The following is a 57671-nucleotide window of genomic DNA, read 5'->3' as shown; positions in this document are numbered from 1 at the left end:
CATCACTGCGCGTCACATCCGCCAACTGGAAAAAGACGATATCAAACATATCGAAGTTCCGGTTGAGTACATTGCGGGCAAAGTGGCTGCGAAAGATTACGTTGACGAATCCACTGGCGAGCTGATCTGCCCGGCGAATATGGAGCTGAGCCTGGATCTGCTGGCTAAGCTGAGCCAGTCTGGCCACAAACGTATCGAAACCCTGTTCACCAACGATCTGGACCACGGCCCGTACATTTCTGAAACCGTACGTGTCGACCCAACTAACGATCGTCTGAGCGCGCTGGTAGAAATCTACCGCATGATGCGCCCGGGTGAACCGCCGACACGTGAAGCAGCTGAAAGCCTGTTTGAGAACCTGTTCTTCTCTGAAGACCGTTATGACCTGTCTGCGGTCGGTCGTATGAAGTTCAACCGTTCTCTGCTGCGCGACGAAATCGAAGGTTCCGGTATCCTGAGCAAAGACGACATCATCGAAGTGATGAAGAAGCTCATCGATATCCGTAACGGTAAAGGCGAAGTCGATGATATCGACCACCTCGGCAACCGTCGTATCCGTTCCGTAGGCGAAATGGCGGAAAACCAGTTCCGCGTTGGCCTGGTACGTGTTGAGCGTGCGGTGAAAGAGCGTCTGTCTCTGGGCGATCTGGATACCCTGATGCCTCAGGACATGATCAACGCCAAACCGATTTCTGCGGCAGTGAAAGAGTTCTTCGGTTCCAGCCAGCTGTCTCAGTTTATGGACCAGAACAACCCGCTGTCTGAGATTACGCACAAACGTCGTATCTCTGCACTCGGCCCAGGCGGTCTGACGCGTGAACGCGCTGGCTTTGAAGTTCGAGACGTACACCCGACCCACTATGGTCGCGTATGTCCAATCGAAACGCCTGAAGGTCCGAACATCGGTCTGATCAACTCCCTGTCCGTGTACGCACAGACTAACGAATATGGCTTCCTCGAGACGCCGTATCGTCGCGTTGTTGATGGCGTTGTGACGGATGAGATTCATTACCTGTCTGCCATTGAAGAAGGTAACTTCGTTATCGCTCAGGCGAACTCCAACCTGGATGACGATGGCCACTTCGTAGAAGATCTGGTGACCTGCCGTAGTAAAGGCGAATCCAGCTTGTTCAGCCGCGACCAGGTTGACTACATGGACGTTTCCACCCAGCAGGTGGTTTCCGTCGGTGCGTCCCTGATCCCGTTCCTGGAACACGATGACGCCAACCGTGCATTGATGGGTGCGAACATGCAACGTCAGGCGGTTCCGACTCTGCGTGCTGATAAGCCGCTGGTAGGTACCGGTATGGAACGTGCTGTTGCCGTTGACTCCGGTGTCACTGCGGTGGCTAAACGTGGCGGTACCGTTCAGTACGTGGATGCTTCCCGTATCGTTATCAAAGTTAACGAAGACGAGATGTACCCGGGCGAAGCGGGTATCGACATCTACAACCTGACCAAATACACCCGTTCTAACCAGAACACCTGTATCAACCAGATGCCTTGCGTCTCTCTGGGTGAGCCGGTTGAACGTGGTGATGTACTGGCAGATGGTCCGTCTACCGATCTCGGTGAACTGGCACTCGGTCAGAACATGCGCGTCGCGTTCATGCCGTGGAACGGTTACAACTTCGAAGACTCCATCCTCGTATCCGAGCGTGTTGTCCAGGAAGACCGTTTCACCACCATCCACATTCAGGAACTGGCGTGCGTGTCCCGTGACACCAAGCTGGGGCCGGAAGAGATCACCGCTGATATCCCGAACGTGGGTGAAGCTGCGCTCTCCAAACTGGATGAATCCGGTATCGTTTACATCGGTGCGGAAGTGACCGGCGGCGACATTCTGGTGGGTAAGGTCACGCCGAAAGGTGAAACCCAGCTGACGCCAGAAGAAAAACTGCTGCGTGCGATCTTCGGTGAGAAAGCGTCTGACGTTAAAGACTCTTCTCTGCGCGTACCAAACGGTGTTTCCGGTACGGTTATCGACGTTCAGGTCTTTACTCGCGATGGCGTAGAAAAAGACAAACGTGCGCTGGAAATCGAAGAGATGCAGCTGAAGCAGGCGAAGAAAGACCTGTCTGAAGAACTGCAGATCCTCGAAGCTGGCCTGTTCAGCCGTATCTACGCTGTGCTGGTTGCCGGTGGCGTTGAAGCTGAGAAGCTCGACAAACTGCCTCGCGATCGCTGGCTGGAACTCGGCCTGACCGACGAAGAGAAACAAAATCAGCTGGAACAGCTGGCTGAGCAGTACGACGAACTGAAACACGAGTTCGAGAAAAAACTCGAAGCGAAACGCCGCAAAATCACCCAAGGCGACGATCTGGCACCGGGCGTGCTGAAGATTGTTAAGGTATACCTGGCCGTTAAACGCCGTATCCAGCCTGGTGACAAGATGGCAGGTCGTCACGGTAACAAGGGTGTTATCTCTAAGATCAACCCGATCGAAGATATGCCGCACGATGCTAACGGTACGCCGGTAGATATCGTACTGAACCCGCTGGGCGTACCGTCTCGTATGAACATCGGTCAGATTCTGGAAACCCACCTGGGTATGGCTGCGAAAGGTATCGGCGATAAGATCAACGCCATGCTGAAACAGCAGCAAGAAGTCGCGAAACTGCGCGAGTTCATCCAGCGTGCGTACGATCTGGGCGCTGACGTTCGTCAGAAAGTTGACCTGAATACCTTCAGCGATGAAGAAGTTCTGCGTCTGGCTGAAAACCTGCGCAAAGGTATGCCAATCGCAACGCCGGTGTTCGACGGTGCGAAAGAAGCGGAAATTAAAGAGCTGCTGAAACTGGGTGACCTGCCGACTTCCGGTCAGATCACGCTGTTCGACGGCCGTACGGGTGAGCAGTTCGAGCGTCCGGTAACCGTAGGTTACATGTACATGCTGAAACTGAACCACCTGGTCGACGATAAGATGCACGCTCGTTCCACCGGTTCCTACAGCCTGGTTACTCAGCAGCCGCTGGGTGGTAAGGCGCAGTTCGGTGGTCAGCGCTTCGGGGAGATGGAAGTGTGGGCGCTGGAAGCATACGGCGCGGCATACACCCTGCAGGAAATGCTCACCGTTAAGTCTGATGACGTGAACGGCCGTACTAAGATGTATAAGAACATCGTAGATGGCAACCATCAGATGGAACCGGGCATGCCGGAATCCTTCAACGTACTGTTGAAAGAGATTCGTTCGCTGGGTATCAACATCGAACTGGAAGACGAGTAATTCTCGCTCAAACAGGTCACTGCTGCCGGGATAATACCCGGCAGCGGAATGTGCTAACTCCGACGGGAGCAAATCCGTGAAAGACTTATTAAAGTTTCTGAAAGCGCAAACTAAAACCGAAGAGTTTGATGCGATCAAAATTGCTCTGGCTTCGCCAGACATGATCCGTTCATGGTCTTTCGGTGAAGTTAAGAAGCCGGAAACCATTAACTACCGTACGTTCAAACCTGAGCGTGACGGCCTTTTCTGCGCCCGTATCTTTGGGCCGGTAAAAGACTACGAGTGCCTGTGCGGTAAGTACAAGCGCCTGAAACACCGCGGTGTGATCTGTGAGAAGTGCGGCGTTGAAGTGACCCAGACTAAAGTACGCCGTGAGCGTATGGGCCACATCGAGCTGGCGTCCCCGACTGCTCACATCTGGTTCCTGAAATCTCTGCCGTCCCGTATCGGCCTGCTGCTCGATATGCCGCTGCGCGATATCGAACGCGTACTGTACTTCGAATCCTATGTGGTTATCGAAGGCGGTATGACCAATCTGGAACGCCAGCAGATCCTGACTGAAGAACAGTATCTGGATGCGCTGGAAGAGTTCGGTGACGAATTTGACGCGAAGATGGGTGCGGAAGCGATCCAGGCCCTGCTGAAAAGCATGGATCTGGAGCAAGAGTGTGAAACTCTGCGTGAAGAGCTGAACGAAACCAACTCCGAAACCAAACGTAAGAAGCTGACCAAGCGTATCAAGCTGCTGGAAGCGTTCGTGCAGTCTGGCAACAAGCCAGAGTGGATGATCCTGACCGTTCTGCCGGTTCTGCCGCCAGATCTGCGTCCGCTGGTGCCGCTGGATGGTGGTCGTTTCGCCACGTCGGATCTGAACGATCTGTATCGTCGCGTGATCAACCGTAACAACCGTCTGAAACGTCTGCTGGATCTGGCTGCGCCGGATATCATCGTACGCAACGAAAAACGTATGCTGCAGGAAGCGGTTGACGCCCTGCTGGATAACGGTCGTCGCGGTCGTGCGATCACCGGTTCTAACAAACGTCCTCTGAAATCTTTGGCCGATATGATCAAAGGTAAACAGGGTCGTTTCCGTCAGAACCTGCTCGGTAAGCGTGTTGACTACTCCGGTCGTTCTGTTATCACCGTAGGTCCATACCTGCGTCTGCATCAGTGCGGTCTGCCGAAGAAAATGGCACTGGAACTGTTCAAACCGTTCATCTACGGCAAACTGGAACTGCGTGGCCTCGCCACCACCATCAAAGCCGCGAAGAAAATGGTTGAGCGTGAAGAAGCTGTCGTTTGGGATATCCTGGATGAAGTGATCCGCGAACACCCGGTACTGCTGAACCGTGCGCCAACACTGCACCGTCTGGGTATCCAGGCCTTTGAACCGGTACTGATCGAAGGTAAAGCTATTCAGCTGCACCCGCTGGTTTGTGCGGCATACAACGCCGACTTCGATGGTGACCAGATGGCTGTTCACGTACCGCTGACGCTGGAAGCCCAGCTCGAAGCGCGTGCGCTGATGATGTCTACCAACAACATCCTGTCCCCGGCGAACGGCGAACCTATCATCGTTCCGTCTCAGGACGTTGTACTGGGTCTGTACTACATGACCCGTGACTGTGTTAACGCCAAAGGCGAAGGCATGGTGCTGACTGGCCCGAAAGAAGCTGAGCGTATTTATCGCGCTGGCCTGGCCTCTCTGCATGCGCGCGTTAAAGTGCGTATCACCGAATACGAAAAAGATGCTAACGGCGAATTCGTTGCGAAAACCAGCCTGATTGATACGACGGTAGGTCGTGCAATCCTGTGGATGATCGTACCGAAAGGTCTGCCTTTCTCCATCGTCAACCAGGCGCTGGGTAAGAAAGCCATCTCCAAAATGCTGAACACTTGCTACCGTATTCTGGGCCTGAAACCGACCGTTATTTTTGCGGACCAGACGATGTACACCGGCTTTGCTTATGCAGCGCGTTCAGGTGCATCTGTGGGTATCGATGACATGGTCATCCCGGAGAAAAAACACGAGATCATCTCTGAAGCGGAAGCGGAAGTTGCTGAGATCCAGGAACAGTTCCAGTCTGGTCTGGTCACCGCCGGCGAACGTTACAACAAAGTGATCGATATCTGGGCTGCGGCGAACGATCGTGTATCCAAAGCGATGATGGACAACCTGCAAACCGAAACCGTGATTAACCGTGACGGTCAGGAAGAGCAGCAGGTTTCCTTCAACAGCATCTACATGATGGCCGACTCCGGTGCGCGTGGTTCTGCTGCACAGATTCGTCAGCTGGCTGGTATGCGTGGTCTGATGGCGAAGCCGGATGGCTCCATCATCGAAACGCCAATCACCGCGAACTTCCGTGAAGGTCTGAACGTACTCCAGTACTTCATCTCCACGCACGGTGCTCGTAAAGGTCTGGCGGATACCGCACTGAAAACAGCGAACTCCGGTTATCTGACGCGTCGTCTGGTTGACGTAGCACAGGATCTGGTTGTGACCGAAGACGATTGTGGCACGCTGGAAGGTATCACCATGACCCCGGTTATCGAGGGTGGTGATGTTAAAGAGCCACTGCGCGATCGCGTTCTGGGTCGTGTAACGGCAGAAGACATTCTGAAGCCGGGTACGGCGGATATTCTGGTTCCGCGCAACACGCTGCTGCACGAACAGTGGTGTGATCTGCTGGAAGCAAACTCCGTTGACTCTGTGAAAGTTCGCTCGGTTGTATCCTGTGACACCGACTTTGGTGTATGTGCGCACTGCTACGGTCGTGACCTGGCGCGTGGCCACATCATTAACAAAGGTGAAGCTATCGGCGTTATCGCGGCACAGTCCATCGGTGAGCCGGGTACACAGCTGACGATGCGTACGTTCCACATCGGTGGTGCGGCATCTCGTGCGGCTGCTGAATCCAGCATCCAGGTGAAAAACAAAGGTAGCATCCGTCTGAGCAATGCGAAGTCGGTTGTGAACTCCAGCGGTAAACTGGTGATCACCTCCCGTAACACTGAGCTGAAACTGATCGACGAATTCGGTCGTACCAAAGAAAGCTATAAAGTGCCTTACGGCTCTGTGATGGCGAAAGGTGATGGTGAGCAGGTTGCCGGCGGTGAAACCGTTGCAAACTGGGATCCGCACACCATGCCGGTTATCACGGAAGTGAGTGGTTTTGTCCGCTTCACTGACATGATCGACGGCCAGACCATTACGCGTCAGACCGACGAGTTAACCGGTCTGTCTTCTCTGGTGGTTCTGGATTCCGCAGAACGTACTACCGGTGGTAAAGATCTGCGTCCTGCACTGAAAATCGTTGATGCTCAGGGTAACGACGTACTGATCCCGGGTACCGATATGCCTGCGCAGTACTTCCTGCCGGGTAAAGCGATTGTTCAGCTGGAAGATGGCGTACAGATCAGCTCCGGTGACACCCTGGCGCGTGTTCCGCAGGAATCCGGCGGTACCAAGGATATCACCGGTGGTCTGCCGCGCGTTGCGGACCTGTTCGAAGCACGTCGTCCGAAAGAGCCGGCAATCCTGGCTGAAATCAGCGGTATTATTTCCTTCGGTAAAGAAACCAAAGGGAAACGTCGTCTGGTTATCACCCCGGTAGACGGTAGCGATCCGTACGAAGAGATGATTCCGAAATGGCGTCAGCTCAACGTGTTCGAAGGTGAACGTGTAGAACGTGGTGACGTGGTTTCCGACGGTCCGGAAGCGCCGCACGACATTCTGCGTCTGCGTGGTGTTCATGCTGTAACTCGTTACATCGTTAACGAAGTTCAGGACGTATACCGTCTGCAGGGCGTTAAGATTAACGATAAGCACATCGAAGTTATCGTTCGTCAGATGCTGCGTAAAGCCACCATCGAAAGCGCAGGTAGCTCCGACTTCCTGGAAGGCGAACAGGTTGAATACTCCCGCGTCAAGATCGCTAACCGCGAACTGGAAGCGAACGGCAAAGTGGGCGCAACGTTCTCCCGCGATCTGCTGGGTATCACCAAAGCGTCTCTGGCAACCGAATCGTTCATCTCTGCCGCATCGTTCCAGGAGACCACGCGTGTCCTGACCGAAGCAGCCGTTGCGGGTAAACGCGACGAACTGCGTGGCCTGAAAGAGAACGTTATCGTAGGTCGTCTGATCCCGGCGGGTACCGGTTATGCGTACCACCAGGATCGTATGCGTCGCCGTGCTGCGGGTGAACTCCCGGCTGCACCGCAGGTGACTGCAGAAGACGCCTCTGCCAGCCTGGCAGAACTGCTGAACGCAGGTCTGGGTGGTTCTGACAACGAGTAATCGTTGACTGCCTGACAGTAAAAAACCCGCTTCGGCGGGTTTTTTTATACCTGATGGCGCTGCGCTTATCAGGCCTGGAGTATACGACCCGTAGGCCGGATAAGACGTTTGCTCAATTGACCGGCGGCAACCTGCGATACAGTTCAATCATGTCACCTGCCAGATCCTGAATCACCATCGCGTTCATCAGATGGTCCTGCGAGTGGACGGTGATCAAATTCACCGGCAGCTTACCGGTCCCTTCATCGATCCCGATCAGCTGCGTCTGGATTTTATGCGCCAGCTTGACGTAATCGCGTGACTCTTCCATCGCCTGTTCGGCACCGGCAAAGTCGCCTTTGCGGGCCAGTTGCAGGGCGGTCAATGCCTGGCTTCGTGCGGCTCCGGCGTTAACCAACAGTTCCATAATGATGGTTTCTAACTCTTCCATGTTATGGCTCCATCAGCTTCAGGGCTTTGTCCAGAACAGCATCGCCTTTCATCATGCCGTAATCCATCATGTCGATCACGGCGACTTTCTTACCGAGCGGATCGGCCAACGCCTGCAGTTTCGCCTGTTCATACTTGACCTGCGGGCCCAACAGGACGATGTCCGCCGTAGCAATATTCTCTTTAAACTCTGCGACAGGCACAGCCTTGATCGTCACGTCGATCCCTTTCTTCTGAGCGGCATCTTTCATTCGTTGTACCAGCATGCTGGTGGACATACCGGCGGCACAGCATAAAACGATATTCTTCATAGTTCGCTCTCACGGTTCCATTGATACTTCATCTTTAGTCTGAGCAAGTGATGAGAACAACCGCCTTACCGCGAATGTGTGTAAAGCATCACAAAGAAATCGCACAAATAATGAAACCGGTTGCGGTTTTTCTCAAAATGAAAAATAGCCCGTCGTAACGGGCGTTGCAGAGAAGAGGGGATTAGCGATTCGCGGCAATAATCCGGTTTTTTCCTTCCTGTTTGGCTTTGTATAGCGCTTCATCAACACGCATGATCAACTGTTCCTGCGCTTCCAGATTCCATTCTCCGAATCCGGCGCTAAAGGTGACGTGCAGACCCTCTTCACGCCATGAGCGCTGCGCGACCTCGATGCGCCAGCGTTCCAGTAGGGTATGCGCATTGTTTAATTGTTCACCCGAGAACAGTACGGCAAACTCCTCACCGCCATAGCGATAGACGGACACGGCGGCGGGTTGCATGATCTGAATCCCTTCGCGCGCGACGTTGCGCAGGACGATGTCGCCATTCAAATGTCCCCAGGTATCATTGATGGATTTAAAGTTATCAATATCCACCAGTGCCAGGGCGAACGGTTGGTGATCGTTCATCAGCGCGGCGATATCGCTGTCAAAAGCGCGGCGGTTTTTACAACCGGTCAGGGCATCAATGGTCGCCTGTCGGACGTAAGCCAGTTCGCGCTCCTTATTGGATTCGATAGCTTTGCTCAGCATTGCTTCAAGGCGCGGTGCGCGTTTCACGTCGCCGGTCTTGATTGCGTTGATGATATTCATCAGCACCGTGCGTGAGGCGTGGCGTAGATAGAGACCAAACAGCGCAATGATGATCGCTGCAAGGGCAAATCCCCAGGCCACAATGTTGGTTTCATGGCGTGTCAGGTCGACGAGTGTGGTATCTGAAACCCGATAAATCACAAACCAGTCCGGGTTGGTGAATGAATAGTAGTAGTACCAGTCCTGCGTATCCGGGTCGTACAGATGTCCTTCACCGCTGGTCATCCGGTTCATGGTTTTTTTACTGACATACTGTTTAAACAGCGCGCCCGTATCCGGATGCAATACCACTTTTCCATCACGGTCGACCACAAAGAACTCACCCTGGACGGGAGCCACCATCTGACGCAGTGCGTAACCCATTGACGTCAGATCAAGATGAAACGCAATCGTACCTTTCATTTTCCCTTCGGGAGAGATGACCGGTTTGTAGATCGTCACCGTTGGGTGGTGCGTAAAATAGTCAATATAGGGTGCGGTATAGTTGCTAAACGTACTGGCTTCAGCCTGATCCATAAACCAGGGGCGCGATTTCACGTCGAACGTTTTGCTGCGATCGGTGTTTTGCACCTGGGGCGCGCGCAGGTAATGGCCTTCTGTATCCACCAATGAGATCGAGGAGACTGACGGCATCAGCGTCTGCAATTGCATGATGGTTTTCAGACCCTGTTCCGGGTCAAGGTTTACCGTGTTGTTCAACTGGTCATCGCGAGAAAAGTAGGTCGCCGCCCGGCCAAGAATATAATCATTTTCGCGCAGCAAAGACTCGGTGTAGTTCACCGCCAGGTTATGGGTGAAGTTCCGATTAATGCCATGATAATCTTCAAGAAAATCATTCTTCTGCGTAAAGGTAATGAATATGGCGATCAACACAAAGCTGAGTATGATCCCCGTAAAGCTCACCAATATTGGAGTCGTGAATGAAAGTTTTCTGTTATGACCGGCCATTACTGTACTTATCCAGAAAGTGTAAATCCTGAAGAGAAGTGCGAAGTGAAGCCAGCAACGTGGCTCTGCATATCAGGAAAGAATGTAGGCAATTATAATCTCGCTGATATAAGTCGAGATGATTTATCTTAAGAAGTGTACACCCCAGTGGCCATTTTTGGCTGAAATTGGCGTTTTATCTCGCTGATTTCGGTGAAGGCAGGGCGAAACGAGGAAGAAGCTTTTCGCCCTGGACAGCGCTACGGCTGACAGTGATACGTTAAAAAAGTGAGAGGCTAGCGACAACCTCTCGTTTTCTCTCTTTCGTCGCGGCTCGTAAAAGAGTTACCGCCTTTGCAAGGCGGTTCATAGCCTTTGCGAAGCGCGCCCCAGATACGCATCCCAGTCCTTCCATACCGGCTGAAGCCCCTGCGCGGAAAGCGCATCGGCGACAGTTTCGGGACGGCGGTTGTCATGCGGCGCGAACTGTTCCAGTTCGGGGTGATCGTCCGCATATCCGCCAGGCTGGGTTTTCGAGAACGCGCTGACATTGTTAATCGCCAGCGGGATCACGTGGTCACGAAACCAGGGCGATTCCCGCGTAGACAACGACAACTCAATCTCCGGCGCCAGCAGACGGAACGCGCAAATGGTTTGTACCAGTTGACGCTCATCCATGATTGAGGCGGGCTCAATACCGCCAGCGCATGGGCGCAAGCGTGGGAACGAAATCGAGTAGCGGCTTTGCCAGTAATGCTGCTGAAGCCACAGCAGATGCTCAGCAACCATATAGCAATCCACCCGCCAGTTGTCGGAAAGACCAATCAGTGCCCCGAGGCCGATTTTGTCGATACCCGCGCGCCCCAGCCGGTCCGGGGTTTCCAGACGCCAGAAGAAATCCTGTTTTTTCCCCTTCAGATGGTGCTGGGCGTACATTGCTTCGTGATACGTCTCCTGATAGACCATCACTCCGTCGAGCCCCAGCGTTTTCAGTTCGGCATATTCCGCCTCGGCTAACGGCTGAACCTCCATCTGTAATGACGAAAACTGCTGGCGAATGGTGGGTAAGTGGCGACGGAAATAGTCCATCCCGACCTTTGCCTGATGCTCGCCGGTGACCAGCAGGAGATGCTCGAAACCCAACTCGCGGATCGCCGCGCATTCGCGGGCAATTTCCGCGTCATCCAGCGTTTTGCGCTTGATGCGGTTACTCATTGAAAAACCACAGTAGGTACAGTCGTTAGCGCACAGATTGGAGAGATACAGCGGGACGTAAAAGCTCACCGTATTGCCGAAGCGCTGGCGGGTTAGCTTCTGCGCCTGTTGTGCCAGCGGTTCAAGGTATGCGCTCGCGGCAGGTGACAGCAGTGCCATCATATCGTCGCGGCTGGGGTGGGGCGCATTTAGCGCCCGCTCAACGTCAGCAGACGTTTTGCTGTTGATGCGCAGGCGGATGTCGTCCCAGTCGAGTTGCTGCCAGCGATCGGTGAACGTTTTCATGCTGAAGCCTCCAGAAAACCGGTCAGCGGGCTGGTGGCCTGCGCCTGACGGCTGCGGCGACCCGGTCCAGCCTGACGCGCCAGAAGACCTGCGTCCACCGCCAGACGGAAAGCGCGGGCCATCATCACCGGATCGTCCGCCACGGCAATCGCCGTATTCACCAGCACCGCGTCCGCGCCCATTTCCAGCGCCTGCGTGGCGTGGCTGGGCACGCCGATTCCGGCATCCACCACCACCGGAACGGTGGACTGCTGGATAATGATCTCCAGCATGGCCCGGGTTTCCAGCCCCTGATTAGAGCCAATCGGCGCGCCGAGCGGCATTACCGCTGCACAGCCCACCTCTTCCAGCCGTTTGCACAGTACCGGATCCGCACCGCAGTAAGGCAGCACCACAAATCCTTGTTTTACCAGCGCCTCGGCAGCTTTCAGCGTTTCAATGGGATCCGGCAATAACCAGCGCGCATCGGGGTGAATTTCCAGCTTCAGCCAATGGGTACCGAGCGCCTCGCGCGCTAGTTGTGCGGCAAAGATTGCCTCTTCCGCCGTTTTCGCCCCGGACGTGTTGGGCAGCAACGTGACGCCCGCGTCGATAAGGGGAGCCAGGATGGCGTCATTATGCTGGCGTAAATCCACACGCTTCATGGCCAGCGTCACCAGTTGGCTACCGGAGGCGCGGATCGCGTCAATCATTAATGCTGGTGATGCAAACTTACCCGTACCCGTGAACAGATGCGAATCAAACGTTTTATCTGCAATACGTAACATGTCAACCCCCCGCGATAACCTGAAAAAGCAGGATCTGGTCGCCTTCCTGCACGATGTGCTGCTCCCACTGCTCGCGGGGCAGGATCTGTTGATTCAGCGCCAGTGCGGCGCCGGGTTTTAACTGATTCAATTGAATCAGCAGCGTATGCACGGAGAGTCCCTCTGCACACTGCATTGGCTCATCATTGAACTGTATTCGCATGTCGCCCTCCACACACCGGACACCCGCTGGCGCGGTGTAATGCCAGGCTGCGCCACTGACTGGTTTTGCCGTCAAACAGGCGCAGTTCGCCGCCGGGTATCTCCATACCGCTGAGCAGTTTGATCGCTTCCAGCGCCTGCAGGGTCCCCATCACCCCGACGACGGGACCGACAACGCCCGCCGTACGACAGTTGCGCTCGGGTTCTGCGTCGTCTGGCCATAAGCAGCGATAGCAGCCTTGCGTCCACGGCGGCGTCAACACCATCAACTGGCCGCCAAAACCGACCGCGCTGGCGGTAATCAGCGGGGTATCAAGCGCCACGCAGGCGGCGTTAATTTCCTGACGCGTCGCCATGTTGTCGGTGCAGTCGAGCACGACATCCGCTTGCGCTACCGCATGTCTGAGCGCCTCTCCACTCAGACGCTGCGTCAGTGAGAGCAGTTCGATATCCGGATTGAGTCGTGCCAACCGCTGCTGTGCAACCTGCGATTTAGCGCGGGCAATATCATCCGTGGTGAACAGGATCTGCCGTTGCAGATTGCTGAGGTGAACGTCATCGTCGTCAGCCAGCACCAGCGTGCCGACACCGGCGCCTGCCAGATACAGCGCGGCCGGTGAGCCTAATCCGCCCAGCCCGACGATCAGCACACGGCTGGCAAGCAGCTTTTGCTGACCGTCAATAGCGATATCGCCCAGCAGGATCTGACGGCTATAGCGCATAAAGTCACGATCATTCATCGCCTGCTCCTGCTATTGCCAGCAACTGCGCGGTGGCTGCTCGCCAGTCTTCGGCCTGGGTAATGGCGCTGACCACCGCAATACTCCCTACGCCAGTCGCCAGCACTGCGGGCGCGCGCTCCAGGCTGATCCCGCCAATGGCGACGGTTGGGTAATCGTTCAGGCGATTGATATGCCGCGCGAGTTGCTCCAGTCCCTGCGGCGCAGACGGCATCTGCTTAGTCTGCGTCGGGAAGACATGGCCCAGCGCGATGTAGGAGGGACGTGCCGCCAGCGCCACGTCGATCTCCATATCGTCGTGCGTCGAGACGCCCAGGCGTAATCCTGCCGCCTGAATCGCCTTCAGATCGGTGGTTTCCAGATCTTCCTGACCCAGATGCACGCCATATGCACGGTGTTTGATCGCCAGCCGCCAGTAATCGTTAATAAACAGACGGGCGTTGTATTTCCGCCCCAGTTCGATAGCGGCAACCACATCGGCTTCCACCTCTTCATCGCGCTTATCTTTGATGCGCAGCTGAAGCGTCTGCACGCCAGCGTCGAGCAGACGCGCGATCCACGCCACGCTGTCGACAACCGGATAGAGGCCCAGGCGAAAAGGAACTGTCGGGAAATCAGGTTGAACCATCAGGCTTTCTCCCGTTTGAGGTAGATTTCTCCGCCTTTGGCGCGGAAGTTTTCTGACATATCTGCCATTCCCACTTCGATCGTCTGGGCGGCGGCGTAGTCACGAACCTCCTGGCTGATTTTCATTGAGCAGAATTTCGGGCCGCACATGGAGCAGAAGTGCGCCACTTTGCCGGATTCCTGGGGCAGGGTTTCGTCGTGGTAGGCGCGGGCGGTGAACGGGTCGAGCGCCAGATTAAACTGGTCTTCCCAGCGGAATTCAAAGCGCGCTTTCGACATCGCGTTATCACGGATTTGCGCCCCCGGATGCCCTTTCGCCAGGTCGGCGGCATGGGCGGCAATCTTGTAGGTAATCAGCCCCTGTTTGACATCTTCTTTGTTCGGCAGCCCGAGGTGCTCTTTCGGCGTGACGTAGCAGAGCATCGCGCAGCCAAACCAGCCGATCATCGCCGCGCCAATCCCTGAGGTAAAATGGTCGTAACCCGGTGCGATATCGGTGGTTAGTGGGCCTAAGGTGTAGAATGGCGCTTCGTGACAGTGCTCCAGCTCTTCGGTCATATTGCGACGGATCATCTGCATCGGCACGTGGCCCGGGCCTTCAATCATCACCTGCACATCGTATTCCCAGGCGATCTTCGTCAGTTCCCCCAGCGTATGCAGCTCCGAGAATTGCGCCTCGTCGTTGGCGTCCTGAAGGGAACCCGGACGCAGGCCATCGCCAAGCGACAGCGATACGTCATAGGCGGCGCAGATTTCACAAATCTCGCGGAAGTGCTGGTAGAGGAAGTTCTCTTTGTGATGAGAGAGACACCATTTCGCCATAATGGATCCCCCGCGCGAGACAATCCCTGTCAGACGTTTCGCGGTCATCGGCACATAGCGCAGCAGCACCCCGGCATGGATGGTGAAGTAGTCCACCCCCTGTTCGGCCTGCTCCAGCAGCGTATCGCGGAAGGCTTCCCAGGTCAGATCTTCGGCGATCCCGTTGACCTTCTCCAGCGCCTGGTAGATCGGTACGGTGCCGATCGGCACCGGACTGTTACGCAGGATCCACTCACGGGTTTCGTGAATATAGCGACCGGTGGAGAGGTCCATTACGGTGTCCGCTCCCCAGCGCGTTGACCACACCAGTTTCTCCACTTCTTCTTCAATGGAGGAGGTGACGGCGGAATTACCGATGTTGGCATTCACTTTTACCAGGAAGTTACGGCCAATAATCATGGGCTCAGATTCCGGGTGGTTGATGTTGGCAGGGATGATCGCCCGTCCGGCGGCCACTTCATCACGCACAAATTCCGGCGTGATGTTCTCCGGCAGGCGTGCGCCAAATCCTTCGCCCGGATGCTGCTGGCGTAACACTTCACTGCAGATGCGTTCACGGCCCATGTTTTCACGAATGGCGATAAATTCCATTTCCGGGGTGACGATCCCCTGGCGGGCGTAGTGCAACTGAGTCACGCATTTACCCGCTTTGGCGCGTTTTGGCGTCAGCAAGCCGGTGAAGCGCAGCTCGTCCAGACCGTCGTCGGCCAGGCGTGCTTTGGTGTATGCTGAGCTCCGATCGGTCAGCACCTCGCTGTCGTGACGGGCGTCAATCCACGGTTGGCGCAGCTTCGCCAGACCCTGCTGAACGTTGATCGCCACCTCGGGATCGCCGTAGGGACCGGACGTGTCGTACACCGGAATCGCTTCGTTTTCTTCAAACTGCGGCTCCGCTTTGCTGCCGCCGATGAGCGTCGGGCTAAGCTGGATCTCTCGCATCGGAATGCGGATATCGCTCGTCGAGCCGGTGATGTAGATGCGTCTGGAGTTCGGGAAAGCGGTGCCTTCCAGCGTATCGATAAAGTGTTGTGCTTGCGCGCGCTGTTCGCGGCGGGACAATTTAGGGGTAGTTGCAGACATAGCTCATTCCAAAAAAGTAAGGAGATGGCTTGTCAGACGACGGAGGAGTAATAGGTGTGCGCCGCCCGTTAAGGCTTACGCATAAAGCAGAATTACTCTTGTTCCCTTCGCAGGTTTTAACCTGATCAGGTTCCGCGGATCCCGAATTAACGGTCTCAGCCGGTGTTTTCACACCAGGCACTCCGACAAGATGTAACCTCTGATAAGAGGCAATAGGGGTAAATTACGCGTTATGTGCGCCGAACTCAAGCAGGACGTTTAATGACCGCATTGTCATGCATGGCGTCAAAGACCAGCATGATCAGCTTATCTTCCAGCGCAAATCGGGCTTCCAGCGCTTCGCCGAGATCGGATAAAACCTGTTGAAACTCCAGGCAGTTATCGTGATCAATCGCCGTTTCCAGGCTGGAGTCATAGTAGTCCATGATGCGTTGTGTGTTAGCTTCCAGTAGCGGCCAAATTTTTGTCGCTTTTAAAAGCTGCCCGTTACCTTCCAATTTATGCAGAATACGTTCATAAATACTGAAGTGTCCGGTGGAAAGGTAGTCGACCAGGCTCTGACAAAAATCATCCAGCGCTTTTTCATTCAGCCGCATGTACGATTCTTTGCCAGGCTTAATGCCAACCAGATTGTAGTAAGCCACGAGCAGATGCTTACGTATATGTAGCCAGCGATCAACCAGTTTGTTACTTCCTCTGACGCGCTCTGTCAGGTCTTCCAGCTGGTTTAGCATGATTGACTCCGCAAGTGTAGATTTAAAAACTGCTCACGCAGGAATTGTAAAAATAATGTTATCAACATGCCAGTGAAGCAAAGGTAGTGCAAGAGCTATGGATCGTATTATTGAAAAATTAGATCACGGCTGGTGGATCGTCAGCCATGAGCAAAAATTATGGTTGCCTCATGGCGAATTGCCACACGGCGACGCGGCAAATTTCGATCTTGTCGGGCAGCCAGCGCTGCAAATCGGAGAGTGGGAAGGGGAGCCAGTCTGGCTGGTGCTACAGCATCGGCGTCACGAGATGGGATCGGTTCGTCAGGTGCTCGATCAGGATGCGGGGCTGTTTCAACTGGCGGGTCGCGGTGTGCAACTGGCGGAGTTTTATCGATCGCATAAGTTCTGCGGCTACTGCGGGCACCCGATGCAGCCGAGTAAAACCGAGTGGGCGATGCTCTGTACCCACTGCCGGGAACGTTACTATCCGCAAATCGCCCCCTGCATTATCGTCGCCATTCGCCGTGAGGATTCGATCCTGCTTGCCCAACACGTTCGCCATCGCAACGGCGTACATACCGTACTTGCCGGATTTGTTGAGGTGGGTGAAACCCTGGAACAGGCGGTGGCGCGTGAGGTGATGGAAGAGAGCGGCATTAAAATTAAAAACCTGCGCTATATCACCTCGCAGCCGTGGCCTTTCCCGATGTCGCTGATGACCGCGTTTATGGCGGAGTATGACAGCGGCGAGATCGTCATCGACCCGAAAGAGCTGCTGGAGGCTAACTGGTATCGCTACGATGATCTACCGCTCCTGCCGCCGCCAGGCACCGTCGCACGGCGTCTGATCGAAGATACCGTGGCAATGTGTCGGGCTGAGTATGAATGACATGATACACTGACGGCCTGACGCAATAAGGAACTGCAAAAATGACCGAACTGAAGAACGATCGTTATCTGCGTGCGCTGCTGCGCCAGCCCGTTGATGTCACCCCGGTATGGATGATGCGCCAGGCGGGCCGCTATTTACCGGAATATAAAGCCACCCGCGCAGAGGCGGGCGATTTTATGTCGCTATGCAAAAATGCCGAGCTGGCCTGTGAAGTGACGCTCCAGCCGCTGCGCCGTTATCCGCTTGATGCGGCGATCCTCTTCTCGGATATCCTGACCATTCCGGATGCGATGGGGCTGGGGCTCTATTTTGAAGCCGGCGAAGGTCCGCGTTTCACCGCTCCGGTGGCTTGCAAAGCCGATGTCGACAAACTGCCGGTTCCCGATCCGGAAGATGAACTGGGCTACGTGATGAATGCGGTACGCACGATTCGTCGCGAGCTAAAAGGCGACGTGCCGCTGATTGGCTTCTCCGGCAGTCCGTGGACGCTGGCGACCTACATGGTGGAAGGCGGAAGCAGTAAAGCCTTTACCGTGATTAAAAAGATGATGTATGCCGACCCGAAAACGCTGCATGCGCTGCTTGATAAGCTGGCGAAGAGCGTCACGCTGTATCTCAATGCTCAAATCAAGGCGGGCGCACAGTCGGTGATGATTTTCGACACCTGGGGCGGCGTGCTGACCGGGCGCGATTATCAGCAGTTCTCGCTGTATTACATGCACAAAATCGTCGATGGCCTGCTGCGTGAAAACGACGGTCGCCGCGTGCCGGTGACGCTATTTACCAAAGGTGGCGGACAGTGGCTGGAAGCCATGGCGGAAACCGGCTGCGATGCGCTCGGACTCGACTGGACCACCGATATTGCCGATGCCCGTCGTCGTGTGGGGCATAAAGTGGCCTTGCAGGGCAACATGGATCCATCGATGCTCTATGCGCCTGCGGCGCGTATCGAAGAAGAAGTGGCGACGATCCTCTCCGGTTTCGGACAGGGCGAGGGCCATGTTTTTAACCTCGGCCACGGCATTCATCAGGATGTGCCGCCAGAGCATGCTGGCGTCTTTGTTGAGGCGGTTCACCGCTTATCTGCGCAGTATCATAAGTAGAGCGTCAGTATGGATCTCGCATCGCTACGTGCTCAGCAGCGTGAACTGGCCTCATCGGTGATCCGTGCGGATCGTTTCGATAACGATCCGCCGGAACTGATCGCCGGTGCCGACGTCGGGTTTGAGCAAGGTGGTGAGGTAACGCGAGCCGCGATCGTGCTGCTGAAATATCCCTCGCTGGAATTGGTCGAATACCAGGTGGCGCGGATCGCCACCACCATGCCTTATATCCCCGGCTTTCTCTCATTTCGCGAGTATCCCGCGCTGTTGGCCGCGTGGACACAATTGTCACAAAAACCGGGTTTAGTGTTTGTGGATGGACACGGTATCTCACACCCGCGTCGTCTCGGCGTGGCCAGCCACTTTGGGCTGCTGGTGGATGTGCCCACCATTGGCGTGGCGAAAAAGCGTCTGTGTGGCACGTTTGGGCCCCTTGGTGATGAACCCGGCGCACTGGCGCCGCTGATGGACAAAGATGAACAACTGGCATGGGTCTGGCGCAGCAAAGCGCGCTGTAATCCGCTGTTTATCGCTACGGGCCATCGTGTCGGGTTGGACAGCGCTCTGGCGTGGGTGCAGCGCTGTATGAAAGGCTACCGCCTGCCGGAGCCAACCCGCTGGGCGGATGCGGTGGCATCTGAACGTCCGGCGTTTATGCGATGGCAGGAAATTCAGCCCTGATTGCGGTACACTGCCGCTAATTTCTGATTCGAGAATTCATCATGTTACAAAACCCGATTCATCTGCGTCTGGAACGTCTGGAAAGCTGGCAGCACGTCACGTTTATGGCCTGCCTGTGTGAGCGCATGTACCCGAACTATGCCATGTTCTGCCAACAGACCGGGTTTGGCGACGGACAAGTGTACCGCCGTATTCTGGACCTGATCTGGGAAACGCTGACGGTCAAAGACGCGAAAGTGAATTTCGACAGCCAACTGGAGAAGTTTGAAGAAGCGATTCCGGCGGCAGACGATTATGACCTGTATGGGGTTTATCCGGCCATTGATGCCTGCGTGGCGTTAAGCGAGCTGGTTCATTCCCGTTTGAGCGGTGAGACGCTGGAACACGCCATTGAAGTCAGCAAGACGTCCATAACCACGGTTGCGATGCTGGAAATGACCCAGGCAGGTCGAGAAATGAGCGATGAAGAGCTCAAAGATAACCCGGCGGTGGAGCAAGAGTGGGATATTCAGTGGGAAATATTCCGACTTTTAGCTGACTGCGAAGAACGCGACATTGAGCTGATAAAAGGGCTTAGAGCAGACCTGCGTGAGGCTGGCGAGAGCAATATCGGTATAAATTTGCAGCAGTAAGACACGAAAACGTGATTTAACTTCTGAATTGTCGTACCTGAAGGCTTCCCTTCCGCCCCCCGTCTGGTCTACATTTGGAGGGCGAAAAAAAGTGGCTATCGGTGCGTGTATGCAGGAGAGTGCTTTTCTGGCATTTCCGTCGCACTCGATGCTTAGCAAGCGATAAACACATTGTAAGGATAACTTATGAACAAGACTCAACTGATTGATGTAATTGCAGACAAAGCAGAACTGTCCAAAACCCAGGCTAAAGCTGCTCTGGAATCCACTCTGGCTGCTATTACTGAGTCTCTGAAAGAAGGCGATGCTGTACAACTGGTTGGTTTCGGTACCTTCAAAGTGAACCACCGTGCTGAGCGCACTGGCCGCAACCCGCAGACCGGTAAAGAAATCAAAATCGCCGCAGCTAACGTACCGGCGTTTGTTTCTGGTAAAGCACTGAAAGACGCAGTTAAGTAAGACCGCGTGGCTGTGAACAGTTTTAATGAAGGGGCGGCTTCGCCCCTTTCGTCTGTCTGGCGTCGTACGTTGACGTTAGCAGGCGTGCTGTTGCTGACGGCCTGTAGCCATAACGCCTCTCTTCCGCCGTTTACCGCCAGTGGGTTTGCTGACAACCAGGGGGCGGTGCGTATCTGGCGTAAAGATGCGTCAGATGGAGTCCATATGCTTTCGGTGTTTAGTCCGTGGCGTAATGGCAGTACCACAACCAGCGAGTATCGCTGGCAGGGTGATTCCCTTTCACTGATAGAACTCAATATTTATGGCGAACCGCCGGAGCATATCCGCGTGCGTTTTGACGATCGCGGCGAGCTAAGCTTTATGCAGCGCGAAGTCGATGGCCATAAACAGCAGTTGTCGAACGACCAAATCGAATTGTACCGTTATCGTGCCGAGCAGATCCGCCAGACCAGCGATGCATTGCGACAGGGGCGGGTGGTCTTGCGTCAGGGACGCTGGCATGCCGCTGAACGTACGGTTACCACCTGCGAAGGCGAGACGATTAAACCGGATTTAGATGCCTGGGCGATGGGTCACATTGAGCGCCGCCAGAGCCGTTCATCTGTTGACGTCAGCGTGGCATGGCTGGAGGCGCCCGAAGGGTCACAGCTTCTGCTGGTGGCGAATTCCGACTTCTGTCACTGGCAGCCAAAAGAAAAAACGTTTTGATGGGTGCCGGATGGCGGCCTACACCAGACATTCTGTAGGCCTGATAAGCGTAGCGCCATCAGGCAAAACATTACCAGCGCCCCATATGACCGCCGCCACCGCATCCGCCGTAACCCATCCCCATACCGCCAGGGACACCGGCCTGAGCCATGGCAACATCCCGTTTCACCCGCTGTTCATCCAGTGACTGTCTTAAGGTTTCCATCTCTTTCGCCACCGCATTGATTTTGGCGGTATCCGGCGGATTCGTCGCTAACAGCGCGTTGTATTCATAGCGTTTGGACATCAGTTGCTGGCGTAAGGCGTTAGTCTGGTTGTAAAAGTCATTATGGATTTTTTGCGCGGCAGCCTGCTGCTCTGCGCTCAGTCCACTGCCATTCTGTTGCCACATGCCGCCGCCGTTCCCCCAGTGATGTCGCGCCAGTGCGGGGCTGGAGCCCAGCACCATCAAAGAGAGGGCGATCAGCGCCAGGCCTGCTTTTTTCGTGTTCCGTTTCATCATTTATCCTCCTGTGGGTGGTCTTATCTTCCGTATTGCATCTTCCGTGCCAGACCGATTTTTCCCGCCCGGTGTGGGTTCTGGCGACGCGCAGGCTGGCAAAGCGAGTAAAAATGACTCGCCGGAAGGATGCAGTGGGTCATTTTTACCCGGCGGTGTCGGCAGTTTGTGTGGCAAGACCGGGATACGGGCTGTAAAAAGTGGCATGATTTCTGCTGAAGCAAAAAAGGGATTGAGTCACTCAGAGCTGATGAGAATGATGCGAGAACATAAGGATACGGTAGCCCGATGGTTGAGCGGGGTGCTACCCGCCATCATCCTGATTCTGGTTGGGCTATTTGCCGTGATGGTAATCCGCGATTACGGGCGTGAAAGTGACGCAGCGCGGCAGACGCTGCTGGAAAAAGGTAGTGTGCTGATCCGTGCGCTGGAGTCGGGGACGCGCGTCGGGATGGGCATGCGGATGCATCATGCTCAGCAGCAAACGCTGCTCGAAGAGATGGCGGGGCAGCCTGGCGTACTGTGGTTTGCCGTGACGGATGCGCAGGGCAACGTTGTCATGCACAGCGATCCTGCCCTGGTCGGGAAAACGCTCTACTCGCCGGCAGAGATGCAAACATTACATCCGGGAGAAGAGGCGCGCTGGCGTGCGCTTGACGCGACGGATGCGCAGGGGGAAACCGTTCCGGCGCTGGAGATCTATCGTCAGTTCCAGCCACTGTTTTTCCCGGGACGACACGGGATGCGCGGGATGTCGCGTGGCAATGGCGGAATGCCGGGTTCTGCCCATCAGGCTATTTTTATCGCCTTTGATGCCAGTGAGTTGGCCGTGACGCAGGCGCGTGAGTGGCGCAATACGCTGATTATGCTTTTCGCACTGACCACCGTATTGCTGGCGACCCTCCTGACATTCTTCTGGTACCGGCGATACCTGCGTTCTCGCCAGCTGTTGCAGGATGAGATGAACCGTAAAGAGAGGCTGGTGGCGCTCGGGCATCTGGCGGCAGGCGTCGCGCACGAGATTCGTAATCCGCTGTCTTCCATCAAAGGGCTGGCGAAGTACTTTGCTGAACGCGCGCCGGCGGGCGGTGAAGCGCATGAACTGGCGCAGGTGATGGCGAAAGAGGCCGATCGTTTAAACCGGGTGGTAAGCGAGCTGCTGGAACTGGTAAAGCCTGCGCACTTGTCTTTGCAGTCGGTGGATCTGAATGCGGTGATTGGCCACTCTCTGCAACTGGTCAGCCAGGACGCGCAGAGTCGGGCGATAGATCTGCAATTTGTGTCTGACCCTGCGCTACCGCCCATTCAGGCCGACCCGGACCGGCTGACCCAAGTGTTGCTGAATCTTTATCTGAACGCGATTCATGCCATCGATCGGCAGGGGACCATCCGCGTTGAGGCAAGCACAAGCGGAGCCGATCGCGTTAAAATCACCGTTGCAGACAGTGGGAAAGGGATTGCGGCGGAACAGCTGGCCGCCATTTTCACCCCTTATTTCACGACTAAAGCGGACGGTACGGGGCTGGGGCTGGCGGTGGTACAGAACATCATTGAACAACATGGCGGGACGATTCAGGCGAATAGCTTGCCAGGAAAGGGCGCAACGTTCACCCTCTGGCTCCCGGTGACGTTAACACGTAAGGATTCACAAGGATGATTCGCGCAAAGATCGACATTCTGGTGGTGGATGACGACGTCAGCCACTGCACTATTTTACAGGCATTACTGCGAGGATGGGGCTATGACGTCGCGCTGGCCTACAGCGGGCGAGCCGCACTCGAGCAGGTGCGTGAACACGTCTTTGACCTCGTGCTGTGCGATGTACGCATGGCGGAGATGGACGGCATCGAAACGCTGAAAGAGATCAAAGCGCTGAACCCGGCCATTCCGGTGCTGATCATGACCGCGTTTTCCAGCGTGGAGACGGCGGTAGAGGCGCTAAAAACCGGTGCGCTGGATTACTTAATCAAACCGCTGGATTTTGACAATCTGCAAACGACGCTGGAAAACGCGCTGGCGCATACGCGAACGCCCGCCAGCGAGCTGCCGTCAGTTTCCGCCTCGCAGTTTGGGATGGTTGGCAAAAGCCCGGCGATGCAGCAACTGCTGAGTGAAATTGCGATGGTTGCGCCTTCCGATGCGACGGTGCTGATTCATGGTGATTCCGGCACCGGGAAAGAGCTGGTGGCGCGCGCGCTGCATGCCAGCAGCGCGCGGAGCGACAAGCCGCTGGTGACGCTGAACTGCGCGGCGCTCAACGAGTCACTACTGGAATCTGAGCTGTTCGGCCATGAAAAAGGCGCATTTACCGGTGCCGACAAGCGCCGGGAAGGGCGCTTTGTCGAAGCCGATGGCGGCACGCTGTTTCTTGATGAGATTGGTGATATCTCGCCGATGATGCAGGTGCGGTTGCTGCGGGCGATTCAGGAACGCGAAGTCCAGCGCGTGGGCAGCAACCAGACGATCTCGGTCGATGTCCGGCTGATCGCCGCGACTCATCGCGATCTGGCGGAAGAGGTGAAGGTTGGGCGCTTTCGTCAGGATCTGTACTATCGCCTGAATGTGGTGACCATTGAAACGCCCGCGCTGCGTCAGCGGCGGGAAGATATCCCCCTGTTGGCAGACCACTTTCGCCAGCGGTTTGCCGAACGCAACCGTAAGGCGGTGAAAGGGTTTACCCCGCGGGCGATGGATTTGCTGATTCACTACGACTGGCCGGGGAATATCCGCGAACTGGAAAATGCGATTGAGCGTTCAGTGGTCCTGCTGACCGGAGAGTATATTTCTGAGCGCGAGCTGCCGCTGGCGATCGCGAGTCAGCCGTTGCCGCTCATGACTGAACAGACCATTCAGCCGCTGGTGGAAGTCGAAAAAGAGGTGATTCTGGCGGCGCTGGAAAAAACGGGCGGCAACAAAACGGAAGCCGCCCGTCAGCTAGGGATTACGCGAAAGACGCTGCTCGCGAAACTGTCACGTTAGTTCTGCTCACGCTCGATGGCGCGCCAGCCGATGTCTTTACGGCAGAAACAGTCGTCCCAGTGGATATCGGTCATTAAGGCATAGGCGCGTTTCTGCGCCTCTGCCACCGTATTACCCAGCGCAGTGACGCACAGCACGCGACCCCCGCTGGTGACGACCTGCTCGTCATTGGTCAGTTGGGTGCCGGCGTGGAACACTTTACCGTCTGCTACTTCTTCCAGCGGCAGACCGTGGATCACGTCACCCGTGCGATAATCGCCAGGATAACCGCCCGCTGCCATCACCACACCAAGCGAGGCGCGCTCGTCCCACTCTGATTTTTGCTCATCCAGTTTGCCTTCGCAGGCAGCAAGGCAAAGCTCGACCAGATCGGATTTCATGCGCAGCATGATGGGCTGCGTTTCCGGATCGCCAAAACGGCAGTTAAATTCGATCACCTTCGGGTTGCCCTGCTTGTCGATCATCAGACCGGCATACAGGAAACCGGTATAGGTGTTACCTTCTGCCGCCATGCCTTTGACGGTTGGCCAGATGATGCGTTCCATCGTGCGCTGGTGGACGTCATCCGTCACCACCGGTGCCGGAGAATAGGCGCCCATCCCGCCGGTGTTCAGGCCGGTATCACCATCGCCTACGCGCTTATGATCCTGGCTGGTCGCCATCGGCAAGATGTGCTCGCCGTCGACCATTACAATAAAGCTGGCTTCTTCGCCGTCGAGGAACTCTTCAATTACGATGCGATGACCCGCGTCGCCAAACGCATTGCCAGCCAGCATGTCATGTACGGCGGCTTCGGCTTCTTCCAGCGTCATTGCAACAATCACACCCTTACCGGCAGCCAGACCGTCAGCCTTGATGACGATCGGCGCGCCTTTCTCACGCAGATAAGCGAGGGCCGGTTCGATCTCCGTAAAGTTCTGATATTCGGCTGTCGGGATCTGGTGACGCGCAAGGAAATCCTTGGTGAACGCTTTGGAACCTTCCAGTTGTGCCGCGCCTGCGGTTGGGCCGAAGATTTTCAGGCCCGCCGCACGGAAGGTATCGACTACACCTTTCACCAGCGGCGCTTCCGGGCCGACGATCGTCAGGTCGATCTTTTCACTCAGGGCAAAGTTCAGCAGCGCCGGAATATCGGTTGCGCCGATCGCGACGTTTTGCAGCGTCGGTTCCAGCGCGGTACCAGCGTTACCCGGTGCAACAAATACGGTTGCCACTGTTGGTGACTGAGCGGCTTTCCACGCCAGAGCGTGCTCGCGCCCGCCGTTTCCGATAACTAATACTTTCATGTCTCGCTCCATTAATGGCGGAAGTGGCGCATGTCGGTGAAGATCATCGCAATGCCGTGTTCGTCAGCAGCGGCAATGACTTCATCATCACGGATGGAACCGCCAGGCTGGATCACACAGCTCACACCAACAGCGGCAGCAGCATCAATACCATCGCGGAACGGGAAGAAGGCATCGGAAGCCATGGCGGAACCTTTCACTTCCAGACCTTCATCCGCGGCTTTGATCCCGGCAATTTTGGCGGAGTAAACGCGGCTCATCTGGCCTGCGCCAATACCGATAGTCATGTTCTCTTTGGCGTAAACAATGGCGTTGGATTTTACGAACTTCGCGACTTTCCAGCAGAACAGCGCGTCACGCAGTTCCTGTTCGGTCGGCTGGCGCTTCGTCACCACGCGCAGCTCACCGGCAGTGACCATACCCAGATCGCGGTCCTGAACCAGCAAACCGCCGTTAACACGTTTGAAATCCAGACCCGGCACGCGATCAGCCCACTGACCGCAGGTCAGGACGCGCACGTTCTGCTTAGCGGCGGTGATTTTCAGCGCCTCTTCGGTCGCAGATGGGGCGATGATCACTTCAACAAACTGACGGGAGATGATGGCCTGCGCTGTTTCAGCATCCAGTTCGCGGTTAAAGGCGATGATGCCGCCGAAGGCGGAGGTCGGGTCCGTTTTATACGCGCGATCGTAAGCATCCAGAATCGAGGTGCTGACCGCGACGCCGCAGGGGTTAGCGTGCTTGACGATCACACAGGCCGGCTCGCTGAACGCTTTCACACACTCCAGCGCCGCGTCGGTATCGGCGATGTTGTTATAGGAAAGCGCTTTGCCCTGGACCTGTTGAGCGGTCGCAACGGAGGCTTCTTGTACATTCTCTTCTATATAGAAGGCAGCCTGCTGGTGGCTGTTCTCGCCGTAGCGCATATCCTGCTTCTTAATGAAGTTCAGGTTCAGCGTCCGCGGGAAGCGACCCGCGGCATCTTTGCTTTCACCGTGATAGGCCGGAACCATGCTGCCAAAATAGTTGGCAATCATACTGTCGTAGGCGGCGGTGTGTTCGAAGGCTTTAATCGCGAGATCGAAACGGGTGTCGAGGGTCAGAGAACCGTCGTTGGCATCCATCTCATTAATAATGGCGTTGTAGTCGCTGCTCTTTACTACGATAGCGACATCTTTATGGTTCTTTGCGGCAGAGCGGACCATCGTCGGCCCGCCGATGTCGATGTTCTCTACGGCATCTTCCAGTGAGCAGCCTTCGCGGGCAACGGTCTGGGCGAACGGATAAAGGTTAACAACTACCATGTCGATGGGGGCGATGCCGTGCTGTTCCATAATCCCGTCATCCTGGCCGCGACGACCGAGAATGCCGCCGTGTACTTTAGGATGCAGGGTCTTCACGCGTCCATCCATCATTTCCGGGAAACCGGTGTAATCGGAAACTTCGGTCACCGGCAGACCTTTTTCTGCTAACAGACGGGCAGTGCCCCCTGTCGACAGCAGATCCACACCACGTGCGGAAAGTGCCTGGGCGAATTCGACGATACCGGCTTTGTCAGAAACACTGAGCAGAGCGCGGCGGACTGGACGACGTTGTTGCATGGTAAATCCCCTGGATTTGACGATAACAGAGAGCGTTAGCTGAATTTTTCGTGAAAAACTTAGCTAACGCCCCTTACGGGGCATACTTGTTTTGCGGGGGCATTGTAACGAAAACGTTTGCGCAACGCTCGCGAATTTTTCTTTTTCGATTCTGGTACTGATTTTCTCTCTCTATCGATCGTTAACGGCAGGGAAGATCCGCTCAATGATCCCGACGATTGTGGATAAGTCTGTGTGTAAAAGGGTATAAGGCGGGGTTTTGCTGGGGAATGCAGCAGTCAGTCATTTTTCTGCAACTTTTCTATTGCGGATGCTCGGGAACTCCCTATAATGCGCCTCCATCGACACGGCGGATGTGAATCACTTCACACAAACAGCCGGTTCGGTTGAAGAGAAAAATCCTGAAAATCAGGGTTGACTCTGAAAGAGGAAAGCGTAATATACGCCACCTCGCGACAGAGCGCTAAAGCGCGTCGCAACTGCTCTTTAACAATTTATCAGACAATCTGTGTGGGCACTCAGAGTGACATGGATTCTTAACGTCGCAAGACGAAAAATGAATACCAAGTCTCAAAGAGTGAACACGTAATTCATTACGAAGTTTAATTCTACGAGCATCAAACTTAAATTGAAGAGTTTGATCATGGCTCAGATTGAACGCTGGCGGCAGGCCTAACACATGCAAGTCGAACGGTAACAGGAAGCAGCTTGCTGCTTTGCTGACGAGTGGCGGACGGGTGAGTAATGTCTGGGAAACTGCCCGATGGAGGGGGATAACTACTGGAAACGGTAGCTAATACCGCATAACGTCGCAAGACCAAAGAGGGGGACCTTCGGGCCTCTTGCCATCGGATGTGCCCAGATGGGATTAGCTTGTTGGTGAGGTAACGGCTCACCAAGGCGACGATCCCTAGCTGGTCTGAGAGGATGACCAGCCACACTGGAACTGAGACACGGTCCAGACTCCTACGGGAGGCAGCAGTGGGGAATATTGCACAATGGGCGCAAGCCTGATGCAGCCATGCCGCGTGTATGAAGAAGGCCTTCGGGTTGTAAAGTACTTTCAGCGGGGAGGAAGGTGTTGTGGTTAATAACCGCAACAATTGACGTTACCCGCAGAAGAAGCACCGGCTAACTCCGTGCCAGCAGCCGCGGTAATACGGAGGGTGCAAGCGTTAATCGGAATTACTGGGCGTAAAGCGCACGCAGGCGGTCTGTCAAGTCGGATGTGAAATCCCCGGGCTCAACCTGGGAACTGCATTCGAAACTGGCAGGCTTGAGTCTCGTAGAGGGGGGTAGAATTCCAGGTGTAGCGGTGAAATGCGTAGAGATCTGGAGGAATACCGGTGGCGAAGGCGGCCCCCTGGACGAAGACTGACGCTCAGGTGCGAAAGCGTGGGGAGCAAACAGGATTAGATACCCTGGTAGTCCACGCCGTAAACGATGTCTATTTGGAGGTTGTGCCCTTGAGGCGTGGCTTCCGGAGCTAACGCGTTAAATAGACCGCCTGGGGAGTACGGCCGCAAGGTTAAAACTCAAATGAATTGACGGGGGCCCGCACAAGCGGTGGAGCATGTGGTTTAATTCGATGCAACGCGAAGAACCTTACCTGGTCTTGACATCCACAGAAGTTTTCAGAGATGAGAACGTGCCTTCGGGAACTGTGAGACAGGTGCTGCATGGCTGTCGTCAGCTCGTGTTGTGAAATGTTGGGTTAAGTCCCGCAACGAGCGCAACCCTTATCCTTTGTTGCCAGCGGTCCGGCCGGGAACTCAAAGGAGACTGCCAGTGATAAACTGGAGGAAGGTGGGGATGACGTCAAGTCATCATGGCCCTTACGACCAGGGCTACACACGTGCTACAATGGCATATACAAAGAGAAGCGACCTCGCGAGAGCAAGCGGACCTCATAAAGTATGTCGTAGTCCGGATTGGAGTCTGCAACTCGACTCCATGAAGTCGGAATCGCTAGTAATCGTGGATCAGAATGCCACGGTGAATACGTTCCCGGGCCTTGTACACACCGCCCGTCACACCATGGGAGTGGGTTGCAAAAGAAGTAGGTAGCTTAACCTTCGGGAGGGCGCTTACCACTTTGTGATTCATGACTGGGGTGAAGTCGTAACAAGGTAACCGTAGGGGAACCTGCGGTTGGATCACCTCCTTACCTTAAAGAACCTGCCTTTGCAGTGCCCACACAGATTGTCTGATGAAAAGTGAATAGCAAGGCGTCTTGCCGAAGCAGACTTCAGTGTCCCCTTCGTCTAGAGGCCCAGGACACCGCCCTTTCACGGCGGTAACAGGGGTTCGAATCCCCTAGGGGACGCCACTTGCTGGTTTGTGTGAGTGAAAGTCGCCGGCCCCTGTATCTCAAAACTGACTCAGCGAGTCATGTTTGAGATATTTGCTCTTTAAAAATCTGGATCAAGCTGAAAATTGAAACGACACATCTTTATTGGTGTGTTCGAGTCTCTCAAATTTTCGCAATCACGATGATGAATCGAAAGAAACATCTTCGGGTTGTGAGGTTAAGCGACTAAGCGTACACGGTGGATGCCCTGGCAGTCAGAGGCGATGAAGGACGTGCTAATCTGCGAAAAGCGCCGGTAAGGTGATATGAACCGTTATAACCGGCGATGTCCGAATGGGGAAACCCAGTGCAATTCGTTGCACTATCGTTAACTGAATACATAGGTTAACGAGGCGAACCGGGGGAACTGAAACATCTAAGTACCCCGAGGAAAAGAAATCAACCGAGATTCCCCCAGTAGCGGCGAGCGAACGGGGAGCAGCCCAGAGCCTGAATCAGCATGTGTGGTAGTGGAACGGTCTGGAAAGGCCGGCGATACAGGGTGACAGCCCCGTACACAAAACCGCATGTGTTGTGAGCTCGATGAGTAGGGCGGGACACGTGGTATCCTGTCTGAATATGGGGGGACCATCCTCCAAGGCTAAATACTCCTGACTGACCGATAGTGAACCAGTACCGTGAGGGAAAGGCGAAAAGAACCCCGGCGAGGGGAGTGAAAAAGAACCTGAAACCGTGTACGTACAAGCAGTGGGAGCCTCTTTATGGGGTGACTGCGTACCTTTTGTATAATGGGTCAGCGACTTATATTCTGTAGCAAGGTTAACCGAATAGGGGAGCCGAAGGGAAACCGAGTCTTAACTGGGCGTTAAGTTGCAGGGTATAGACCCGAAACCCGGTGATCTAGCCATGGGCAGGTTGAAGGTTGGGTAACACTAACTGGAGGACCGAACCGACTAATGTTGAAAAATTAGCGGATGACTTGTGGCTGGGGGTGAAAGGCCAATCAAACCGGGAGATAGCTGGTTCTCCCCGAAAGCTATTTAGGTAGCGCCTCGTGAATTCATCTCCGGGGGTAGAGCACTGTTTCGGCTAGGGGGTCATCCCGACTTACCAACCCGATGCAAACTGCGAATACCGGAGAATGTTATCACGGGAGACACACGGCGGGTGCTAACGTCCGTCGTGAAGAGGGAAACAACCCAGACCGCCAGCTAAGGTCCCAAAGTCATGGTTAAGTGGGAAACGATGTGGGAAGGCTCAGACAGCCAGGATGTTGGCTTAGAAGCAGCCATCATTTAAAGAAAGCGTAATAGCTCACTGGTCGAGTCGGCCTGCGCGGAAGATGTAACGGGGCTAAACCATGCACCGAAGCTGCGGCAGCGACACTATGTGTTGTTGGGTAGGGGAGCGTTCTGTAAGCCTGTGAAGGTGTGCTGTGAGGCATGCTGGAGGTATCAGAAGTGCGAATGCTGACATAAGTAACGATAAAGCGGGTGAAAAGCCCGCTCGCCGGAAGACCAAGGGTTCCTGTCCAACGTTAATCGGGGCAGGGTGAGTCGACCCCTAAGGCGAGGCCGAAAGGCGTAGTCGATGGGAAACAGGTTAATATTCCTGTACCAGGTGTTACTGCGAAGGGGGGACGGAGAAGGCTATGTTGGCCGGGCGACGGTTGTCCCGGTTTAAGCGTGTAGGTGTGTGTTCCAGGTAAATCCGGTTCACTTTAACACTGAGGCGTGATGACGAGGCACTACGGTGCTGAAGCAACAAATGCCCTGCTTCCAGGAAAAGCCTCTAAGCATCAGGTAACATCAGATCGTACCCCAAACCGACACAGGTGGTCAGGTAGAGAATACCAAGGCGCTTGAGAGAACTCGGGTGAAGGAACTAGGCAAAATGGTGCCGTAACTTCGGGAGAAGGCACGCTGATAGGTAGGTGAAGCGACTTGCTCGTGGAGCTGAAATCAGTCGAAGATACCAGCTGGCTGCAACTGTTTATTAAAAACACAGCACTGTGCAAACACGAAAGTGGACGTATACGGTGTGACGCCTGCCCGGTGCCGGAAGGTTAATTGATGGGGTTATCCTCGCGGAGAAGCTCTTGATCGAAGCCCCGGTAAACGGCGGCCGTAACTATAACGGTCCTAAGGTAGCGAAATTCCTTGTCGGGTAAGTTCCGACCTGCACGAATGGCGTAATGATGGCCAGGCTGTCTCCACCCGAGACTCAGTGAAATTGAACTCGCTGTGAAGATGCAGTGTACCCGCGGCAAGACGGAAAGACCCCGTGAACCTTTACTATAGCTTGACACTGAACACTGGTCCTTGATGTGTAGGATAGGTGGGAGGCTTTGAAGCGCGGACGCCAGTTCGTGTGGAGCCAACCTTGAAATACCACCCTTTAATGGCTGGTGTTCTAACGTGGACCCGTAATCCGGGTTGCGGACAGTGTCTGGTGGGTAGTTTGACTGGGGCGGTCTCCTCCTAAAGAGTAACGGAGGAGCACGAAGGTTAGCTAATCCTGGTCGGACATCAGGAGGTTAGTGCAAAGGCATAAGCTAGCTTGACTGCGAGCGTGACGGCGCGAGCAGGTGCGAAAGCAGGTCTTAGTGATCCGGTGGTTCTGAATGGAAGGGCCATCGCTCAACGGATAAAAGGTACTCCGGGGATAACAGGCTGATACCGCCCAAGAGTTCATATCGACGGCGGTGTTTGGCACCTCGATGTCGGCTCATCACATCCTGGGGCTGAAGTAGGTCCCAAGGGTATGGCTGTTCGCCATTTAAAGTGGTACGCGAGCTGGGTTTAGAACGTCGTGAGACAGTTCGGTCCCTATCTGCCGTGGGCGCTGGAGAATTGAGGGGGCTGCTCCTAGTACGAGAGGACCGGAGTGGACGCATCACTGGTGTTCGGGTTGTCATGCCAATGGCACTGCCCGGTAGCTAAATGCGGAAGAGATAAGTGCTGAAAGCATCTAAGCACGAAACTTGCCCCGAGATGAGTTCTCCCTGACTCTTTAAGGGTCCTGAAGGAACGTTGAAGACGACGACGTTGATAGGCCGGGTGTGTAAGCGCAGCGATGCGTTGAGCTAACCGGTACTAATGAACCGTGAGGCTTAACCTTACAACGCCGAAGATGTTTTGGCGGAATAGAGAGAATTTCAGCCTGATAACAGATTTGCGAAAACGAAAGATTTTGCGCTGAGGCAAGGCAGCATCAGAGTAAAATATTCGTTTTGAGCACAAAAGAATTTGCCTGGCGGCTGTAGCGCGGTGGTCCCACCTGACCCCATGCCGAACTCAGAAGTGAAACGCCGTAGCGCCGATGGTAGTGTGGGGTCTCCCCATGCGAGAGTAGGGAACTGCCAGGCATCAAATAAGTGAAGAAGCCCATCCTGACGGATGGGCTTTTTTGCGTCTGTAGTAAGCCAGTGGCTGGTGCTGATAAGACAGCGCCAGCCAGCAGAACGCCGGATGGCGGCTTCGCCTTATCCGGCCTACCGTCAGGACGAGGCACCCTGGTAACGCAAATGCAATAACGGATATGGCTGCCCAAGATCGTCGACCTCTGCGCGCCCCGTTACCCTGAATCCCATCTTCTTATAGAATCCAACGGCTTGCTCATTCTGTTCGTTCACGTTAGTCGTCAACGTGGGCACGAGCGAAAGCGCATGCTCAATCAACAGCTTACCCACGCCACAGCCCCGGATGTCGGGATCAACAAACAGCGCATCCATATGATCTCCAGTGAGCAACATAAATGCGACGGGTTCATCCTGCTCATTAGCGGCAACCCATAAAGGGGCTTCGGGTAAAAACGAGCGGACCAGTTCTTCCAGCTCGATGCGGTACTCTTTAGACAGAAAATCATGCGTGGCGTCGACCGACCGGCACCAGATCGCAATCAGTTTTTCCCCTTCATCATGCCGCGATCGGCGTATGTTAATAACCATATTCTCTCCTTTTCGTTATGCTTATATTCTAACGTATTTGTCGTCGTGAAACTTTCTCACCTTTAACATGCAGGCTCGACATTGACGTGATTTCTGGGTATCTTCAGCTATCTGGATGTCTAAACGTTTAAACGTATGTAGTGAGGTTATCAGGTTATGCCGATTCGCGTGCTGGACGAGCTACCCGCCGTCAATTTCTTGCGTGAGGAAAACGTCTTTGTCATGACGACTTCCCGCGCGTCAGGTCAGGAAATTCGTCCGCTAAAGGTGCTTATCCTCAACCTGATGCCGAAGAAAATCGAAACGGAAAATCAGTTTTTGCGGCTGCTGTCGAACTCTCCGCTGCAGGTGGATGTACAGTTACTGCGCATTGATGCCCGTGAGTCGCGTAATACGCCAGCCGAGCATCTGAACAACTTCTACTGTAACTTTGAGGATATCTGCGATCAGAACTTCGATGGCCTGATTGTCACCGGCGCACCGCTGGGTCTGGTGGAGTTCAATGACGTTGCCTATTGGCCACAGATCAAACAGGTACTGGAGTGGGCGAAAGATCATGTCACCTCAACGCTGTTTGTCTGTTGGGCGGTCCAGGCCGCACTCAATATCCTCTACGGAATTCCGAAACAGACCCGCACCGATAAGCTCTCTGGCGTTTATGAGCATCATATTCTTCACCCGCATGCGCTGCTGACGCGGGGTTTTGATGATTCGTTTCTGGCCCCGCATTCACGCTACGCTGACTTTCCGTCAGTGTTGATTCGTGACTACACCGATCTTGAGATCCTCGCCGAGAGTGAGAACGGGGATGCCTATCTGTTTGCCAGCAAAGATAAACGCATTGCGTTTGTCACGGGCCATCCGGAATATGACGCCGACACATTGGGCAGCGAATATTTCCGCGATGTAGACGCCGGATTAAACCCCGACGTTCCATTCAACTATTTCCCGAAAAACGATCCCCAGAACAAGCCTCGTGCCACCTGGCGAAGCCACGGTAATTTGCTGTTCATCAACTGGCTCAACTATTACGTCTACCAGATCACGCCATATGATCTGCGTCACATGAATCCAACGCTGGATTAATCGTCTGTCGCTGACGATCCTAAAGCGTTTCAGCATATTGAATCAGGCACCTTCGGGTGCCTTTTTTATTTCCGAAATGCACTTCAACTTGTGATTAAACTTTATTTTTATTGTTATCAATAGGTTAATTGATAATTAAATTAAAAATGGAAATTGTTTTTGATTTTGAAATTTAAATGAGTAGTCTTAGTTGTGCTGAACGAAAAGCGCACAACGATCCTTCGTTCGCATTGGGAATGCTTTGTTATCAATGACGAGGAGTTACAGAATGAATCAACAGGCAACGACTACCGATGAATTGATCTTCACGAGGCCCTATGGTGAGCCGGAGAAGCAGATCCTGACCGATGAAGCGGTCGAATTTCTCACTGAACTGGTGGCTCGCTTTACGGCGAAGCGCAATAAGCTGCTCGCGGCTCGTATCCAGCAGCAGCAGGATATCGACAACGGTATATTGCCTGATTTTATTTCGGAAACTGTTTCCATTAGAAACGATAACTGGAAGATTCGCGGTATACCGGAGGATTTACAGGATCGTCGGGTCGAAATCACCGGACCGGTTGAGCGCAAGATGGTTATCAATGCGTTGAACGCGAATGTGAAGGTTTTTATGGCCGATTTCGAAGATTCACTGGCACCGGAATGGAGCAAAGTGATCGATGGGCATATCAACCTGCGCGACGCGGTTAATGGCACCATCAGCTACACCAATGAAGCCGGCAAAATCTATCAGCTGAAGCCTAATCCGGCATTACTGATTTGCCGTGTGCGTGGCCTGCACCTGCCGGAAAAACATGTAACCTGGCGCGGTGAAGCGATCCCCGGCAGCCTGTTCGACTTTGCCCTCTATTTCTTCCATAACTACAAAGCGTTGCTGGCCAAAGGCAGCGGTCCCTATTTCTACCTGCCAAAAACGCAGGCGTGGCAGGAAGCGGCCTGGTGGAGTGAAGTTTTCAGCTATACCGAAGATCGTTTTAATCTGCCGCGCGGCACGATTAAAGCCACGCTGCTGATTGAAACCCTGCCGGCCGTGTTCCAGATGGACGAGATCCTGCACGCGCTGCGTGACCATATTGTCGGTCTGAACTGCGGTCGCTGGGATTACATCTTCAGCTATATCAAAACGCTGAAGAATCATCCGGATCGCGTTCTGCCGGACCGCCAGGTGGTGACGATGGATAAGCCCTTCCTTAGCGCCTATTCGCGTCTGCTGATTAAAACCTGTCACAAACGTGGCGCCTTCGCGATGGGCGGTATGGCGGCATTCATTCCAAGCAAAGACGCTGAACGCAACAATCAGGTGCTCAGCAAGGTGAAAGCGGATAAAGCGCTGGAAGCCAATAACGGCCACGACGGCACGTGGATTGCGCATCCGGGACTGGCGGATACCGCGATGGCGGTCTTCAACGAGGTGCTCGGCGAGAACAAAAACCAGCTGTTTGTGACCCGTGATGAAGACGCGCCGATTACCGCAGAACAATTGTTGGCGCCATGTGAAGGCGAGCGTACGGAAGAGGGGATGCGTGCCAATATTCGCGTTGCGGTGCAATACATCGAAGCGTGGATCTCCGGCAACGGCTGCGTGCCGATTTATGGCCTGATGGAAGATGCGGCGACGGCGGAGATCTCCCGTACTTCAATCTGGCAGTGGATCCATCACGAGAAAACCCTGAGCAACGGCAAGCCGGTCACTAAAGCGCTGTTCCGCCAGATGTTGGCTGAAGAGATGCGGGTCATCCAGGACGAACTGGGTGAACACCGCTACAGCAACGGCCGTTTTGATGATGCCGCGCGCCTGATGGAACAAATCACCACCTCTGACGAATTAATCGATTTCCTGACATTGCCAGGCTACCGCCTGCTGGCGTAAATGCCCAGGCTATTTTGTTCGCCATTTTGGCCCCGGGTAGTGCTCAAAATCCTCACGTACTATAAGTACGCTCCGGTTTTTGCGCGGCTTCCCGTGACCAAACTGCCTTCACCAATAACGCCTGGGAAGCCAGGAGAATAATATGGAGCATCTGCACATGAAAACCCGTACCCAACAGATCGAAGCGTTACAGAAAGAATGGACACAACCGCGCTGGGAAGGCATCCGTCGCCCGTACAGCGCGGAAGAAGTGGTGAAATTACGCGGCTCGGTTAACCCGGAATGTACGCTGGCGCAACTGGGCGCGGCCAAAATGTGGCGTCTGCTGCACGGCGAATCGAAGAAAGGTTATATCAACAGCCTCGGCGCGCTGACCGGCGGTCAGGCGTTGCAGCAGGCGAAAGCGGGTATCGAAGCCGTATATCTGTCGGGGTGGCAGGTCGCGGCGGATGCGAACCTGGCGTCCAGCATGTACCCGGATCAATCGCTCTATCCGGCAAACTCTGTCCCGGCAGTGGTGGATCGGATCAACAACACCTTTCGCCGTGCGGATCAGATCCAGTGGTCCAGCGGTATTGAACCCAACGATCCGCGCTATGTGGATTACTTTCTGCCGATCGTCGCCGATGCGGAAGCCGGGTTTGGCGGCGTACTGAATGCGTTTGAGCTGATGAAATCGATGATTGAGGCCGGTGCAGCGGCTGTTCACTTCGAAGATCAGCTGGCCTCGGTGAAGAAATGCGGTCACATGGGCGGCAAAGTGCTGGTGCCCACTCAGGAAGCGATTCAGAAACTGGTGGCTGCGCGTCTGGCGGCAGACGTCATGGGGGTACCGACGCTGGTGATCGCCCGTACCGATGCGGATGCGGCGGATCTGATCACCTCCGACTGTGACCCGTACGACAGCGAATTTATTACCGGCGAGCGCACCAGTGAAGGATTCTTCCGTACGCATGCCGGCATTGAGCAGGCGATCAGCCGTGGTCTGGCCTACGCCCCGTATGCTGATCTGGTGTGGTGTGAAACCTCCACGCCGGATCTGGAACTGGCGAAGCGCTTTGCCGATGCTATTCATGCGAAATTCCCTGGCAAACTGCTGGCCTACAACTGTTCGCCGTCATTCAACTGGCAGAAGAATCTGGACGATAAGACCATCGCCAGCTTCCAGCAGCAGTTGTCCGATATGGGCTACAAGTACCAGTTCATCACCCTGGCGGGCATTCACAGCATGTGGTTCAACATGTTCGACCTCGCGCACGCCTATGCGCAGGGTGAAGGCATGCGCCACTATGTTGAGAAGGTACAGCAGCCAGAATTTGCGGCGGCTAAAGACGGTTACACCTTCGTGTCCCATCAGCAGGAAGTGGGTACCGGTTACTTCGATAAAGTCACTACCATCATTCAGGGCGGCACTTCCTCGGTGACCGCGCTGACCGGCTCGACTGAAGAATCGCAGTTTTGATTAATGCCCGGTGGCGCTGCGCTTACCGGGCCTACGAAGGGATGTAGGCCGGATAAGCGAACGCGCCATCCGGCATGACGTTGTGCCGGATGGGGAGAAGCGATGACGCGTGGCCTGGAGTTACTGATTGCTCAGACGATTTTGCAAGGTTTCGACGCCCAGTATGGTCGATTTCTGGAAGTGACCTCCGGCGCGCAACAGCGCTTTGAACAGGCCGACTGGCATGCCGTGCAGCAGGCGATGAAAAGCCGTATCCACCTCTACGATCACCACGTGGGTCTGGTGGTGGAACAACTGCGCTGCATCACTGGCGGCAAAACTACCGACGCCGCGTTTTTGCTGCGTGTAAAAGAGCATTACACCGGGCTCCTGCCGGATTACCCGCGCTTCGAGATTGCGGAGAGCTTTTTTAACTCCGTATATTGTCGGTTATTTGACCACCGCTCGCTCACTCCCGAGCGGCTCTTTATTTTTAGCTCCCAGCCAGAACGTCGTTTCCGGACGATCCCGCGTCCGCTGGCAAAAGATTTCTTCCCCGATCATGGCTGGGAACCGCTGCTCACCCGCATTCTCAGCGATCTGCCGTTGCGCCTGCCCTGGCAGAACAAAGGGCGCGATATTCGCTACATCATTGCACATCTGCGTGAAACCTTTGGTGAGGAGGCGTTGCAACACTGCCATCTACAGGTGGCTAACGAACTGTTTTATCGCAACAAAGCCGCCTGGCTGGTTGGTAAACTCATCACGCCGACGGCGACGCAGCCTTTTTTACTGCCGATCCATCGTACCGATGAAGGCGAGCTGTTTGTGGATACCTGCCTGACCACCACGGCAGAAGCCAGTATCGTGTTCGGTTTCGCCCGCTCCTATTTCATGGTGTACGCACCGCTGCCCGCCGCGCTGGTGGAATGGCTGCGTGAGATCCTGCCAGGAAAAACCACCGCCGAGTTATACATGGCGATCGGCTGTCAGAAACATGCGAAGACCGAGAGCTATCGCGAGTATTTATTGTATCTGCGCAGCTGCGATGAGCAGTTCATTGAAGCGCCGGGCATACGTGGCATGGTGATGCTGGTCTTTACGCTGCCGGGCTTCGACCGGGTTTTTAAAATTATTAAAGATAAGTTCGCGCCGCAAAAAGAGATGTCTGCCGCCCACGTTCGCGCCTGCTATCAACTGGTGAAAGAGCACGATCGCGTGGGACGCATGGCGGATACCCAGGAGTTCGAAAATTTCGTGCTGGATAAGCGTCAGATCGATCCGGCGTTGATGGCGCTGTTACTTGAGGAAGTGCCGGAAAAGATGACCGATCTTGGCGAGCAGATTGTCATCCGCCATCTCTATATTGAGCGGCGGATGGTGCCGCTCAATCTCTGGCTTGAGCAGGCAGAAGGTCAGCAACTGCGGGATGCGATTGAGGAGTACGGCAACGCGATTCGCCAGCTTGCCGCCGCCAATATTTTCCCCGGCGACATGCTGTTCAAAAACTTTGGCGTCACCCGTCATGGTCGCGTGGTGTTCTACGATTACGACGAAATCTGCTACATGACGGAAGTGAATTTCCGCCATATTCCGCCGCCGCGCTACCCGGAAGATGAACTATCGGGTGAGCCATGGTACAGCGTGTCGCCAGGCGATGTGTTTCCTGAGGAGTTTCGCCACTGGCTGTGCGCTGACCCGCGAATCGGGCCGCTGTTTGAAGAGATGCACGCCGACCTGTTCAGCGCCGACTATTGGCGCGGCCTGCAGACGCGTATTCGGGAAGGGCATGTCGAAGATGTTTACGCGTATCGCCGTCGCCAGCGATTCAGCGTACGGTTTGCCTGATTCCTGTAGGCCGGATAAGGCGATTGCGCCGCCATCCGGCAATGTGCGCCGATCTGCCTGATAGCGCTACGTTTATCAGGCCTACCGAAAATACCCCTCAGGGGTGTTTTGCTTACCGAATCCCGCCGTACGCCAGCGTGACTTCTTTCGCCGCCTTGATCACCATCGCGCCAAACTCGGTCACGCGGTCGTCTGTGATGCGCGAAATCGGGCCAGAGATAGAGATTGCCGCGAACGGCTCGCGGTGTTCGTCATAAATGCACGACGCGACACAGCGCAAACCGAGCGCGTGCTCCTCATCATCAAAGGAATAACCGCGCTTGCGGGTCTGGGCGAGATCGTCCTTCAGATGAACCGGGGAGACCAGCGTCGCATGAGTGTAAGCATGCAGCCCTTTGCGGTGCAGTAACTGGGTCACCTGTTCTTCACTCAGCTGTGCTAAAAACGCTTTGCCCGCGCCAGAGGCGTGCATCGGCAGCTTACCGCCAATCGGCGCAGACATGCGCATCAGTTGGGTGCACTGCACCTGGTCAATGATTATCGCCTGATGATCGCTCTGATCCAGCACCGCCAGATTCACCGTTTCGCCGGAATCTTCCATCAGTTTGCGCAGAATTGGGTGGACGATCGCCAGCAAATTGCGGCTCTGTAAAAAGCTGCTGCCGACGATGAACGCATGCGCGCCTATCGACCAGTGTCCAAGATCGCCCACCTGACGCACAAAGCCCTGCTGCTGCATGGTGGTCAGTAAACGGTGAGTGGTTGAGTTCGGCAGGCCAGCCTGCTGTGCCAGCTCGGTCAACGCCACGCTGCCGTTGGATTCCGCGATCCATTCCAGCAGTTTCAGTCCACGGGTCAGCGACTGAACCTGTCCGGCGGCGGGGGCGGTTGTCGCGGCGGGTTTTCTGCCGCGTTTGGCGGGAACGGGTGCAACCATAGCGGACTCCTTTTCTGTATCGTGGAAATCATTTTCGTTTTATTCAATTATAATGCAAGCAGTCTTGTACTGATCGGATGAGTGAAGCTGAACATGTCTCATGTTGCCCGTTGTTGGCTTTTCCGTCAGCCCTGTTTATGCCACTATGTTTTGTTGACTTTTTCGGTCTGGTTGAGCGTTGTCGGGAGCAAGTGTGAGCAGCAAAGTTGAACAACTGCGTGCGCAGTTAAATGAACGTATTCTGGTGCTGGACGGCGGCATGGGCACGATGATCCAGAGCTACCGTCTGAGTGAAGAGGATTTCCGTGGTGAACGCTTTGCCGACTGGCCGTGCGACCTGAAAGGCAACAATGACCTGCTGGTGCTGAGTAAGCCCGAGGTGATCGCCGCTATTCATAACGCGTACTTTGACGCGGGCGCGGACATTATTGAAACCAACACCTTCAACTCCACCCCTATCGCGATGGCGGATTACCAGATGGAATCCCTGTCGGCGGAGATCAACTTTGCCGCCGCGAAACTGGCGCGCGCCTGTGCCGATGAGTGGACCGCGCGTACCCCGGAAAAACCGCGCTATGTTGCGGGCGTTCTCGGCCCAACCAACCGGACCGCATCCATCTCGCCGGATGTAAATGACCCGGCATTCCGTAATATTACCTTTGATCAACTGGTGGCCGCTTACCGCGAGTCCACCAAAGCGCTGGTGGAAGGCGGCAGCGACCTGATTTTAATTGAAACCGTCTTTGATACGCTGAACGCGAAAGCAGCGATTTTCGCCGTTAAAGAAGAGCTGGAAGCGCTGGGCGTCGACCTGCCGATCATGATCTCCGGCACCATCACCGATGCTTCAGGCCGTACCCTTTCCGGTCAGACGACAGAGGCGTTTTACAACTCCCTGCGCCATGCTGAACCCCTCACTTTCGGCCTCAACTGTGCGCTGGGGCCGGATGAACTGCGCCAGTATGTGCAGGAGCTGTCTCGCATTGCTGAATGCTACGTGACGGCGCACCCGAACGCCGGGCTGCCCAACGCGTTCGGTGAATACGATCTGGATGCCGATACGATGGCAAAGCAGATCCGCGAATGGGCCGAAGCAGGCTTCCTGAATATCGTCGGTGGCTGCTGCGGCACCACTCCGGAACATATTGCGGCGATGAGTCGCGCGGTCGAGGGACTGGCGCCGCGCCCGTTGCCGGAGATCCCGGTGGCCTGTCGCTTATCCGGTCTCGAACCGCTGAATATTGGCGACGACAGCCTGTTTGTGAACGTCGGCGAGCGTACCAACGTCACCGGCTCCGCCAAATTTAAGCGCCTGATCAAAGAAGAAAAATACAGCGAAGCGCTGGACGTTGCCCGCCAGCAGGTAGAAAGCGGCGCGCAGATTATTGATATCAACATGGATGAGGGAATGCTCGACGCCGAAGCGGCGATGGTGCGCTTCCTCAACCTGATCGCCGGTGAGCCGGACATTGCACGTGTGCCGATCATGATTGACTCCTCAAAATGGGAAGTCATTGAGAAAGGGCTGAAGTGCATTCAGGGGAAAGGCATCGTTAACTCCATCTCGATGAAAGAAGGGGTTGAGATCTTCACCCATCACGCGAAGCTGCTGCGTCGCTACGGTGCGGCGGTGGTGGTGATGGCCTTTGATGAGCAGGGCCAGGCGGATACCCGTGCGCGTAAAATCGAGATTTGCCGCCGGGCGTACAAGATCCTCACCGAAGAGGTGGGCTTCCCGCCGGAAGACATCATTTTCGACCCGAACATTTTCGCAGTCGCAACCGGGATCGACGAGCATAATAACTACGCGCAGGACTTTATCGGCGCGTGCGAAGACATCAAACGCGAGCTGCCGCATGCGCTGATCTCTGGCGGCGTGTCCAACGTTTCGTTCTCGTTCCGCGGTAATGACCCGGTGCGCGAAGCCATTCACGCGGTGTTCCTCTACTACGCCATTCGCAACGGCATGGACATGGGGATTGTGAACGCCGGGCAACTGGCGATTTACGACGATCTCCCCGCTGAGCTGCGCGATGCGGTCGAGGATGTGATCCTCAACCGGCGTGATGACGGCACCGAGCGACTGCTGGAGCTGGCGGAGAGATACCGTGGCAGTAAGAGCGATGAAACGGCCAACGCGCAACTGGCAGAGTGGCGTACCTGGGAAGTCAAAAAGCGCCTTGAATACTCGCTGGTTAAAGGTATCACCGAGTTTATCGAGCAGGACACCGAAGAAGCGCGTCAGCAGGCGGCCCGTCCGATTGAGGTGATTGAAGGGCCGCTGATGGACGGTATGAACGTCGTCGGCGACCTGTTCGGCGAGGGTAAAATGTTCCTGCCGCAGGTGGTGAAATCCGCCCGCGTAATGAAACAGGCGGTGGCGTATCTCGAACCGTTTATCGAAGCCAGTAAAGAGAAAGGCTCCAGCAATGGCAAAATGGTCATCGCCACCGTGAAGGGCGATGTCCACGATATCGGCAAGAACATCGTTGGTGTGGTCCTGCAATGTAACAACTACGAAATCGTCGATCTTGGCGTGATGGTGCCGGCGGAGAAAATCCTCCGAACCGCTAAAGAGGTGAATGCGGATCTGATCGGCCTTTCCGGGCTGATTACCCCGTCGCTGGACGAAATGGTCAACGTGGCGAAAGAGATGGAGCGTCAGGGCTTCACCATGCCGTTGCTGATTGGCGGCGCGACGACGTCAAAAGCGCATACGGCGGTGAAAATCGAGCAGAACTACAGCGGCCCCACGGTTTATGTACAGAATGCTTCGCGCACCGTTGGCGTGGTTGCTGCGTTGCTTTCCGATACCCAACGCGATGACTTCGTCGCCCGTACCCGTAAAGAGTATGAAACCGTGCGCATCCAGCATGGGCGTAAGAAACCGCGCACCCCGCCGGTGACGCTCGCCGCCGCGCGTGAAAACGATCTGGCGTTTGACTGGGAAAGCTATACCCCGCCAGTGGCGCATCGTCTGGGTGTGCAGGAGGTTGAAGCCAGCATCGAAACGCTGCGTAACTACATCGACTGGACGCCGTTCTTTATGACCTGGTCGCTGGCCGGTAAGTACCCGCGCATCCTCGAAGATGAAGTGGTGGGTGAAGAGGCCAAGCGCCTGTTTAAAGACGCCAACGACATGCTGGATAAGCTGAGCGCAGAGAAGGCGCTGAATCCGCGCGGTGTGGTGGGGCTGTTCCCGGCAAACCGCGTGGGCGATGACATCGAAATCTATCGTGATGAAACGCGAACGCACGTGCTGATGGTCAGTCATCATCTGCGTCAGCAGACTGAAAAAGTGGGCTTTGCTAACTACTGCCTGTCTGACTTTGTGGCGCCGAAGCTGTCCGGCAAAGCGGACTACATCGGTGCTTTTGCGGTGACTGGTGGTCTGGAGGAGGACGCGCTGGCGGATGCGTTTGAAGCGCAGCACGATGATTACAACAAGATCATGGTGAAAGCGCTTGCCGACCGTCTGGCGGAAGCCTTCGCGGAATACCTGCATGAGCGCGTGCGTAAGGTCTACTGGGGTTATGCGGCCAACGAGAACCTCAGCAACGAGGAGTTGATTCGCGAAAACTACCAGGGGATTCGTCCGGCGCCGGGGTATCCGGCCTGTCCGGAGCACACCGAGAAAGGCACCATCTGGCAGTTGCTGGAGGTGGAAAAGCACACCGGCATGAAGCTCACCGAATCCTTCGCCATGTGGCCTGGCGCGTCGGTTTCCGGCTGGTACTTCAGCCATCCGGACAGCAAGTATTACGCGGTTGCACAGATTCAGCGCGATCAGGTGGAGGACTACGCGTTCCGTAAAGGGATGAGCGTTTCTGAAGTTGAACGCTGGCTGGCCCCTAACCTGGGCTATGACGCCGACTGATCGGTCCGGGAGTCTCCCGCCAGCGTCAGCCGTTCAGCGGCGCTGGTGGGAAACGCAATGGCAACGGAGGCCATGTAACATGTTTAGCCAGTTCAAAACCCGCAATAAAATTCTCTTATTCTGGGGGTTGATGGATCTGCTGGCGCTGGGCGCATATTTCTGGCTGTCTATGCGTCAGGGCAACGTTCCCTTTTATTCGGATGTGGTTAATTTCACCCGCACCTTTTCCGCTTTTGGGGCGAGTGAAGGGCCCGGCGCGGCGATCCAGATCTTCTTCTTCGTGGGCGTATTGATGAAGATTTCGCTCGTCTACACCGCATATCTGTTTCTTTTTAAAGATAAACTGAATTATATCCTGCTCGGCATTCAGGAAGTTTTACGCTTTGCCTCACTGACCAGTTCGGTCTCCCTGTTTCCGCTGTTTTTCTCTTTCATCGGCAGCCATTCAGCGGCGTTGGCGCTGTCCGGATTTCTTTTATCCGAATGCGCCAAAGTGGGATCGCTATGGTGGTATCACACACGTTCGGCATGAGGTGAGCGGGAAATCCCCGATTAGATGTCACGAAACTGTCATCTTTCCTTACAACTAACAGGGTGCTTACCGGGCACCCTGTCTCTTTCTTGCGTTTAAACCCTTATACTGGAAGAAGGCTATGACCTCTCTGGTTATATTTTTACACGCAATCATTCAAGTTGCGTCGAGGCGGCAAGCCTGGGAATCTCCAGGAGCTTACTGAAGTAAGTGACTGGAGTGAGCAGGCGCAGCCAACAAAGAGGCAGCTTGAAGGATAAAGTGTAAATGATAAGGAGTACCTGATTCCGTGCTAACTTTGCTCCACCTGCTTTCTGCTGTCGCCCTGCTGGTCTGGGGTACCCATATCGTGCGTACTGGCGTGATGCGTGTGTTCGGCGCTCGCCTGCGTACCGTGCTTAGCCGTAGCGTCGAAAAGAAACCACTCGCCTTCTGCGCGGGAATTGGCGTCACTGCGCTGGTGCAAAGCAGTAACGCCACCACCATGCTGGTGACCTCGTTTGTTGCCCAGGATCTTGTCGCGCTGACACCTGCGCTGGTGATTGTGCTTGGCGCAGACGTGGGGACCGCGCTGATGGCGCGTATCCTCACCTTCGATTTATCGTGGCTCTCGCCACTGCTGATTTTTATCGGCGTGATCTTCTTCCTTGGCCGTAAACAGTCACGCGCCGGACAACTGGGGCGCGTGGGGATCGGCCTTGGCCTGATCCTGCTGGCGCTGGAGCTGATTGTCCAGGCCGTCACCCCCATGACGCAGGCTAACGGCGTGCAGGTGATTTTTGCTTCGCTGACCGGCGATATTATGCTGGATGCGTTAATTGGCGCGATGTTCGCGATCATCAGTTATTCCAGCCTGGCGGCGGTACTGTTAACGGCCACTCTGACAGCGGCGGGGATCATCTCCTTCCCGGTGGCATTGTGTCTGGTGATTGGCGCCAACCTCGGTTCCGGCCTGCTGGCAATGCTCAACAACAGCGCGGCCAATGCCGCGGCTCGCCGCGTGGCACTCGGCAGCCTGCTGTTCAAGCTGGTGGGCAGCCTGATTATTCTGCCGTTTGTCCATCCGCTGGCAAACCTGATGGATCAACTGCCGCTGCAGAAATCCGAGCTGGTGATCTATTTCCACGTCTTCTACAACCTGGTGCGCTGCCTGGCAATGATTCCCTTTGCCGAGCCGATGGCGCGCTTCTGTAAGCGCATCATCCGCGACGAGCCGGAGCTGGATGCACATCTCAAGCCGAAGCATCTGGACGTCAGCGCGCTGGATACGCCAACCCTTGCGCTGGCCAATGCCGCCCGCGAAGCGCTACGCATCGGCGATGCGATGGAACAGATGATGGAAGGGCTGAAGAAGGTAATGCACGGCGAGCCGCGTGAAGAGAAAGAGCTGCGCAAAATAGCGGATGACATCAACGTGCTCTACACCGCCATCAAACTCTATCTGGCGCGGATGCCGAAAGAGGAACTGGCGGAAGAGGAGTCGCGCCGCTGGGCGGAGATCATCGAAATGTCGCTCAACCTTGAACAGGCGTCGGATATTGTGGAGCGCATGGGGAGCGAGATTGCTGACAAGTCGCTGGCGGCGCGGCGGGCGTTTTCGATTGAGGGGTTAAAAGAGCTGGATGCGCTCTTCGACCAACTGCTCAGCAATCTGCAACTGGCGATGTCGGTGTTCTTCTCCGGCGACGTGACCAGCGCCCGTCGGTTGCGTCGCAGCAAACATCGTTTCCGGATCCTGAATCGTCGTTACTCGCATGCGCACGTTGATCGTCTGCATCAGCAGAACGTACAAAGTATCGAGACCAGTTCCCTGCATCTGGGGTTACTGGGCGATATGCAGCGTCTGAACTCGTTGTTCTGTTCCGTGGCTTACAGCGTGCTGGAACAGCCGGACGAAGACGACGAGCGGGATGATTATTAACGATAACGCGGCGTTTATCCGGTCTACAATGAACGCAATTTGTAGGCCGGATAAGGCGTTTACGCCGCCATTTGGCAACGTCGGTTAAAAGCAGTGACCCGCCTCAACGGCAACCGCGTCTTCACCTGCTTTAAAAATATACGTGGTGTTCGGGCCGCCAAGTACCGCCTGACCTTTGCTCACTTTAATCCAGTTCCCTTCCGGCAGACCGATCACCGTCAGCTCTGGCGCGACAACCAGCAGCTCGCGAATACGCTGTTCACGCGTTTCGCCTTTATGGCCTTCCGGCAGCGCGTTGGTGAAATGTGGGTTAATCTGCAGCGGGAACAGGCCCAGCGCATCAAAACCTTTCGGATCGACAATCGGCATGTCGTTGGTGGTGCGGATGGTCTGACAGGCGAGGTTCGATCCCGCACTCCAGCCGATGTACAGCGCCCCGCGTTTAACCACGTCAACAATCGGCGCCAGCAACCCGCGTTCGCGACTCTCTTTCAGCAACTGGAAGGTATTCCCCCCGCCGACGATCACCACTTCCGCATTTTCAATTGCCGCCAGCGGATCGGCGACGCTGTGAATGCCCACCACCTTGACGCCCATGGGGGCGAAGATCGCTGCTGTTTTTTCCGTGTACTCATCCCAGGTCTGGGTCACGCCCGCGAACGGAATAAATACCGCTGAGCGGCGACCATTCAGCTGTTCCGCAATCAGCGGCAGCGCGTGTTCCATCCAGCCTTTACCTGGCAGCGTCGAGTTACTCAATAAAAGCAGTTCCATCATTTCTCCGTGAAATCAGAAAATTACAAAACGCGATAATGTACCACTGACAGTGTCGCGCCTTACTGACATGGCTCACGATGTTGGAAGGGGATTGTGGAAAGGCAAATTCATTTTTTAACGGTGAGGCTGATTCCTTGTGCCTCTACACTGGCGCTGGCAAGGGGGTTATCTCAGAGGTGTGACTTTCATCACCGATTTAATTAATAAAATACGAAACAGCCTGAGAAATCAAAGTGAGATGAGAAAGATGCGATGGGGAGAGAAAAGAAATCACAGACTGGAATAACAGGAAAGTGGCTCGCATTATTCTGTAAATACACTTAGAATATTATCAAATTGACAGTATAAGGTAACCGCCTGGTCATTTTGTGATAGCAGGAATATCGAGCTCACAGTAGTAGTTGCAAAGCGGAAGCTGTTTTAAATGGCCCTCGTGAAAGACTTTTCAATCGAGTTATTTAAGGCAAATTTTATTTAAGAATACGTTTTTACAAGGAATTTGATATGAGTAAAAATAAAAAGCCTCAACGCCCTGTCTCGTTTAGCATTAATTCTTTGTCAAACAATGTATTACGTTATGGTTGGTACGAGAATGACAGTCAACCAGCCCCTGTAGAAGAACCATTTTCGCATAAGGGAAAGGGGACTCAGATTATGAATTCTTTTGCACCGCCAACAAGACCAGGAAAAGGTGGAGACAATGGATCAGGGAACTCTGGAAAGTAAGTGGGAAGGCTTGCTTTTCGATATCCGCCGTTCTGTCCGCTATCATAATCGGCGCAGAGCTTTTTATGACAGATTAGATCAATTTACTAATGTTATTTCACTAATTTTTGGTTCAACGGCTATTTATAGCGTTCTTGGGGAACATAATAAGATTTGGGCTGTTCTCAGCGGCGCTGTTGTGAGTATTTTTGCGGCTATCAATCTTGTTATTGGTTCATCACAGCGTTCACGTAACCATTTTGATTTATCCAAGAGTTTTGTCGACCTTGAATCTAAAATGATTAAAGAGCCTGTGCCCTCTGAACAACTTTTGCGTGAAGTGACCTCCTTGCGTCTCTCTATTGAGAAAGATGAACCTCCAGTTCTTCGCGTTTTAGACAGCATTTGCTACAACGAACAGTTGTTGGCGATGGATTATCCAGTAAATCAAATGATTAAAATCAGTTTCTGTCAAAATTTGTTTGCTCAGTTTTTTGATTGGCGGGCCAGTACACTACGGAAAATGACGACATAAGCGGCGCGTATTGGGCTGCTCTATTCATGTACCTTATGTGTATCGGCAAGCCATTGCGTAATGGCAAGAATAGTCAAGAGCGCCCATCGGCGCTCTTTTTACTCCCTGTTACCCCGCCCGGGCAAATTCAGCGGCTTCACTAATCAGCGCGTCATCCGGGCGTACGCCGGTGTACATCGCGAACTGCTCGACGGCCTGCAACGCAATCACTTCTGCGCCGCTGATGGTCTTTTTACCCAGCTTCTGCGCCAGTTTGATCACCGGGGTTTCCGGCGGCAGGGCGACAACATCGAACACCACGCTGGCGCTGGCGACCATGGCTTCGCTGTACGCCAGCTCATCGCGCTCTTTACCACCGGCCATGCCGACGGGCGTGACATTGACCAGAATGTCGCAGGCAATGCCTTCCGGCAGCGGCTGCCACTGAAAGCCATACTGTTTCGCCAGCGCCGGGCCGCTGTCCCGGTTACGAGCGGCGACGATCACATCGCGAAAACCGGCGTCGCGGAAAGCGGCAATCACCGCTTTGCCCATCCCGCCGCTGCCGCGAATCATCACCCGCGCAGCGTTGTCGAGCTGGTGGCTGGCAATCAGGCTTTTTACCGCAATGTAGTCGGTGTTGTAGCCCGTCAGTTTGCCGCCGTCATTGACGATGGTATTGACGGAATCAATGACTTTCGCCGACGGATCGACAGCGTCGAGAAACGGCATACAACTCTCTTTAAACGGCATCGAGACCGCGCAGCCACGAATGCCTAACGCGCGAACCCCTTTCACCGCCGCTTCAATGTCCTGGGTGGTGAACGCCTTGTAGATGAAATTTAAACCCAGCTTTTCATACAGATAGTTATGAAATCGGGTGCCAAAGTTGCCGGGCCGACCGGCAAGCGACATGCACAGTTGGGTGTCGCGGTTAATCATGTTAAATCTCCTCGGCATGCGACAGTAAATACTGTTCGGCTTCCTTAGACCAAATCCCGTGATGGCGTTCCAGAATAGCGCACAGCGCGGGATCGTCAATCTGGCTGAGAGCGGTTAGCGGTAACGCTTTCCCGGTATAGACCAGCTTTTTACCACCTCCCACTTTCGGCAGCTCCAGCGTGGTTTCTCCTGCGGCATTCAGGCCAAGAATGTGAGTGACCACTTTGGCCGCCTGCACTTTCTTCTCTTCAATCAGTTTGACCGCCGCGCGCATATCGTCAGTATTCCCGCCCGAAGTGCCCACGTAGTGAGTGAAGGCGTAATGCACGTCGTAGAAGTTGATCGGGGCGCTGAACTGCTTGTCCTGCGGGCCGGCAAAGAAGTTCATGCAACCGTCGGGGGCGAGCAGGGAAGAGGCCAGGGTGACCAGCTGTTCGTTCGGCACAAAGACAAAAATATCATCAAAACCGTGACCACCGGTCAGCGCCATCAACGTGTCGTACGCAGCATCCTGTGCGTGCAGGTAGTGGATCAACGTTTGCGCTTCAGAAGGATAGTGTTTACGGGCATAGCTCAGCTTGTCGTGGTTGGTATCGGTCACCACCAGTAGCGCCGGGTTGATCGGGCCATGCAGCGCGTAGTCGATCGCCAGCAGCCCCATTGGCCCCGTCCCGCCGAGGATCAGCGTACGACCCTGCGGGCGAATCCCCATGTTGTGGTTATAGGTGCCTTCTTGCAGGTGATAGTTGGCGTTGAACGCGCCGATCACGCAGGAGAGCGGCTCGACCAGCGATCCTTCAAAGTACGTTTCGCCTTCGTAAGCCAGCAGGCAGTCCTGCTCCATCACCACATTGGGGATCACGACGTGTGTGGCTTCGCCGCCCACCCACGGGAAGGAGTAGCCGGGACAATCCGGGCGATCCGCCAGTTGCAGATTCGCCTGAATCACATAGCGCTGGCCGGGCTGAAATTTGTGCTGCCACTTTTTCCCGACGGCGACAATATCGCCGCAGAACTCGTGGCCGATGATGATCGGGTGGGTCGCCACATCGTCAGGCACCTTTTTATGATCCTCTCCCAGGTTGGCCTCTTTCCAGGAGGAGAGGCACAGGCTGTCGGTGACCACGGTTGCCAGAATTTCATCGTCCTGCATCTCCGGAAGTTCAAACGTTTCCAGGCGCAGATCGCGTTTGCCATAAAGGCGCAGAGCTGTCGTTAACATATATTCCACCTCATATTGAGCGATAACCCCGGCTTACCACCGGGGCGAAAAAATCAGGACAGGAAGCCCAGTGCGTTACCGATAATCCCCAGACCAAACAGGGCGAAGATCAGCCATACCGGGTTAATTTTCTTGTTGAGCAGACGAACCATCAGCATTGTCAGGCCCAGCGCCAGCAGGCCGGGGCAGAGCTGGTCGAGGATGTTCTGCACCGTCATGGTGACAGTGCCGCCGTCCGCGCCGGGGGTTTGCGATACCACCAGTGGCACGTTGATGCTGGTCCACTTGGTCACCAGTACCCCCATCACAAACAGGCCGAGAATCGATGCGCCTTCGGTCAGTTTTTGCAACAGGTTGCCGCCCATATCACTGACGATGTTGACCCCTTTGTTGAAGCCAATTTGCAGGCCATACCATTTCATCGCCAGGCGGACCGCGTTGAAAATAAAGAAGAACAGTAGTGGGCCGAGCACGTTGCCGGACAGCGCCAGCGACGCGCCGAGCGCGGCGGTGATCGGTCGCAACGTGCCCCAGACCAGCGGGTCGCCAACGCCCGCCAGCGGCCCCATCAGGCCGACTTTGATGCCATTGATCGCGCCATCATCGATTTCCGCCCCGTTCGCTCGCGCCTCTTCCATCGCGGCGGTCACGCCAATCACCGGGCCGCACACCGCGGGCGTAGTGTTGAAGAACACCAGATGGCGCTTGAGTGCCGCCACCTGATCTTCTTTCAGCGGGTACAGGCGCTTGATGGCGGGGATCATGTCGTAGCAAAAACCCAGCCCATGAATACGTTCAAAGTTGAAAGACGCCTGCTGCAGGTTGGAGCGAACAAACATGCTAAACAGGTCAGATTTGGTCAGTTTTTTCTGTTCCATGATGGGCTCCGTTAGTCATCAAGCTGGTCAAGGGCGGTGGAGGAGGCGGTCTGTGCCTGCGGTTCGGCTTTACGCCACTGCGGGTTCAACTGGATATAGACCAGCGCAATAATCGCGCCGACGCCGCCGAAAGCCAGCAGGCTCAGATCGAGGTAACCACCGGCGATAAAACCGAGGAAGAAGAAAGGCATCAGGTACTTCACGCCCATCATGCGCAGCACCATGGCGTAACCGACCACCACGATAAAACCACCGGCAATCTGCAGGCCGCGAGTGACGAATTCCGGGATGGCATTCAGCATATTGCTGACCATATCGGCACTGACAAACAGCGAGACAATTAACGCCGGGATGGCGACACGTAGCGCCTGCACGCCCAGCGCAGAGACGTGGAGGATGTCGATGGTGCGAAAACGCGCGTCTTCTGCGGCTTTATCCGCCGCATGCTGGAACACCACTGTGATCGTCCGGGCGAAGACGGTCAGGACCTGGCCTGCCGCTGCCACCGGCAGCGCGATAGCGATACCGGTCGCGATGCTCTGCTGGCCGACAATCACCAGAATGGCGGAGATAATACTGGCGAGCGCGGAGTCCGGGGACTGCGCGGCACCGACGTTCATCCATCCAAGTGCGATCAGCTCCAGCGTTCCGCCGAGCATCACCCCGGTTTTTAAATCACCGAGGATCAGGCCGATAACCGTACAGGCAATAAGCGGGCGGTGGGTCTGAAATTCATCCAGCACGCTGCCCATTCCGGCAATACAGGAAAATATAAATATGGCGATAATTTGTAGGGTACTGATTTCCATAATGGGTCACCTTAAAATGTGAACATCCCTGCCTGTTAACGCATTTACACGTCGTCCTTCAGGCTGCCTCTTTGTTGGCTGAATGACTCGTCTCATCCATGAGAGTCGCCCTGACGGGCCGTCGCTTCGCAACGTTCAAATCTGTTCCCGACAGACTTGTGGCTCACCCCCAGTCACATGGTTATCTACGTTCCTGGTAATTTGCTCATTGCCGCCGCGATGCATTCAGAATGACGGTGTGTAATAAATACAGGCGCTTTTATTTATTCCGCGAACGACTGTTCTTTTATTTTTTCGAGAATATTAATGGAGGGATCGGAGGCGACCACGCGTAAATCCAGGGTGACGCCAAATTTATCCAGTTCGCGAAACGCATTAATATCATCGTCATCTAAGGATACGGCTTTGGTTAATTGTTTTTTACCCGGTCGCCAGGCCATGCCGCCAATATTTAAGGTGGCAATTTTCACCCCCTGTTTGACCATCGCCAGCGCATCCTGGGGGCGGGTAAATAAATAAAATACAGTCTCGTCCTGATATTGCGGGTTATGATAAACCGCGACGGCTTTTTCGATATTCACCACGTTGACCTTCATCCCCGGCGGGGCGGCCTGGCGTAATAATGTCCGGCGCACTTCATCGTTATAAACGTCGTCATTACAGATAATAATCCGCTGGGCATTCGCCACCTTCGACCAGACGGTGGTGACCTGACCGTGGATCAAGCGGTCATCGATACGGGCAAGGGTAATATTCATCAGAAATCCTCTTCGGTCGTTTCCAGATGCTGCCAGACCACGCAGGTTTGTTGTGCAATGGTCGTCAGGTGTTCGCACAGTTCATCCACATTCATACTGCTCTGGTTATCTACCAGTTCCAGCGCCAGCGGCAGGGAAAGCCCGCTGATCACCCGGATGGCCGGATTGCGCATCGCCAGCGTTGCCGCGGCGTTCCACGGACTGCCGCACTGTAAATCGACGGCAATCAGCCATTCACTATCAGTGTGAGCACTCACCAACTTTTCCAGCTTTGTGACGATGTCGCTGGCGTTCTCGCCGGGGACAAACGCGACGGCCTCAACGTTGGCGTCACCGTAGACCATTTGCACCGATTCCAGCATGGCGCAGGCCAGTTTGCCGTGAGCACAGAAGATTGCATTGACCATAACGTCTCCTTAGCCGCGCGTTTTTCCGCCCGCAATGTTAGTGGTTACTCCGGTAATGTAGCTGGCACGTTCAGACAGAAGATAACAAACGAAATCAGCCACTTCAGTCAAACGTCCCGAGCGACCAATCGGAATGGCGTTCTTGCTATAGCCTTCGCGTAGCTGATCAACGGTGATATTGCGGGTCCAGGCCAGCGCCTCTTCATATTCCGGCGTGCGCAGTCCCGTTTTTTCCAGAATCCCGGGAGCAATCCCGACCACGCGAATGCCGTGTTTGCCCAGCTCTTTTGACCAGGAGCGGGTGAAGCTATTCAGCGCCGCCTTCGTGGCGGCATAGCAGCTCTGGCCTTCAGACCCTTCCAGCCCGCTTTCAGAAGAGACGTTGACGATCACGCCGTTACGCTGTTTCACCATCTGACGCGCCACTGCCTGTGACATTAAAAACACGCCTTTCTGGTTGATATTGACCATTTTTTCAAACGCGGCTTCGTTTAATTCATACTTTCCTGCTGGCGCTTTTTCATCGACCAACAGGCGGGGAAAGTTAACACCGGCGTTATTGACCAGACCGTCAATGCGGCCAAAGCGCTGGATAATTTCATCCACAGTGTGATTAACCTCTTTGGCGCTGGAAATATCTGTCGGCCAGAAGTGGTAGCCGTTATTACCTTCATGTTTTGCTTCGCCGCCATGAATATCCGCCATCTGGACATTTGCGCCTTGTGCTAATAACTCTTCGACAATGGCTAAGCCAATTCCGGATGCGCCGCCGGTTACAATAATAACTTTGTCCTGTAGATTTAACCACGTTTGCATAATTAACTCCCAATTTCAGAGAAGGGGATCCTGCATAAAGTTAATTACGTCAGGATCAAGATGAATATAGTTACTTCAACAATAATTCAGCAGTGTGGCTGTTAGTGACCAGACCATTAATATATTTTCCGCGTAATGCGCCGAGAATTCCGCTGAGTTTTTCCTCACCCATTGCGATGCCGATGGAATAACGTGCCTGCTTTAATTTGTTGGTTTCGATGGAGAGCGTTTTTTCGCTCATCGTGGTCTCCACCGTTACGCCGTTAATATCGTAAAAGCGCGAGCAAATGTCTCCGGCAACCTGCCGGGCATGCAGGTCGTCACTCTCTTCGCTGCCGTAAAAGGCATGCCAGTTTGCGCCATCGCGAATTGCCGGAGAACCAATCCCTACCAGTGCAACATCCAGATTGTCCCAGTAGGCAGAAATCGACTTAAAGTGCTGGGACTGCATAATACCGTTGCGAATCAATGGGTTTTCCAGAAGAGCCGGAAAATCAGCCAGGTGTGATTCGCCTTTCAGCTTTGCCGCTGCGCCGTAGGTCAGCGTATTGACGTGATAGCGACTCTCGAGCTTCCCGGACGGCCCGCCGATGATCGGCACGCAGATCAGCTGGCGCGACTGGCTGGCAGGCGACAACCCTTCGACCAGTGCGCGAACTGCGCGTCCCCAGGAAAAACCAATGATGTCGCCGGGTTCCAGTAAACGTTCCAGCAGTTGCGCGCCGTGCACGCCCATCATCGCGAGTTGTTCCTCTTCCTGCTCGTTGTCGCAGGTGATCACCACCGCCTCTTTGAGGCCGAATCGTTGTTTGAGCTGCTGTTCCAGCCACAGGTTTTCGTTGTAGTCGTAGTTGATGGCAATAGTGACGATGCCTTGCTCGCGACCGCGTTTCAGCAGGCGGCTGATGGTGGTGCGATAAATCCCCAGTTCACGGGCGATCTGCGCTTGTGTCATATCCTGTTCGTAATAGAGCTGCGCTATTTTTACGATCAGGCGGATATCATCACTGTTTTCCGTCGCCATTTGTAGACTCCTGCACATTTGTGCAAATCACGAACCTGCTCTCTTGATCTGATATAACCTCATAAAAGCGGGAGTTCAAAGCTATTTTCTCTTCTTTGCGCATCCTGAGTTGGCGATTAATGTTGCACATATGATGTGCGGAGTGATCGTTGTTGGCACAGATGTGCACATAGTCCTAATGTATTGATTCTGCTAATTTTCATTCAACAAAATTGCATGCAAAGATCGGAGACACTTTTGTGTCGAAAGGTGTGGCGGATCACAAATAGCGCTGAGGCCATTTTGCACGATTATTTTTTATCGCCAGCAAGGTAGGGTATATTCCGCATTCAAAGGAGAAATTATGCTGCCCGACTCATCAACAACACGACTCAACAAATACATCAGTGAAAGCGGAATCTGCTCGCGTCGCGAAGCGGATCGCTTCATCGAGCAAGGGAACGTCTTCATCAATGGCAAACGCGCCACCATTGGCGACCAGGTGATGCCTGGCGACGTCGTGAAGGTGAATGGTCGGTTGATTGAGCCGCGTGAAGCGGAAGATCTGGTCTTTATCGCGCTGAACAAGCCGGTGGGGATCGTGAGCACCACTGAAGACAGCGAGCGCGACAACATTGTTGATTTCGTTAACCACAGCAAGCGCGTATTCCCGATTGGCCGTCTGGACAAAGACTCCCAGGGACTGATCTTCCTGACCAACCACGGCGATCTGGTGAATAAGATCCTGCGTGCCGGTAACGATCATGAAAAAGAGTATCTGGTCACGGTCGACAAACCAGTTACGGATGAGTTTATTCGTGGGATGAGTGCGGGTGTGCCGATTCTGGGTACCGTCACCAAGAAATGTAAGGTGAAGAAAGAGGCGCCGTTTGTATTCCGCATTACCCTGATCCAGGGGCTGAACCGACAGATCCGCCGCATGTGCGAACATTTCGGTTATGAAGTGGTGAAGCTTGAACGCACGCGCATCATGAACGTTGGCCTTTCCGGTCTGCCGCTCGGTGAATGGCGTGACCTGACGGATGATGAGCTGATCACGCTGTTTAAGCTTATCGAAAACTCTTCTTCAGAAGCGAAACCGAAGGCGAAAGCGAAACCGAAAACGGCGGGAATCAAGCGTCCGGTGGTGAAAATCGAAAAGTCGGCGGAAAAAGAGAAAGCACGCCCGGCGGCAAACGGTAAACGCTTTACCTCGCCGGGGCGTAAGAAGAAAGGGCGTTAACGTCTGCCGCGCGTTGGCGTATTTGCAGACCAGGAAAAAGAGGCTTCTGCATCCGGTTTCCAGGCCTGCTTTTTCTTCAACTGACGGGCTTTTTTTGCCTCGGCTTCGCGCAAGACCATCAGCTTATCAATGTACTCTTTCTTTACGCTGTTGGTCTCTGCGTTGGTCAATTGGCGACCATGCGCAATACGGGCGCGATCCAGCAACGTTTTCAGTTCGCGCTGTTCGCGCTCGGTCATCTCTTTTTGGGTAATGCGGGGGAGTGCCATACGAGTGCCCTCTGTCTGCCTGGTGATTTCAGTGTACGGCAATACGCCTCGGGCGGATAGCGCTCAGTCAGCAATACGCAGTTTTCCTGCGAAATCTTGTTGTGTATAACCCGTTGTTTTAAATCCCTTATCCGTAATGACGTGATCGATCTCTTTGAGAGTGGCGATACACATCACGCCGTCCTGACCGAATTTAGTATGGTCGGCGAGAATCACGGATTTTTTACTCATCGCAATCATCGCTTTGGCAACGTATGCCTCGTCAAAGCTCTTCACGAGTACACCATGCTGCGGTGAA

Annotated in this window: 46 protein-coding genes, 1 tRNA gene, 3 rRNA genes and 1 riboswitch (2 of these 51 running past the window's edge); of the genes, 24 read left to right on the top strand and 26 right to left on the bottom strand. The window is 54.7% G+C overall.

All coding sequences use genetic code 11. The features are described 5' to 3' along the window. Positions 1 to 3226, top strand: the 3' portion of a protein-coding gene (gene rpoB, locus AL479_RS07430) for a DNA-directed RNA polymerase subunit beta (protein WP_042998970.1). The gene continues 803 nt to the left of window position 1, outside the view; 3226 of the gene's 4029 nt are visible here — the last part of the coding sequence; its start codon lies off the left edge, out of view; the stop codon is at positions 3224 to 3226. A 76-nt stretch (positions 3227 to 3302) separates the two neighbouring features. Further along, positions 3303 to 7526: a DNA-directed RNA polymerase subunit beta' gene (rpoC, locus tag AL479_RS07425; protein ID WP_042998971.1), complete on the top strand. Its 4224-nt coding sequence runs from the start codon at positions 3303 to 3305 to the stop codon at positions 7524 to 7526. A gap of 112 nt (positions 7527 to 7638) precedes the next feature. Here rpoC and AL479_RS07420 read toward each other — a convergent pair whose 3' ends face one another. From AL479_RS07420 to AL479_RS07375, 10 genes are all read right to left on the bottom strand, one after another. After that, positions 7639 to 7956, bottom strand: coding sequence for a PTS lactose/cellobiose transporter subunit IIA (locus AL479_RS07420; protein WP_061075636.1), 318 nt, complete (start codon positions 7954 to 7956; stop codon positions 7639 to 7641). A 1-nt stretch (position 7957) separates the two neighbouring features. After that, a complete protein-coding gene (locus AL479_RS07415) occupies positions 7958 to 8266 on the bottom strand; it encodes a PTS sugar transporter subunit IIB (protein WP_061075635.1) in 309 nt (102 codons plus the stop codon). A gap of 181 nt (positions 8267 to 8447) precedes the next feature. After that, positions 8448 to 9986, bottom strand: a complete 1539-nt coding sequence (locus AL479_RS07410; RefSeq protein WP_061075634.1) for a sensor domain-containing diguanylate cyclase — start codon at positions 9984 to 9986, stop codon at positions 8448 to 8450. Positions 9987 to 10331: 345 nt separating this feature from the next. After that, positions 10332 to 11465 (bottom strand): 2-iminoacetate synthase ThiH, encoded by a 1134-nt coding sequence (gene thiH, locus AL479_RS07405; protein ID WP_061075633.1) that lies wholly within the window; start codon positions 11463 to 11465, stop codon positions 10332 to 10334. Continuing rightward, the gene (thiG, locus tag AL479_RS07400; RefSeq protein ID WP_061077944.1) at positions 11462 to 12232 is read right to left on the bottom strand and encodes a thiazole synthase; all 771 of its coding nucleotides are present in this window, start codon (positions 12230 to 12232) and stop codon (positions 11462 to 11464) included. Before thiG ends, thiH begins: the two co-directional genes overlap by 4 nt. Position 12233: 1 nt before the next feature. Beyond that, positions 12234 to 12434 carry a sulfur carrier protein ThiS gene (gene thiS / locus AL479_RS07395; protein WP_105291731.1) on the bottom strand — a complete coding sequence of 67 codons (201 nt, stop codon included), beginning with the start codon at positions 12432 to 12434 and terminating at the stop codon, positions 12234 to 12236. Beyond that, complete coding sequence (locus AL479_RS07390; protein WP_061075632.1) at positions 12415 to 13173, bottom strand: HesA/MoeB/ThiF family protein; 759 nt, start codon at positions 13171 to 13173, stop codon at positions 12415 to 12417. Before AL479_RS07390 ends, thiS begins: the two co-directional genes overlap by 20 nt. Continuing rightward, complete coding sequence (thiE, locus tag AL479_RS07385; protein ID WP_061075631.1) at positions 13166 to 13801, bottom strand: thiamine phosphate synthase; 636 nt, start codon at positions 13799 to 13801, stop codon at positions 13166 to 13168. The genes AL479_RS07390 and thiE overlap by 8 nt, the downstream gene beginning before the upstream one ends. Continuing rightward, entirely contained in the window at positions 13801 to 15702 is a 1902-nt protein-coding gene (gene thiC, locus AL479_RS07380; protein WP_061075630.1) for a phosphomethylpyrimidine synthase ThiC, read from the bottom strand. Before thiC ends, thiE begins: the two co-directional genes overlap by 1 nt. Before the next feature lie 85 nt (positions 15703 to 15787). Further along, positions 15788 to 15897, bottom strand: a riboswitch (TPP riboswitch). A gap of 50 nt (positions 15898 to 15947) precedes the next feature. After that, a complete protein-coding gene (locus AL479_RS07375) occupies positions 15948 to 16436 on the bottom strand; it encodes an Rsd/AlgQ family anti-sigma factor (RefSeq protein WP_061075629.1) in 489 nt (162 codons plus the stop codon). 97 nt (positions 16437 to 16533) lie between these two features. On the opposite strand from AL479_RS07375, the gene nudC reads away from it, so the two are divergent. The 6 genes from nudC (at position 16534) to AL479_RS07345 (ending at position 20893) form a co-directional block, all read left to right on the top strand. Further along, positions 16534 to 17307: an NAD(+) diphosphatase gene (gene nudC, locus AL479_RS07370; protein WP_061075628.1), complete on the top strand. Its 774-nt coding sequence runs from the start codon at positions 16534 to 16536 to the stop codon at positions 17305 to 17307. A 41-nt stretch (positions 17308 to 17348) separates the two neighbouring features. Further along, positions 17349 to 18413, top strand: coding sequence for a uroporphyrinogen decarboxylase (gene hemE / locus AL479_RS07365; protein ID WP_042326208.1), 1065 nt, complete (start codon positions 17349 to 17351; stop codon positions 18411 to 18413). Positions 18414 to 18422: 9 nt separating this feature from the next. Further along, positions 18423 to 19094 (top strand): deoxyribonuclease V, encoded by a 672-nt coding sequence (gene nfi, locus AL479_RS07360; RefSeq protein ID WP_061075627.1) that lies wholly within the window; start codon positions 18423 to 18425, stop codon positions 19092 to 19094. Between the two features lie 41 nt (positions 19095 to 19135). Beyond that, a complete protein-coding gene (locus AL479_RS07355; RefSeq protein ID WP_042998985.1) occupies positions 19136 to 19726 on the top strand; it encodes a YjaG family protein in 591 nt (196 codons plus the stop codon). 186 nt (positions 19727 to 19912) lie between these two features. Further along, entirely contained in the window at positions 19913 to 20185 is a 273-nt protein-coding gene (gene hupA, locus AL479_RS07350; protein ID WP_001044509.1) for a nucleoid-associated protein HU-alpha, read from the top strand. Between the two features lie 12 nt (positions 20186 to 20197). Next, entirely contained in the window at positions 20198 to 20893 is a 696-nt protein-coding gene (locus AL479_RS07345; protein ID WP_061077943.1) for a DUF1481 domain-containing protein, read from the top strand. Between the two features lie 70 nt (positions 20894 to 20963). Here AL479_RS07345 and zraP read toward each other — a convergent pair whose 3' ends face one another. Next, positions 20964 to 21392: a zinc resistance sensor/chaperone ZraP gene (gene zraP, locus AL479_RS07340; RefSeq protein ID WP_061077942.1), complete on the bottom strand. Its 429-nt coding sequence runs from the start codon at positions 21390 to 21392 to the stop codon at positions 20964 to 20966. 250 nt (positions 21393 to 21642) lie between these two features. On the opposite strand from zraP, the gene zraS reads away from it, so the two are divergent. Together zraS and zraR are read left to right on the top strand one after the other, a co-directional pair. Continuing rightward, the gene (gene zraS / locus AL479_RS07335) at positions 21643 to 23049 is read left to right on the top strand and encodes a two-component system sensor histidine kinase ZraS (protein WP_061075626.1); all 1407 of its coding nucleotides are present in this window, start codon (positions 21643 to 21645) and stop codon (positions 23047 to 23049) included. Continuing rightward, positions 23046 to 24371, top strand: coding sequence for a sigma-54-dependent response regulator transcription factor ZraR (gene zraR, locus AL479_RS07330; protein WP_061075625.1), 1326 nt, complete (start codon positions 23046 to 23048; stop codon positions 24369 to 24371). The genes zraS and zraR overlap by 4 nt, the downstream gene beginning before the upstream one ends. On the opposite strand, the gene purD is transcribed toward zraR, so the two are convergent. Continuing rightward, positions 24368 to 25657 carry a phosphoribosylamine--glycine ligase gene (gene purD / locus AL479_RS07325; protein ID WP_061075624.1) on the bottom strand — a complete coding sequence of 430 codons (1290 nt, stop codon included), beginning with the start codon at positions 25655 to 25657 and terminating at the stop codon, positions 24368 to 24370. The genes zraR and purD overlap by 4 nt on opposite strands. 11 nt (positions 25658 to 25668) lie before the next feature. After that, positions 25669 to 27258: a bifunctional phosphoribosylaminoimidazolecarboxamide formyltransferase/IMP cyclohydrolase gene (gene purH / locus AL479_RS07320; RefSeq protein ID WP_061075623.1), complete on the bottom strand. Its 1590-nt coding sequence runs from the start codon at positions 27256 to 27258 to the stop codon at positions 25669 to 25671. 625 nt (positions 27259 to 27883) lie between these two features. Here purH and AL479_RS07315 point away from each other — a divergent pair. The 4 genes from AL479_RS07315 to rrf all read left to right on the top strand — a co-directional run bounded on the left by AL479_RS07315 (position 27884) and on the right by rrf (position 32936). Next, a 16S ribosomal RNA gene (locus AL479_RS07315) occupies positions 27884 to 29425 on the top strand. Between the two features lie 86 nt (positions 29426 to 29511). After that, positions 29512 to 29587 (top strand) — tRNA-Glu (locus tag AL479_RS07310). Positions 29588 to 29784: 197 nt separating this feature from the next. Next, a 23S ribosomal RNA gene (locus tag AL479_RS07305) occupies positions 29785 to 32689 on the top strand. Between the two features lie 131 nt (positions 32690 to 32820). Then, positions 32821 to 32936 (top strand): 5S ribosomal RNA (rrf, locus tag AL479_RS07300). The 16S, 23S and 5S rRNA genes sit together here with 1 tRNA gene alongside, the layout of an rRNA operon. Before the next feature lie 132 nt (positions 32937 to 33068). Here the strand turns inward: rrf and AL479_RS07295 are convergent. Beyond that, the gene (locus AL479_RS07295; RefSeq protein ID WP_061075622.1) at positions 33069 to 33518 is read right to left on the bottom strand and encodes an acetyltransferase; all 450 of its coding nucleotides are present in this window, start codon (positions 33516 to 33518) and stop codon (positions 33069 to 33071) included. 156 nt (positions 33519 to 33674) lie between these two features. On the opposite strand from AL479_RS07295, the gene metA reads away from it, so the two are divergent. The 4 genes from metA (at position 33675) to aceK (ending at position 39763) form a co-directional block, all read left to right on the top strand. Further along, entirely contained in the window at positions 33675 to 34604 is a 930-nt protein-coding gene (gene metA / locus AL479_RS07290; protein ID WP_061075621.1) for a homoserine O-acetyltransferase MetA, read from the top strand. Positions 34605 to 34872: 268 nt separating this feature from the next. Continuing rightward, positions 34873 to 36474, top strand: a complete 1602-nt coding sequence (aceB, locus tag AL479_RS07285) for a malate synthase A (RefSeq protein ID WP_061075620.1) — start codon at positions 34873 to 34875, stop codon at positions 36472 to 36474. Positions 36475 to 36631: 157 nt separating this feature from the next. Continuing rightward, positions 36632 to 37936, top strand: a complete 1305-nt coding sequence (aceA, locus tag AL479_RS07280; protein WP_061077941.1) for an isocitrate lyase — start codon at positions 36632 to 36634, stop codon at positions 37934 to 37936. 102 nt (positions 37937 to 38038) lie between these two features. Next, entirely contained in the window at positions 38039 to 39763 is a 1725-nt protein-coding gene (aceK, locus tag AL479_RS07275) for a bifunctional isocitrate dehydrogenase kinase/phosphatase (protein ID WP_061075619.1), read from the top strand. Between the two features lie 112 nt (positions 39764 to 39875). Here the strand turns inward: aceK and iclR are convergent, their stop codons facing one another. Beyond that, positions 39876 to 40700, bottom strand: a complete 825-nt coding sequence (gene iclR, locus AL479_RS07270) for a glyoxylate bypass operon transcriptional repressor IclR (protein WP_061075618.1) — start codon at positions 40698 to 40700, stop codon at positions 39876 to 39878. Positions 40701 to 40893: 193 nt separating this feature from the next. Between iclR and metH the strand changes: the two genes are divergently transcribed. From metH to AL479_RS07250, 3 genes are all read left to right on the top strand, one after another. Next, positions 40894 to 44577 (top strand): methionine synthase, encoded by a 3684-nt coding sequence (gene metH, locus AL479_RS07265; protein ID WP_061075617.1) that lies wholly within the window; start codon positions 40894 to 40896, stop codon positions 44575 to 44577. Between the two features lie 79 nt (positions 44578 to 44656). Continuing rightward, entirely contained in the window at positions 44657 to 45109 is a 453-nt protein-coding gene (locus AL479_RS07260) for a hypothetical protein (protein WP_061075616.1), read from the top strand. Between the two features lie 289 nt (positions 45110 to 45398). Next, on the top strand, positions 45399 to 47030 hold the full coding sequence (locus AL479_RS07250; RefSeq protein WP_061075615.1) for a Na/Pi cotransporter family protein: 1632 nt from the start codon (positions 45399 to 45401) through the stop codon (positions 47028 to 47030). Between the two features lie 84 nt (positions 47031 to 47114). Here AL479_RS07250 and pepE read toward each other — a convergent pair whose 3' ends face one another. Then, positions 47115 to 47804 (bottom strand): dipeptidase PepE, encoded by a 690-nt coding sequence (gene pepE, locus AL479_RS07245; RefSeq protein ID WP_061075614.1) that lies wholly within the window; start codon positions 47802 to 47804, stop codon positions 47115 to 47117. A gap of 507 nt (positions 47805 to 48311) precedes the next feature. On the opposite strand from pepE, the gene AL479_RS23805 reads away from it, so the two are divergent. Together AL479_RS23805 and AL479_RS07240 are read left to right on the top strand one after the other, a co-directional pair. Further along, positions 48312 to 48533, top strand: coding sequence for a hypothetical protein (locus tag AL479_RS23805; protein WP_146109666.1), 222 nt, complete (start codon positions 48312 to 48314; stop codon positions 48531 to 48533). Beyond that, a complete protein-coding gene (locus AL479_RS07240; RefSeq protein WP_061075613.1) occupies positions 48508 to 49047 on the top strand; it encodes a hypothetical protein in 540 nt (179 codons plus the stop codon). The genes AL479_RS23805 and AL479_RS07240 overlap by 26 nt, the downstream gene beginning before the upstream one ends. A gap of 108 nt (positions 49048 to 49155) precedes the next feature. Here the strand turns inward: AL479_RS07240 and AL479_RS07235 are convergent, their stop codons facing one another. The 8 genes from AL479_RS07235 to AL479_RS07200 all read right to left on the bottom strand — a co-directional run bounded on the left by AL479_RS07235 (position 49156) and on the right by AL479_RS07200 (position 55882). Next, entirely contained in the window at positions 49156 to 49968 is an 813-nt protein-coding gene (locus AL479_RS07235; protein ID WP_061075612.1) for a shikimate 5-dehydrogenase, read from the bottom strand. Between the two features lies 1 nt (position 49969). Beyond that, positions 49970 to 51190, bottom strand: a complete 1221-nt coding sequence (gene sorE, locus AL479_RS07230) for an L-sorbose 1-phosphate reductase (protein ID WP_061075611.1) — start codon at positions 51188 to 51190, stop codon at positions 49970 to 49972. A gap of 53 nt (positions 51191 to 51243) precedes the next feature. Then, complete coding sequence (locus tag AL479_RS07225) at positions 51244 to 52068, bottom strand: PTS system mannose/fructose/sorbose family transporter subunit IID (RefSeq protein WP_046493831.1); 825 nt, start codon at positions 52066 to 52068, stop codon at positions 51244 to 51246. An 11-nt stretch (positions 52069 to 52079) separates the two neighbouring features. Continuing rightward, positions 52080 to 52877: a PTS mannose/fructose/sorbose transporter subunit IIC gene (locus tag AL479_RS07220; RefSeq protein WP_061075610.1), complete on the bottom strand. Its 798-nt coding sequence runs from the start codon at positions 52875 to 52877 to the stop codon at positions 52080 to 52082. A gap of 263 nt (positions 52878 to 53140) precedes the next feature. Next, positions 53141 to 53635: a mannose/fructose/sorbose PTS transporter subunit IIB gene (locus tag AL479_RS07215; RefSeq protein WP_042999004.1), complete on the bottom strand. Its 495-nt coding sequence runs from the start codon at positions 53633 to 53635 to the stop codon at positions 53141 to 53143. Continuing rightward, positions 53635 to 54042: a mannose/fructose/sorbose PTS transporter subunit IIA gene (locus AL479_RS07210; RefSeq protein ID WP_061075609.1), complete on the bottom strand. Its 408-nt coding sequence runs from the start codon at positions 54040 to 54042 to the stop codon at positions 53635 to 53637. The genes AL479_RS07215 and AL479_RS07210 overlap by 1 nt, the downstream gene beginning before the upstream one ends. Before the next feature lie 9 nt (positions 54043 to 54051). After that, positions 54052 to 54858: an SDR family oxidoreductase gene (locus AL479_RS07205; RefSeq protein WP_061075608.1), complete on the bottom strand. Its 807-nt coding sequence runs from the start codon at positions 54856 to 54858 to the stop codon at positions 54052 to 54054. 70 nt (positions 54859 to 54928) lie between these two features. Continuing rightward, a complete protein-coding gene (locus AL479_RS07200) occupies positions 54929 to 55882 on the bottom strand; it encodes a sugar-binding transcriptional regulator (RefSeq protein WP_061075607.1) in 954 nt (317 codons plus the stop codon). A gap of 343 nt (positions 55883 to 56225) precedes the next feature. On the opposite strand from AL479_RS07200, the gene rluF reads away from it, so the two are divergent. Next, entirely contained in the window at positions 56226 to 57104 is an 879-nt protein-coding gene (rluF, locus tag AL479_RS07195) for a 23S rRNA pseudouridine(2604) synthase RluF (RefSeq protein ID WP_061075606.1), read from the top strand. On the opposite strand, the gene AL479_RS07190 is transcribed toward rluF, so the two are convergent. Both AL479_RS07190 and AL479_RS07185 read right to left on the bottom strand, forming a co-directional pair. After that, a complete protein-coding gene (locus AL479_RS07190; protein ID WP_061075605.1) occupies positions 57101 to 57373 on the bottom strand; it encodes a DUF3811 domain-containing protein in 273 nt (90 codons plus the stop codon). The genes rluF and AL479_RS07190 overlap by 4 nt on opposite strands. 63 nt (positions 57374 to 57436) lie before the next feature. After that, a protein-coding gene (locus AL479_RS07185) for a DeoR/GlpR family DNA-binding transcription regulator (RefSeq protein ID WP_061075604.1) crosses the window boundary here: on the bottom strand, positions 57437 to 57671 show its end. It continues 524 nt past the right edge of the window; 235 of the gene's 759 nt are visible here — the last part of the coding sequence; its start codon lies off the right edge, out of view; the stop codon is at positions 57437 to 57439.

The organism is Citrobacter amalonaticus, assembly GCF_001559075.2.
In the GTDB taxonomy this organism is placed as follows: domain Bacteria; phylum Pseudomonadota; class Gammaproteobacteria; order Enterobacterales; family Enterobacteriaceae; genus Citrobacter_A; species Citrobacter_A amalonaticus_F.
Note: the sequence above shows the minus strand (reverse complement) of the source record. Positions and strands in the feature narration are given on the sequence as shown.

Coding starts and splice junctions, on each gene's coding strand:
- AL479_RS07420 (WP_061075636.1), bottom strand. CDS start 7,956: ATGGAAGAGTTAGAAACCATCATTATGGAACTGTTGGTTAACGCCGGA.
- AL479_RS07415 (WP_061075635.1), bottom strand. CDS start 8,266: ATGAAGAATATCGTTTTATGCTGTGCCGCCGGTATGTCCACCAGCATG.
- AL479_RS07410 (WP_061075634.1), bottom strand. CDS start 9,986: ATGGCCGGTCATAACAGAAAACTTTCATTCACGACTCCAATATTGGTG.
- thiH (WP_061075633.1), bottom strand. CDS start 11,465: ATGAAAACGTTCACCGATCGCTGGCAGCAACTCGACTGGGACGACATC.
- thiG (WP_061077944.1), bottom strand. CDS start 12,232: ATGTTACGTATTGCAGATAAAACGTTTGATTCGCATCTGTTCACGGGT.
- thiS (WP_105291731.1), bottom strand. CDS start 12,434: ATGCGAATACAGTTCAATGATGAGCCAATGCAGTGTGCAGAGGGACTC.
- AL479_RS07390 (WP_061075632.1), bottom strand. CDS start 13,173: ATGAATGATCGTGACTTTATGCGCTATAGCCGTCAGATCCTGCTGGGC.
- thiE (WP_061075631.1), bottom strand. CDS start 13,801: ATGGTTCAACCTGATTTCCCGACAGTTCCTTTTCGCCTGGGCCTCTAT.
- thiC (WP_061075630.1), bottom strand. CDS start 15,702: ATGTCTGCAACTACCCCTAAATTGTCCCGCCGCGAACAGCGCGCGCAA.
- AL479_RS07375 (WP_061075629.1), bottom strand. CDS start 16,436: ATGCTAAACCAGCTGGAAGACCTGACAGAGCGCGTCAGAGGAAGTAAC.
- nudC (WP_061075628.1), top strand. CDS start 16,534: ATGGATCGTATTATTGAAAAATTAGATCACGGCTGGTGGATCGTCAGC.
- hemE (WP_042326208.1), top strand. CDS start 17,349: ATGACCGAACTGAAGAACGATCGTTATCTGCGTGCGCTGCTGCGCCAG.
- nfi (WP_061075627.1), top strand. CDS start 18,423: ATGGATCTCGCATCGCTACGTGCTCAGCAGCGTGAACTGGCCTCATCG.
- AL479_RS07355 (WP_042998985.1), top strand. CDS start 19,136: ATGTTACAAAACCCGATTCATCTGCGTCTGGAACGTCTGGAAAGCTGG.
- hupA (WP_001044509.1), top strand. CDS start 19,913: ATGAACAAGACTCAACTGATTGATGTAATTGCAGACAAAGCAGAACTG.
- zraP (WP_061077942.1), bottom strand. CDS start 21,392: ATGAAACGGAACACGAAAAAAGCAGGCCTGGCGCTGATCGCCCTCTCT.
- zraS (WP_061075626.1), top strand. CDS start 21,643: ATGAGAATGATGCGAGAACATAAGGATACGGTAGCCCGATGGTTGAGC.
- zraR (WP_061075625.1), top strand. CDS start 23,046: ATGATTCGCGCAAAGATCGACATTCTGGTGGTGGATGACGACGTCAGC.
- purD (WP_061075624.1), bottom strand. CDS start 25,657: ATGAAAGTATTAGTTATCGGAAACGGCGGGCGCGAGCACGCTCTGGCG.
- purH (WP_061075623.1), bottom strand. CDS start 27,258: ATGCAACAACGTCGTCCAGTCCGCCGCGCTCTGCTCAGTGTTTCTGAC.
- AL479_RS07295 (WP_061075622.1), bottom strand. CDS start 33,518: ATGGTTATTAACATACGCCGATCGCGGCATGATGAAGGGGAAAAACTG.
- metA (WP_061075621.1), top strand. CDS start 33,675: ATGCCGATTCGCGTGCTGGACGAGCTACCCGCCGTCAATTTCTTGCGT.
- aceB (WP_061075620.1), top strand. CDS start 34,873: ATGAATCAACAGGCAACGACTACCGATGAATTGATCTTCACGAGGCCC.
- aceA (WP_061077941.1), top strand. CDS start 36,632: ATGAAAACCCGTACCCAACAGATCGAAGCGTTACAGAAAGAATGGACA.
- aceK (WP_061075619.1), top strand. CDS start 38,039: ATGACGCGTGGCCTGGAGTTACTGATTGCTCAGACGATTTTGCAAGGT.
- iclR (WP_061075618.1), bottom strand. CDS start 40,700: ATGGTTGCACCCGTTCCCGCCAAACGCGGCAGAAAACCCGCCGCGACA.
- AL479_RS07260 (WP_061075616.1), top strand. CDS start 44,657: ATGTTTAGCCAGTTCAAAACCCGCAATAAAATTCTCTTATTCTGGGGG.
- pepE (WP_061075614.1), bottom strand. CDS start 47,804: ATGGAACTGCTTTTATTGAGTAACTCGACGCTGCCAGGTAAAGGCTGG.
- AL479_RS23805 (WP_146109666.1), top strand. CDS start 48,312: ATGAGTAAAAATAAAAAGCCTCAACGCCCTGTCTCGTTTAGCATTAAT.
- AL479_RS07240 (WP_061075613.1), top strand. CDS start 48,508: ATGGATCAGGGAACTCTGGAAAGTAAGTGGGAAGGCTTGCTTTTCGAT.
- AL479_RS07235 (WP_061075612.1), bottom strand. CDS start 49,968: ATGATTAACCGCGACACCCAACTGTGCATGTCGCTTGCCGGTCGGCCC.
- sorE (WP_061075611.1), bottom strand. CDS start 51,190: ATGTTAACGACAGCTCTGCGCCTTTATGGCAAACGCGATCTGCGCCTG.
- AL479_RS07225 (WP_046493831.1), bottom strand. CDS start 52,068: ATGGAACAGAAAAAACTGACCAAATCTGACCTGTTTAGCATGTTTGTT.
- AL479_RS07220 (WP_061075610.1), bottom strand. CDS start 52,877: ATGGAAATCAGTACCCTACAAATTATCGCCATATTTATATTTTCCTGT.
- AL479_RS07215 (WP_042999004.1), bottom strand. CDS start 53,635: ATGAATATTACCCTTGCCCGTATCGATGACCGCTTGATCCACGGTCAG.
- AL479_RS07210 (WP_061075609.1), bottom strand. CDS start 54,042: ATGGTCAATGCAATCTTCTGTGCTCACGGCAAACTGGCCTGCGCCATG.
- AL479_RS07205 (WP_061075608.1), bottom strand. CDS start 54,858: ATGCAAACGTGGTTAAATCTACAGGACAAAGTTATTATTGTAACCGGC.
- AL479_RS07200 (WP_061075607.1), bottom strand. CDS start 55,882: ATGGCGACGGAAAACAGTGATGATATCCGCCTGATCGTAAAAATAGCG.
- rluF (WP_061075606.1), top strand. CDS start 56,226: ATGCTGCCCGACTCATCAACAACACGACTCAACAAATACATCAGTGAA.
- AL479_RS07190 (WP_061075605.1), bottom strand. CDS start 57,373: ATGGCACTCCCCCGCATTACCCAAAAAGAGATGACCGAGCGCGAACAG.